Here is a 55723-nt window from a genome sequence, read left to right as displayed (position 1 = left end):
GCAGTAGCAGCGTCGGATCGCAGCACAGCGCCCGCGCGATTTCGAGAATCCGCTGCTGGCCCAACGCGAGACTGCCCGCTTCGTCGTACATGTGCTTTTCGAGCCCGACGCGGCGGATCTGGCGTGCGGCCTCGGCCAGCAACTGCGCTTCCTCATGTGCATTGAGCCGCGCGACGCTGCGCCACACGCCCGTACGGCCGCGCAGGTGTGCACCGATCGCGACGTTCTCGAGCACCGTCATCGCCGGCAACAGCTTCACGTGCTGGAACGTCCGGCCGATGCCGCGGCGGACGATCTGGCGCGATGTGAGCCCGTCGATGCGCTCGCCACGGAACGTGATCGTGCCGCCCGTCGGCTTCAGCACACCCGTCACGAGGTTGAACGTGGTCGACTTGCCGGCACCGTTCGGGCCGATCAGCCCGATGATCTGCCCCGCCTTCACGTCGAAGCTGACGTCGTTGACGGCCACGAGCCCGCCGAACTGCTTGCGCGCGTTGTCGACGACGAGCAGCGGCTCGCCGGCCGTCGGCTTCGCGCGCTGCGGCAACGGCTCAGCGTGCTCGGGCACATGCGCGCGCGGCCCGCGCGGGAACAGCCTCGCGACGAACGGCCACACGCCCTGGCGTGCGTACTGCAGCAGCAGCACCATCAGCACGCCGAACACGATGATCTCGAAGTTGCCTTCCGAGCCGAGCAGCTTCGGCAGCAGCGTCTGCAGGTAGTCCTGCAGCACGGTCAGGATCGCCGCGCCGAGCACCGCGCCCCACACGTGCGCCACGCCGCCGACCACGGCCATGAACAGGAACTCGATCCCGTGATTCAGCCCGAACGGCGTCGGGTTCACCGCGCGCTGCAGGTGTGCGTACAGGAAGCCCGATACGGCCGCGAGCACGGCCGCATAGACGAAGATCACGACGCGCATCCACGCGGTATTCACGCCCATCGCCTCGGCCATCACGCCGCCGCCGCGCAGCGCGCGGATCGCACGGCCCGGGCGGCTGTTCAGCAGGTTCTGCACCGACACGATCGCGGCCAGCACGACGGCCCAGATCAGGAAATACAGGCTGCGGCCGCTTTCGAGTTCGATACCGAACAGGTTCAGCGCCGGAATCCCGTTGATCCCGTCGTACTTGCCGAGCAGTTCGAGGTTGCCGAACAGGTAGAACAGCGCAAGGCCCCACGCGATCGTGCCGAGCGGCAGGAAGTGGCCGGACAGCCGCATCGTGACCGCGCCGAGCACGAGCGCGACGAGCGCCGTCAGCACGACGCCGACGATCAGCGCGAGCCACGGCGACACGCCGTATCGCGTCGTCAGGAACGCGGTCGCATACGCGCCGATGCCGACGAACGCGGCCTGCCCGAAGCTCGTCATCCCGCCGACGCCCGTCAGCAGCACGAGCCCGATCGCGACGATCGCGTAGAGGCCGATGTAGTTCAGCAGCGTGATCCAGTATTCAGGCACCTGCAGCGCACCAGGCAGCACCGGCAGCGCGAACAGCACCACGAGAAACACCCAGAAGGTCTTGTTGCGTACCATCGTCTTCATCGTGTCACTCCTCTTCCTCTTCCACGTGCGGCGTGGCGAAGCTCCGCCACAGCAGCACCGGAATGATCAGCGTGAACACGATCACCTCCTTGTATGCGCTCGCCCAGAACGACGAATACGATTCGAGCACGCCGACGAGCAGCGAGCCGGCGGCCGCAAGCGGATAGCTGACGAGCCCGCCGATGATCGCGCCGACGAAACCCTTCAGGCCGATCAGGAAGCCGGAGTCGTAGTAGATCGTCGTCAGCGGGCCGACGAGGATCCCGGACAGCACGCCGAGCCCTGCCGCGAACGTGAACGCGAGCCGCCCTGCCTCGGTCGTGCCGATGCCGACGAGCCGCGCGCCGAGCCGGTTCACCGACGTCGCGCGCAGCGCCTTGCCGGCGATCGTGCGGCCGAAGTACACGTAGAGCGCACCGATCAGCACGAGCGCCGTCACGACAACCAGGATGCTCTGCACCGACACGGTCATGCTGCCGATCGACAGCGACGCATCCGAGAACCCGTTGGTGCGCGAGCCTTCCGCGCCGAACATCACGAGCCCGAGGCCGACCATCGCGAAGTGGACGGCGACCGACACGATCAGCAGCAGCAGCGTCGTGCCTTCGGCGATCGGCTGGTACACGAGCCGGTAGATGAACGGCCCCATCGGTACGACGATCGCGAGCGTCAGCGCGATCTGCGCGAGCATCGGCAGCGGCTGCGCGGCAAAGCTGCGCGTAATCGCGAACACCGCGAGCGGCAGCAGGATGTAGCGGCTGCCGAGCGTCGCGAGCGTGCGGCCGAGCTGATGGCGGCGTTCGCGATGCCGGACCAGGCCGCCGACTTCGAGCAGGAAGCACGCGATGCCCATCACGAACAGCAGCCAGCAGGTGGCAGGAAATTTCTGCGCCTGCAACGCGGCAAGCGTCAGCGCACCGTAGGCGACGAATTCGCCCTGAGGAATGAAGATCACCCGCGTGACGGAAAACACCAGGACGAGCGCCAGCGATAACAATGCATAAATGGCGCCGGTCGTAATGCCGTCTTGCGCGAGGATCGCCGCAATCGAGAGATCCATACGTTTCGTGTGTCGAGAATGCTGCGGAGAAACGAAAGACGGGAACGGCCGGAGCGCATGAACAGCAAGATCGGAGCGCCACACGGCGGGCCCCGGTGGTTCCATGCGGCACGGGCGCGGCCCGTCAGGCCCGGCGCCCTGCCGACGGCGCGCACGGCGCTGTTCGCGCCGCACCCGCCGGTTTCACGTGATGCTTACTCGGCCTGCAGCTTCCACTTGCCGTCGACGATCTGCACCATCACGCGCGCACGCGTGTCGAAGCCGTTGTGATCGGTCGACGTCATGTTGATCACGCCGTGCGACACGGGCAGATCCTTCACGTTTTCGAGCGACGCGCGCAGCGCTTCGCGGAACGCTTCGGTGCCCGGCTGGCCCTTCTTCAGCGCCTCGGGAATCGCACGCTGCAGCAGCAGCCCCGCATCCCACGCATGGCCGCCGAACGTCGCCAGCGAGCCCGCGCCGTAGGCCTTCTCGTACGCGGCCTTGTAGCCGAGCGCCGGCTTCTTCACCGGATTCGAATCGGGCAGCTGGTCGGTCACGAGCACCGGGCCGGCCGGCAGGATCTCGCCTTCGCAATCCTTGCCGCATACCCGCAGGAAGTCGTTGTTTGCAACGCCGTGCGTCTGGTACACCTTGCCCTTGTAGCCGCGCTCCTTCAGCGTCTTGGCCGGCAGTGCCGCCGGCGTGCCCGAGCCGGCGATCAGCACCGCATCGGGATTCGAGCCCATCAGCTTCAGCACCTGCCCCATCACCGACGCGTCGGTACGGTTGAAGCGCTCGTTCGACACGACCTTCAGGCCGTTCTTCGCGGCCGCCGCGTTGAACGTGTTGTACCAGCTGTCGCCGTACGCATCGGCGAAGCCGATGAAGCCGACCGTCTTCACGCCGTGCTTCGCCATGTAGCCGGCGATCGCATCGGCCATCAACTGGTCGTTCTGCGGCACCTTGAACATCCATGCGCGCTTCGCATCCATCGGCGCGATGATCTGCGCGCTCGCCGCGAGCGAGATCGTCGGCGTCTTGCCCTGCGACACGGGGTCGAGCATCGCGAGCGAGTTCGGCGTGACGGACGACCCGATGATCGCGTCGACGTGATCTTCATCGATCAGCTTGCGCACGTTCTGCACCGCGCGACTCGTGTCGGATGCGTCGTCGAGCACGATGTACTGCACGCTCTTGCCCGCGATTTCCTTCGGCAGCAGTGCGATCGTGTTCTTTTCCGGAATCCCGAGCGACGCAGCCGGCCCGGTGGCCGACAGCGTCACACCGATCTTCACCTGCGCCGACGCCGTGGCCGCCGCGCACACCAGGCCCGCGGCAAGCACGGCCTCCATCCATCGATTCATCTTCATCTACGTTGTCTCCAAACGCTGCTCGAAAAAGCCACGGGTCGCTCGGGCGGCTCCCGGTCCCCAAAACAAGTTAATAATTTAACTATCTCGCCTTGCCACGCCTACGCTCGTTTTCCCGTGAAACACCGGTACCGCAATCGCGCCCCGGCGATAGCGCGCACCCACGCGCCGCAGCGCGTTCCGAAACGGTCGTTCGACCGCCACGATGCGCGGCAGCAATGTCGTCAGGATGAAGAGAACGGAGAAAGGTAGCGCTACGCGAGACGCGATCGATGCGGACGCAACGATCGCCGGAAGGTCGGGCCGAGCCTGCTTCGGCTCCGCACGCGGGCGGTGAGAGATCGGAAAAGCGGCCGCTCATGCGAATGCAAATGCGAACGACGCGTCGGATGCGAACGCAACGACCGGACAGACCACCGTGCCGGCAAATTGCATCGGAACGCGCATGCCGGTCACAGGACGGCTCGTGAAAGCCTGGGCATACCCAGGCCCCTCCGCCCCCGAACGAGCGGCGCCAGCCGCCCCTCGTACCCCGATCCTTCGTCCCGCGCTTCTCATCCAACCGTACTCCCTCTTCTGCATTGTGCTTGTAGGAGAACTGCCGACCGTTTCCCCGACCGCACGGTCGGCGAAAGCTGAGTGTAACGGACGCTTTTTGCGCACGCCAACCGGGTAAGCCCGGACGGACGGCATGCACACGGCTGCGCGCCGACTGCGATCGACTGGCAGGAAGGGACGAAATCGGGGGGACGGGATGACGCGCGAGTGACGCGAGGCAGAATACGGGCGCGCGGAACGCGGCGCCGCTCGCCTGCACCATCGATGAAAATTCGCGCACCAAATGAAAAAGCGCTGTTGGATTCCGTCCAACAGCGCTTTGGGGTCCGGGCACTTTGTGCCTCGATTGTCTCCTCGTTCTCCACCTGCAAATTCGTTTCGCGGTGCATCAGAACTGAGACGAAGATTAAATTACCTTTCACACTGCGACAACTTAGCATTTACCCCTATGGTGCATCGCCGCACGAAAATGGGGCAGCAGCCAGCCGCGCGGTGCCGGCCCGAGCCCGCTGCGACGCGCTTCCGGAGCATGCCGGATGGTGCTTCGCATCAACGCCGGGTGACGCGCGCCGCACGCATTCAGGACGCCCTGAGCGGCTTGATCCGCGCGACCATTTCGCCGACGATGCCGCGCCGGAATGCGAGCACGCACGCGATGAAGATCAGCCCCGTGACGATCGTCGCCGATTCGCCGAGCGAATGGAACCACGCGACGCCCGTCGTCGATGCGAGCCATTCGCCGATGTCGCCGAGCCGGTCCTCCAGCGCGACGATCAGCGCCGCGCCCAGCAGCGGCCCGAACAGCGTGCCCATCCCGCCGACGAGCGTCATCAGCACGACGAGGCCCGACATCGTCCAGTACGCGTCCGACAGCGTCTCGAAGCCGAGCACGAGCACCTTCAGCGAGCCGGCCAGCCCCGCGATGCCCGCCGACAGGATGAACGCGAGCAGCTTGAAGCGGTCGGTGTCGTAGCCGAGCGAGATCGCGCGCGCTTCGTTCTCCTTGATCGCGACGAGCACCTGGCCGAACGGCGAATGAACGACCCGCACGATGAACGCGCACGCGGCGACCACCACCGCCAGCACGACGTAGTACAGCGCGACGTCGTTCGACAGGTCGAGCAGCCCGAACAGGTGGCCGCGCGGCACGCCCTGCAGCCCGTCCTCGCCGTGCGTGAACGGCGCCTGCAGGTAGATGAAGTAGACCATCTGCGCGAACGCGAGCGTGATCATCGCGAAGTAGATGCCCTGCCGGCGGATCGCGAACAGCCCGACGACGAGCCCGAGCAGCGTCGCGGCAACGGTACCGACGAGCACCCCGAGCTCCGGCGTGAAGCCGAGCGTCTGCATCGAATAACCGGTCGCATAGCCGGCGGTCGCGAGAAACATCGCATGGCCGAACGACAGCAGCCCCGTATAGCCGATCAGCAGGTTGAACGCGGCCGCGAACAGCGCGAACGTGAGCACCTTCATCACGAACACCGGATACGCGCCGATGAACGGCGCGGCAAGCAGTGCGGCGAGCAGCACGCCGTAGAGCACTTTTCTCTGCATCATTTTTCCTTGCCGAAGAGGCCCGCCGGGCGGAACAGCAGCACGATCGCCATGATCACGAACACGACGGTGGCCGACGCTTCGGGGTAGAACACGCGCGTGAAGCCCTCGATCACGCCGAGCAGCAGGCCCGTGACGATCGAGCCGAGGATCGAGCCCATCCCGCCGATCACGACCACCGCGAACACGGTGATGATCATCGGCTGGCCCATCAGCGGCGACACCTGGATTACCGGCGCGGCCAGCACACCCGCGAACGCGGCGAGCGCGACGCCGAAGCCGTAGGTGAGCGTGATCATCATCGGCACGTTCACGCCGAATGCCTCGACGAGCTTCGGGTTCTCGGTGCCCGCGCGCAGGTAGGCGCCGAGGCGCGTCTTCTCGATCACGAACCACGTCGCGAGACACACCGCGAGCGACGCGACGACCACCCATGCGCGGTAGTTCGGCAGGAACATGAAACCGAGGTTGGTGGCGCCGGACAGCTGCGACGGCACGTCGTACGGCTGGCCGGACGAGCCGTAGATCGACCGGAACACGCCTTCGACGACCAGCGTGAGCCCGAACGTGAGCAGCAGCCCGTACAGGTGATCGAGCTTGTACAGCCAGCGCAGCATCGAGCGTTCGATCAGGATCCCGAACGCGCCGACCACCAGCGGCGCGATCACGAGCATCGCCCAGTACGGCAGCCCGAAGTACGACAGGCCCATCCACGCGAGCATCGCGCCCAGCATGAACAGCGCGCCGTGCGCGAAGTTGATCACGTTGAGCAGCCCGAAGATCACCGCGAGCCCGAGGCTCAGGATCGCGTAGAACGAGCCGTTGACGAGCCCGAGCAGCAACTGGCTCAGCATCGCCGGTAACGGAATGCCAAAGATTTCCATCGACTTAGCCGTCAGTATGAGTTTCGTTGCGTGCGCAACTTTCGTGGGACGCGCACGCGGGCGGCGCAGCGGGGCACATCGCTGCGGTCGCCACCGTGCGGCGCGCCTGCGCGCGCCGCTACGCCGCGCTTACTTCCAAAGCGCGCAGCGCGTTTCCTGCTTGGTCCCGAACGCCTGTTCGCCCGGAATCGTCGCGAGCACCTTGTAGTAGTCCCACGGCTCCTTCGATTCCGACGGCTTCTTCACTTCCATCAGGTACATGTCGTGGATCATGCTGCCGTCCGTACGGATGTAGCCCTTCGCGTAGAAGTCGTTGATCTTGATCTTCTTCAGCTCGGCCATCACCTTGTCGGAGTCGGTCGTACCGGCAGCCTGGACGGCCTTCAGGTAAGTCGTCACCGACGAGTAGTCGGCCGCCTGCAGGCTCGACGGCATCTTCTTCATCTTGCCGAAGTAGCGCTGCGCCCACTGGCGCGACGCGGCATCGCGGTTCCAGTACCAGCTGTCGGTCAGCACGAGGCCCTGCGTCGTCTCGAGGCCGAGGCTGTGCACGTCGTCGATGAACATCAGCAGCGCGGCGAGCTTCATCGTCTTCGTGATGCCGAACTCCTTCGCGGCCTTGATCGCGTTGATCGTGTCGCCGCCCGCGTTCGCGAGGCCGAGGATCTGCGCCTTCGACGCCTGCGCCTGCAGCAGGAACGACGAGAAATCCGACGCGGACAGCGGGTGACGCACCGTGCCGAGCACCTGGCCGCCGTTCGCCTTCACGACATCCGACGTGTTCTTCTCGAGCGCCTTGCCGAACGCGTAGTCGGCGGTCAGGAAGAACCACGACTTGCCGCCCTGCTTCACCACCGCCGAACCGGTGCCCTTCGCGAGCGCCATCGTGTCGTACGCGTAGTGGACCGTGTACGGCGTGCACTGTTCGTTCGTCAGCGTGTCGGCGCCTGCGCCGATGTTGATGTAGACCTTCTTCTTCTCGCCCGCGACCTGGTTCATCGACAGCGCGGTGGCGGAGTTCGTGCCGCCGACCAGCAGGTCGAGCCCGCCGCGGTCCATCCATTCGCGCGCCTTCGACGCGGCGATGTCGGCCTTGTTCTGGTGATCGGCATAGACGACCTCGATCGGCTTGCCGAGCACCTTGCCGCCGAAATCGGCGACCGCCATGCGGATCGCCTCGAGGCCGCCCTGCCCGTCGATATCCGCGTAAAGCCCCGACATGTCGGTGATGAAGCCGATCTTCACGGTATCCGCGGCTTGCGCGGCGCCGGCGGTGAACGCGGCGCTCGCGAGCGCGAGACAGGCGTGTGCGAGGGTCTTCATTTTCATGGACGTCTCCTGTTGTTCTGATGCGTTGTGGTTATTCGAGGCCGCCACGGCTAGCGGCAAGAGAGACGGAGCGGCGTCACACCCCGAGCAGGTCGTGCAGGGTCGGCATCTTGCTCTCCAGTTCGGCCGCCTGGAAATGTTCGACGATGCTGCCGTGCTCCATCACGTAGAACCGGTCGGCGAGCGGTGCCGCGAAGCGGAAATTCTGTTCGACCATCACGATCGTGTAGCCGCGCGCCTTCAGCGCGACGATCATCCGCGCCAGCGCCTGCACGATCACCGGCGCGAGACCTTCGGAAATCTCGTCGAGCAGCAGCAGGTTCGCGCCGGTGCGCAGGATCCGCGCGACCGCGAGCATCTGCTGCTCGCCGCCGGACAGCCGGGTGCCCTGGCTCTGCCGGCGGGACGCGAGATTCGGGAACATCGCGTAGATCTCGTCGATCGACATCGCGTGATCGCGTGGCCCGATCGGCGGCGGCAGCATCAGGTTCTCCTCGCACGACAGGCTCGAGAAGATCCCGCGCTCCTCCGGGCAGTAGCCGACACCGAAATGCGCGATGCGGTGCGTCGCGAGGCCGATCGTCTCGTTGCCCGCAACCTTGATCGACCCGCTGCGGCGGCCCGTGAGGCCCATGATCGCGCGCAGCGTCGTCGTGCGGCCCGCGCCGTTGCGGCCGAGCAGCGTGACGACCTCGCCGCGATGCACCGTCAGGTCGACGCCGTGCAATATGTGGGATTCCCCGTACCAGGCCTCCAGGCCCGTGATCTCCAGCGCGGGCGTACCGCTCTCGACGCCGCTCAATTCGCGTTCCTCCCGTTCGCTGTGCTTCATGCGTGCGCCCCCGCGAGCGCCGCGTCGGCGCTGCCCATGTAGGCCTCGATGACGAGCGGATTCTTCGACACTTCCGCATACGAGCCTTCGGCCAGCACCTCGCCGCGCTGCAGGACGGTGATCGTGTCGGAGATGCCCGCGATCACGTTCATGTTGTGCTCGACCATCAGGATCGTGCGGCCGCTCGCAACCTTCTTGATCAGCGCGGTCACGCGATCGACGTCCTCGTGGCCCATCCCTTGCGTGGGCTCGTCGAGCAGCATCAGTTCGGGCTCCATCGCGAGCGTGGTCGCGATCTCCAGCGCGCGCTTGCGGCCGTATGCCAGTTCGACGGTCGGCACCTGCGCGAAATCGGTGAGGCCGACCTGCGTGAGCAGATCCATCGCACGGTCGTCGAGCCGCTTCAGCGTGCGTTCGCTGCGCCAGAAATGGAATTCCGTGCCGAGCGCGCGCTGCAGGCCGATGCGCACGTTCTGCAGCGCGGTCAGGTGCGGAAAGACGGCCGAGATCTGGAACGAGCGGATGATGCCGCGCCGCGCAACCTGCGCGGGCCGCTCGTCGGTGATGTCGATCCCGTTGAAGACGATCTGGCCGGCCGTCGGCGTCAGGAATTTGGTGAGGAGGTTGAAGCAGGTCGTCTTGCCCGCGCCGTTCGGTCCGATCAACGCATGGATCGCACCGCGACGCACACGCAGGTTCACGCCGTTGACGGCCGTGAAACCCCTGAATTCCTTGGTCAGTCCGCGTGTTTCCAGAATCGTGTCGCCGAGAATCATGTTCCCTTCCGTACGAAGTCAGGCGAAGCACCGGGAAGATTCGCGAGAAGCGGCCGCGAAACAGGTCAGCGGGTGAGCAGGCTGCCCCGGGCGCCGTGTTACGCCTCGAGGGTGGTCTCCCGCGCCGACGCGTATGCACACTGCGCCACATTGTCTCGCCGTTGGTGCAGTGCAATCATCGGGATTTGCACTTATAGGGCTGGCCGCCATCTCGCGCGCGGGTGTGCACGGTTTTTCGCCATGTTTTTTTGACACGTGCATCATCGTCCGTTGCCTCTGCGCACGGCCCGGCAAGCGCGCAACAAAAAAGCCGTGCGGCTGCACGGCTTGCATGGATCTTGCCGGTAGCACGGGGGCGGCAACGGCAGCTTGTTTCGCATAGCGAATCAGCGGGCGTCATCATGACGGCCCGCTGTCGGGCGTGTCAGCGTTCCGTCACGCGGCCGTCGCCGCGGCCTCCGTTCGCACCGGCGTCGCTTCGCGCGCCGCGCGGCGATCGGCACGGATCATGTCGCTCGCGCGCTCGGCGATCATCAGCGTCGGCGAATTGGTATTGCCCGAGGTAATGAACGGCATCACCGACGCATCGACGATCCGCAGCCCGGCGATGCCGCGTACGCGCAGCCGGCTGTCGACCACCGCGCGTTCGTCGTCGGCTCGCCCCATCCGGCAGGTGCCGACCGGATGGAAGATCGTCGTGCCGACGGCGCCGGCCGCCTCGATCAGCTCCGCTTCGCTCCGGTACTGCACGCCCGGCAAGATTTCCTCGGGACGATAGCGTGCGAGCGCCGGCGCGGACGCGATCCGGCGCGTGAGGCGCAGCGCGTTCGCGGCGACATGGCGATCGTGGTCGGTCGACAGATAGTTCGGCGCGATCGCGGGCGCGACACCCGGATCGGCACTCGCGATATGCACGCTGCCGCGCGACGTCGGCCGCAGATGGCACACGGACGCCGTAAACGCGTTGAAGCTGTGCAGCGGCTCGCCGAAGCGTTCGAGCGACAACGGCTGCACGTGATATTCGAGATCGGGGCGCGTGAGTGCCGGATCGTCGGGATCGGATTTCGCGAACGCGCCGAGCTGCGACGGCGCCATCGACATCGGCCCGCGCTGCAGCAACGCATATTCGGCGCCGATCATCAGCTTGCCCCACCAGTGCGCGGACAGCGTGTTGAGCGTGCGCACGCCTTCGACGCGAAACGCCATCCGCAATTGCAGGTGATCCTGCAGGTTTTCGCCGACGCCCGGCAGATCCTGCACGACGTCGATGCCGAGCGCCTGCAGCCGCCGGCCATCGCCGACGCCCGACAGTTCGAGCAGCTGCGGCGAATTCACGGCGCCGGAGGTCAGCAGCACCTCCGAGCGCGCCCGTGCAACGTAATCGGTGCCGCCGCCGTGATATTCGACGCCGACCGCGCGCCGCCCGTCGAAAATCACGCGCTGCGCGTGCGCGCCGGTGATCACGGTCAGGTTCGGGCGCGCCATCGCCGGCCGCAGGAACGCCTTCGACGTATTCCAGCGCACGCCGCGTTTCTGGTTCACTTCGAAATAGCCGACCCCGGAATTGTCGCCGCGGTTGAAATCGTCGGTTGCCGGGATGCCCGTCTGCTGCGCGGCGTGCGCGAACGATTCGAGGATCTCCCAGCGCAGCCGCTGCTTCTCGACGCGCCAGTAGCCGCCCGCGCCGTGCGCGTCGCTCTCGCCCGCGTGGTGATCCTCGCTGCGCTTGAAGATCGGCAGCACGCTGTCCCACGACCAGCCGGCGTCGCCGGTTTCCTGGGCCCAGCTGTCGTAATCCTCGCGCTGGCCGCGCATGTAGATCATCCCGTTGATCGACGAGCAGCCGCCGAGCACGCGGCCGCGCGGATACGACAGCGCCCGGCCGTTGAGCGCCGCTTCGGGTTGCGTCTTGTACAGCCAGTCGGTGCGCGGGTTGCCGATGCAATACAGATAGCCGACCGGGATGTGGATCCAGTGATAGTCGTCCTTGCCGCCCGCTTCGAGCAGTAGCACGTGGATGTCGGGATCTTCGGTCAGGCGGTTCGCGAGCACGCAGCCCGCAGTGCCCGCGCCGACGATCACGTAGTCAAATTCGCCTTCTAGCGTGCGTTGAGTATTCACTGTGTGTCTCCGGTCCCGTGCTTCGCGGTCGACCGACGCTGACGCTTCCGTGCTTGCGCCGGCCCCATTCAAAGCGCTTGTTGTTCGCCACACGGCGCGATGCCGTGTGTCATTTCCAGCATAGTGCGTCGCGCCCTTCGCGCGCGGACCTTATCCGGACCGCCCCGCACGACGCGACCGGTGAAGCGTACTCCCGCCTCCGACCGCCGATCCAATGAGTTATGCTGAACTGCGTTATAAGCTGCGCTCATATCACGACGATGGATCTCACCCTGCTCCGCGCGTTCGCGACGGTCGCGCGCGAAGGCAACCTGACGCGCGCCGCCGCACAGCTGCACCTGACGCAGCCGGCCGTCAGCCTGCAGATCAAGCATCTGCAGGAAACGCTCGGCGTCACGCTGTTCACGCGCACGTCGCGCGGGCTCGCGCTCACGCGCGATGGCCAGACCCTGCTGCCGCATGCGGAACGTGCGCTCGCCGCGGCCGCCGACGTGCAGCGCGCTGCTGCTGCGCTGCGGCACGAGGTGCGCGGCCGGCTGCGGATCGGCACGATCCTCGATCCGGGCTTCCTGCGGCTCGGCGGCTTCCTGCGCGCACTCGTCGAAACCCACCCGCAGATCGAGACGGCACTGCGGCACGGGATGTCGGGTTGGGTCATCGAACAGGTGCGCACGCAGGCGCTCGACGTCGGCTACTACATCGGCCGGCCGGGCGAGGACGATCCGCTCGACGGCGCGCTGTTCCACACCGTCACGCTCACGCATTTCCAGTACCGCGTGCTCGCACCGGCCGGCTGGAAGGAGCGCGTGCAGCGCGCACACGACTGGCGCTCGCTTGCCACGCTGCCGTGGATCTGGACGCCGCCGGCGTCCGCGCACCACCGGCTGCTGTCGCGGCGCTTCGCCGACGCCGGCGCGCAGCCGCTCAAGGTTGCCGAGGTCGACCAGGAGCAGTCGATGCTCGATCTCGTCAAATCGGGCATCGGATTGACACTCGCGCGCGACTCGACCGCGCTGGCCGAGGCACACGCGCATGCGCTGACGATCGTCGAGCGCGTGACGGTGCCGACCGAGCTCACCTTCGTGACGCTCGCCGAACGGCGCGACGAACCGGCGATCGCGGCCGCGCTGCGGCTGATCGAATCCCAGTGGGCGATATGAGCGGTACTGATGAAGGTGCGCATGCCGGGCGTTGGGCGTTGGGCAGCGGGCAGCGGGCAGCGGGCAGCGGGCGTCGGGCGTCGGGCGTCGGGCATCCCGCTGCCGGGCACGACACGCGTCATCGCGCCGCACCCCGCCCCTGCCGTCACGCCACCGTCTCCGCGTTTTTGCTAGATTGTGCGTTCGCACACCGCGAGACCCCGATTGAAGGAGACCCGCATGGCCCGCAACATCGAGATCAAAGCCCGCGCCCGCGAATTCGACCAGCTGCGCGAACAGGCGGCCAGGCTCGCGACCGAAGCGCCGCTGTTCTATCGCCAGCAGGATTTCTTCTATGACGTGCCGCGCGGCCGGCTGAAGCTGCGCCGCTTCGAGGACGGCACGCCGGCCGAACTGATCTTCTACCAGCGCGACGACCGCGACGGCCCGAAGGCGTCGTACTACACGCGCAGCCCGGTGACGAACCCCGACGCGATGCACGCGCTGCTCGCCACCGCGCTGACCACGCGCGGGATCGTGACGAAGGAACGGCACGTGTACCTCGCGGGCCGCACGCGCATCCATCTCGACCGCGTCGACGGCCTCGGCGATTTCATCGAACTGGAAGTCGTGCTCGGCCCCGACGACGACGAAGCCGGCGGCGAAGCCGAAGCGCACGACGTGTTCGCGAAGCTCGGCGTGTCGCAGGACGATCTTGTCGCGGTCGCGTACGTCGACCTGCTGAACGCCGACACGCCGCACGAAACGGCCTGATCCGGCCCTGCGCCGCGGCGGCGCAACCCGCGCCGCCGTCAACCCTGCCGCTGCCCTGTCACCGCGTTATGCCGCGCCGGGCGCCAGGTGCGCGAGCGGCAGCGCGCCGTTGCGCTTGAAGGTCGTCAGCACGATGTTCGAGCGCACGCTGTCGACGCCCGGCACGCGCATCAGCTTCTTCATCACGAACTGCGACAGCGCGTTCAGGTCGGGCGCGACGATCCGCAGCAGGTAGTCCGCGTCGCCCACCACCGCATGGCATTCGAGCACTTCGGGCAGCACGTCGATCTGCTGCTGGAACTGCTCGATGATCGAATCGCCATGGTGCTTGAGCTTCAGGCTCGTGAACGCGGTGACGCCGAGCCCGAGCTTTTCGGGCCGGAGCATCACGCGGTAGCCTTCGATCACGCCGGCCGCCTCGAGCCGCTGCAGCCGTCGGCCGATCTGCGACGGCGACAGCGGCACCTCCTCGCCGAGTTGCTGATGCGTCGCACGGCCGAAGCGCTGCAGCACGTCCAGCAGCGCGAGATCGAAGTGATCGAGTTCCACCATGAGCATTCTCCGCATTGATCCTTTAATTAATGCGCGATTATCGCATCATCAAGCGAATCAACGCCAATATTGCGCCCATTCCGCGCGCAGCACGCTCTACACTTGCATGGTTCCCAACCGCCACGTGCAGAGCCAGATCATGTCCACCGTCGTCACCGCGAAACTGCAGGAGCAGTTCGATGCGGGCCTCGAAACCCGCGCCGATTTCACCATCGACCAGCCGCTCGCGCGTTACGGCCAGGTCGACCACGCGGTGTGGAAGCAGCTCTATGCACGTCAGTCGGCGCTGCTGCGCGGGCGCGCATGCGACGCGTTCGTCGCGGGGCTCGGGAAGATCGACCTGCCGGCCGATCGCGTGCCGTCGTTCGCCGACGTGAACCGCCAGTTGAAGCCGGCGACGGGCTGGGAGATCGTCGCGGTGCCGGGCCTCGTGCCCGACCGCGTATTCTTCGAGCACCTCGCGAACCGGCGCTTCCCGGTCACCTGGTGGATGCGCCGCCCCGACCAGCTCGACTACCTGCAGGAACCCGACTGCTTCCACGACCTGTTCGGCCACGTGCCGTTGCTGATCGACCCGGTATTCGCCGACTACATGCAGGCGTACGGCCGCACCGCGCTCGCGGTCGCCGACGACGAAGCGGCGCTGGCGCGCCTCGCGCGGCTCTACTGGTATACGGTGGAATTCGGGCTGATCCGCGATCCGCGCGACACGAACGGGCTGTCGATCTACGGCGCCGGGATCGTGTCGAGCAAGGGCGAAAGCCTGTACAGCCTCGAAAGCGCGGCGCCGAACCGGCTCGGCTTCGACCTCGAGCGCGTGATGCGCACGAAGTACCGAATCGACACGTTCCAGAAGACCTACTTCGTGATCGACGATTTCGCGCAACTGTTCGCGCTCGCCGACGTCGACGGCCGCGCGCTGGCCGACCGGCTGGCGGCACTGCCCGAGTTCGCGGCCGGCGCGGTGCTCGATACCGATCGCGTGCTGCATCGCGGCACCGGCGCAGGCTGGTCCGACGACGCCGACGCGTGACGCGCGAGCGCGCAAAGGCGCGCCGATGGTCGCCGGATGGCTGTCCCACAACTATGAAACAATGACCGGTGCCGGCTGCGCCGCGCGGCGCAGCCGCGCGCGGGCGCCGTTACCGAACGAGAGGTGCAAGATGATCCACAAGCTCACATCAGAAGAACGCAAGACCCGGCTCGAAGGCCTGCCGCTCTGGTCGGCCGTACCGGGCCGCGACGCGATCCAGCGCAGCCTGCGCTTCGCTGATTTCAACGAAGCGTTCGGCTTCATGACGCGCGTCGCGATCAAGGCGCAGGAAATGAACCACCATCCGGAATGGTTCAACGTGTACAACCGCGTCGACATCACGCTGTCGACCCACGATGCCGACGGCCTGACCGAACGCGACATCGAACTCGCGCTGTTCATCGACCGTGCCGGCGCGCACGCGAAACCGGCCGCCTGAAGCCTTCCTCTACCGCCGCGCGTCTTTCGATGCGCGGCGCGTCAACTTTTCATTTCGATGAACGTTTTCTAGGATGTAGTGAGCGAAAGCCTTCAGCTTTCCAAGCCATCCTTAAGGCGCACGTAAGTCTCGTATGCATTCCGTGCCTTGGGGTCCAAACCTTCCAGTTGCAGCGCGCTTTGGCGCTGTACAATCAGCAGCGCATACGGCTTGGAAAGCGCGCTGGCCTCTTCGCAGAGTTTGAGTTCGTCGCCGCTCGACGGCGAGCGGGCGCGCCAGAAATTGATCGCGGCTTCTAGGTCGTGGATCGAAATATCGGACATGATTGGATTTAATCGTTCGCTGGCCGCCATGCTTGATGTCAGGTGTTGCGGCGCCCCTGTGGAAACGGCGTCGTGCTGTCCGCGTGCCTGAACCGCCAACCCATTGTACTTGAGCGAACTTCATGCGACTCCTTCTGATCGAAGACGACCGCCCCATCGCACGCGGTATCCAGAGCAGCCTCGAGCAGGCTGGCTTCACCGTCGACATGGTGCATGACGGCATTTTTGCCGAACAGGCGCTGGCACAGAACCGCCACGAACTCGTGATCCTCGACCTCGGCCTGCCGGGCATCGACGGGATGACGCTGCTCACGCGCTTCCGCCAGACCAACCGCCACACGCCCGTCATCGTGCTGACCGCACGCGACGAGCTGAACGACCGGATCCAGGGCCTGAACTCGGGCGCCGACGACTACATGCTCAAGCCGTTCGAGCCGGCCGAGCTCGAAGCGCGCATCCGCGCGGTGATGCGCCGCAGCGGCCCGCACAGCGACATGCCGCGCCCGGAAGTGTCGCTCGGCGGCGTCCGCCTGTCGGGCGTCGACCGCCGCATCTTCAACGACGACAAGCCGCTCGAACTGTCGCCGCGTGAATTCGCGGTGCTCGAGATGCTGCTGCTGCGTCACGGCCGCGTCGTCAGCAAGGCCCAGCTGCAGGATCACCTCACGCACTTCGGCGGCGATCTCGGCGACACCGCGATCGAAGTCTACGTGCACCGGGTGCGCAAGAAACTCGAGCAGTGCCGAGTCGAAATCGTCACCGTGCGCGGCTTCGGCTACCTGCTGCAGGAAATCCGCCAGACGGCGAGCGTCTGAGCCGCGGTGCGGCGCGCCGGCCGGCCTGGGCCGCCGGCGCACCCACCCTGCCCGCATCGCCGCCCGGCGTACGACCGCGCCGCTCCCCGTGAGCGGCGCTTATCCATTTGCCCGTCGAAATGTCACCTGATCCGGCCGTGACCACCAGCCTGCGCCGCTCGCTGCTCCGGCGCCTCGCCGCCCCGCTGTCGATGCTCGCGCTGATGAGCGGTCTGATTGCCTACTGGCTCGCGTGGCAATACACGCAACACGTGATCGACCGCTCGCTCGCCGATCTCGCGACCGCCATTTCCAAACAGATCCAGATTGCCGGCCCCGACGCGCCGTTCACGGTGCCGCCGCTCGCGCAGGCGATGTTCTCCGATCCCGCCGAGGCGCTGATCTACCGGATCAGCGACGGTGAGCAAGAACTCGCCGGCGATCCGAAGCTGCCGCTGCAGGGCATCAACGTGCGCCGCATGCATCACGCGTACGTGTTCGAGGCCGAATACGACAACCGCGCGGTGCGCGTCGCGCAGGTGCGCGTCGACGATGTCGAAGGCGGCAAGCCGATGGTCGTCGAGGTTGCGCAGCCGGTGCGGCACCGCTACCGGATCGCGGCCGAATTCCTCGTGGCGATCATGATGCCGCTGCTGCTGCTGCTGCTCGCGGGCTGGGGCATCGTCTGGCGCGTGGTCAACCAGCAGCTCGGCCCGCTCACGCATCTGGCCGATTCACTGAACCGGCAGACCCACACGTCGCTGGAACCGGTCGACGAAACCGAGGTACCGCTGGAAATCCGGCCGCTGACGAGCGCGATGAACGCCCTGCTCGGCCGCCTGAAGACCGCGCTCGACGCGCAGCGCAAGTTCATTGCCGATGCCGCGCACCAGTTGCGTACGCCGCTCACGGCCGTGAAGCTGCACGCGGAGCAAGCGGCGGTTGCACGCGACCCGCACCAGACCTTCACCGCGGTGCGGGAGCTGCGCGCGGCCGCCGACCGCGCGGTACGGCTGTCGAACCAGTTACTGTCGCTCGCTCGTGCGGAACCGGGTGAACAGGCCGCGCGGTTCGTCGACGTCGATCTCGCGGCGATGGCGTTCGAGACAGGCGCCGAATGGGTGCCGCGCGCGCTCGCGTCGCACGTCGACCTCGGCTTCCAGCGTACCGACGATCCTGTTGAAGACGAGAAGCTGGTCGTGCGCGGCAACCCCGTGCTGCTGCGCGAGGTGATCGCGAACCTGCTCGACAATGCGCTGAAGTATGTGCCGCTCGCGCGGCCGGACGGTGCGCGGATCACCGTGAACGTTGCACGCGGCGCGCTCGAGGACGGCCAGCCGGCCGCCGAGATCGTCGTCGAGGACAACGGCCCCGGCGTGCCCGCCAACCAGCAGGCCGACCTGTTCAAGCGCTTCTTCCGCGGCGACGCGCAAAGCGGCAACGGCGTCGAGACGGGCGCCGGGCTCGGCCTCGCGATCGTGCACGACATCATCGCGATGCATGGCGGCACCGTGTCGTACGAGGATGCATCGGAAGGCGGCTCGCGCTTCGTGGTGAGGGTGCCGCTGACTGCGCGCCCGGAGAAGCCGGCCAGCGAAACCCCGGCCGCCGCGTCGACGCACTGAGCGATTCGCGGCCAGCGGCCGTGGCCGGGCCGGCGCGCCGGCGGGGGAAGGTGCAAAGCCCGGCTGCGCGATGCGGCAGCCGTCGGCTGAAACGGCAGCGGCAGCGCGCGATGCGCCGCCGCCTGCGTCACTTCTTGCTTTTCTTGTCCTTCGACCCGGACTCGGACTTGCCGTCCTTCTTGTCCTTCTTCTTTTTCTTCTTTCCGCTGTCGTCGGACGTCGCGAGCAGCGTGCCGCGGCACGACGACGCGCCGCAATGGCACGCATATTCGCGCTTGAGCGTCTTCGTCAGCTTCGCATCGATCACGAGGCCATAGTCGTAGAACAGCTCCTCTTCCGCCCCGATGTCGCGCAGCGCGTGGATGAACACGCGGCCTTTGACTTCCTCGGCTTCGCAGTTCGGTGCGCACGAGTGGTTGATCCAGCGCGCGCTGTTGCCGTCGATCTTGCCGTCGATCACCCCGCCCTCGTCCAGTGCGAAGTAGAACGTATGGTTCGGTTCGCTCGGGTCGTGCGGATGGCGACGCAGCGCTTCCTTCCACGAAATTCGCTCGCCCTTGTATTCCACTACGCGTTCGCCGGCCTTGATCGGCGCCACGGCGAACACGCCCTTGCCGTGTACTCCCGAGCGGCGCACCGCGATCCTGCGTGAACTCATCGAACGAATCCTTGTGAAGACGACTTGAATGGAGGCTGGCCGCGATCGCGGCCTGGTGTCGCGCAAAACGAAAACGCGGCACCGGTCGGTGCCGCGTCGGGGCATGCGGCGAATCACCCGCATCCTACACGTTCACGATTGCTTCGTTCAACATCACGCGCAATATTGCGCGCCCGGCGCTCAACGCTGGCCGAATGCGACGTCGCCGAACAACGCCTTGTGTTCGCGCGGCTGCGAGCGCCAGTATTGCGGCGGCGCCGTCACCTGCGCGCCGAGCTCGGCCGCCGCGTGCCACGGCCAGCGCGGGTCATACAGCATCGCGCGCGCCATCGCGACCAAATCGGCATCGCCGGCCTCGATGAGCCGGTTCGCGTGCGCGGGCTCGTCGATCAGTCCGACGGCGATCGTCGCCATGCCGACCGCGCGCTTCACCGCCTGCGCGAACGGCACCTGGTAGCCGGGCGACAGCGGAATCTTCTGCAGCGGCGACACGCCGCCGGACGACACGTCGATCCAGTCGCAACCGCGGCGCTTCAGTTCGTGCGCGAACGCGATCGTATCGTCGAGCTCCCAGCCGCCTTCGACCCAGTCGGTCGCGGACACGCGCACGCCGACCGGCCGGTCCTCCGGAAACGCCGCGCGCACGATCTCGAAGATCTCGAGCGGAAAACGCATCCGGTTTTCGCGCGAGCCGCCGTATTCGTCGGTGCGCTGGTTCGCGAGCGGCGACAGGAACTGGTGCAGCAGGTAGCCGTGGGCCGCATGCACCTCGATGGCATCGATGCCGAGCCGGGCGGCACGCTTCGCCGAGGCCGCGAACGCTTCGCGGATCCGGTTCAGGCCCGCGGCATCGAGTGCGAGCGGCGGTGTCTCGCCGTCCTTGTGCGGCACGGCCGACGGCCCGTGCGGCAACCAGCCGCCGTCGGCGACCGATACCAGCTGGCCGCCCTCCCACGGCACGGCGCTCGACGCCTTGCGCCCCGCATGCCCCAACTGCATCGCGATACGGATCGGCGAATGCTTGCGGATCGCGGCCAGCACGGGCTTCAGCGCGGCTTCGGTCGCGTCGTCCCAGAGGCCGAGGTCGCCATGCGTGATGCGCCCGTCGGGTTCCACGGCGGTCGCCTCGATGCAGAGCAGCCCCGCGCCCGACAGCGCGAGATGGCCGAGGTGAATCATATGCCAGTCGGTCGCTTCACCGCGTTCGGCCGAATACTGGCACATCGGGGAGATCACGATCCGGTTCGGAAGGGTCACGCCGCGCAGCGTGAATGGGGAAAACAGCGCAGTCATGGAGGCCGCTCGCCAGGAAGGGAAAGAGCGAACGAGCGTAGCACGCAGGCCGCGAGCGTGCTGACGGTGCACGCGGCAGTAAGCGGATGGTCAGGTACGGCCCGCGGCAAGTTGCCGGCGACGCGGCAAACACAGCACATACCGCGATGCGCCGGCCGGCAACGGATGCGGGCCGGGCCACACCTTCGCGGCGAACGGCGGCGCCGCTTGCGGGCTCAGAGCCCGACGCTGTCGAGCCACTCCGCGAACATGCGCCGCGCGGCCGCCTCGAGCGCGGGGCCGTGCTGCGCGGTATCGGCGCGCAACTGGCGCGCGTCGATGCCCGGCGTCGCCGCGATTTCGCCGGCGTTGGCGATCAGCCACGGTTCGAAACGGTCGGTGCGGATTTCCGGATGGCATTGCAGCGCCAGCACGTGCTGGCCCCACGCGAATGCCTGGTGGCGGCAGGCCGGTGTCGACGCGAGATGCATCGCGCCGCCCGGCAGGTCAAACGTGTCGCCGTGCCAGTGCAGCATCGACGTCGCCGCGCCATCGAGATGACGCAGCGGCGATGCGCGGCCGGCATCGGTGAGCGTCAGCGGCGCCCAGCCGAGTTCGTGCTGCGCGGCCGGATAGACGCGCGCACCGAGCGCCCGGGCGATGAACTGCGCGCCGAGGCAGATGCCGAGGATCGGCAACCCGGCGTCGATGCGCTTGCGCACGAGCGCCGCGAGCGGCGCGATCGTCGGATACTGCGCATCGTCGTACACGCTGAGCGGCCCGCCGAGCACGACGAGGAGCGACGGCTCGAGTACGTCGAGCACCTCGACCCGCGACGACCCGACGTCGACGTAGCGCACCCGCCGGCCCCGCTCGCCGAGCACCTGCTCGAAGCTCCCGAGATCCTCGAAATGCACGTGGCGGATCGCCACGACCTCAGCGTTCATCATCGGCCTCCCGGTCGATCGACGGACGTCAGCCTGCGAAAATCTTCCAGGTCTTCTTCTGCGTCGCCGCGTCGGCTTCTTCCTGCACCGAGCAGTCGAGGCGCAGATCGCTGTCCGACATCGAGATGTCGAGCGCCGCGCAGTGATGCACGGTCTTCTTCGACAGCTTGCCCGGCTGGAAGTGGGCGCACGTCACGCACATGCGCTGCGGCGGCGTCGCACCAGCCACCTGCAGTTCGCGCAGCGTCTTCAGCAGCGCGCGATACAGTGCGCCCTGCTCGTCCGCGCCGAGCTTGCCGACGGCTTTCGTCAGGAATTCAGGCCATTGCAGCGCCTTCTTCGCGGCCGTCCGGCCACGGGCCGACAGGCGCACCGCCAGTGCGCGACCGTCGTCCAGCGCACGGCGCTTCTCGACGAGACCCTTCGTCTCGAGCGTGCTGACTGCATCGCTCGTGGTCGCCGCGGTCAGCTGCGTCTCGCGCGCGATCTCGCCGAGCCGCATCGGGCCCTTGCGCTGCAGCAGCAGCACGAGAATCTCGCCCTGCGTCGGCGTGAGGCCAGCGCCTTCCGCCCAATCCCATGCCTCGCTTCGCATGGCCGTACTCAACCGCAGCAGGCTGTGGGTCACACGTCCCGAAGCCTGATTCCCGTAAACGCCTTCGCTCATAGTCTTTTCGCTTTGCCGCCGCCCGGTTTGCCGAGCAGCCGTAGTGTGGAGATCGAATGTCTATCTCAAAACAGACACGCTCTTGCGAGTGCGTCAGCACGGCCGTCGCGAGGGCACACGCGGCGGTCGCGTTTGCGGCGACCGGTAAGACACGCGTCGTTCCGGTGTCCGCAAAGCCGACATTCTAAGCGAGAGCGGAAAATCGCACAGCTAAGTTATCCCCTTCATTCTGTGGAAAATCACTGGATAACCAAAATTTTTCGTAGTGCCTGCAATGCCGAATGCCCGCGCAACGGGGCGCACGGACATTTTCCTGTTCGGATCGGCCATCGGGCCGACCACAATGATCCACCGGGTTATCCCGCGCACAGATCGTTGACTTTGCAGCGGAATATCGGGTTATCCACAGATTTTCAGGACAACCGGCAACGATTTCGGCATCAATCGGCGCCGCCCGTCGTTCAGTGAATCGCGACTCGGTCGAGCCCGTAATCTGCAAAACATTTTTTCACTCGCGCCAACGTAAGCACTGCTGGCGGACCGTCTCATTGAGCGATTTTTCCTGTTTGAAAACGGTTCTCAACCACGATGCGTCGTTCACGCGCGCCTTGGCCAGTGCGCCGATTTCGTCGAGCGCTGCGCGCGAGCCGAGCGCGGCCGCATGCGGCGCGATCCGGTCGAGCGTGTCGAGGATGTCTTCCGCGATCGTGCGGCGCTCACCCGTCTGAGGATTCACGCAGGTGCCCTCGAGCCCGAAGCGGCATGCCTCGAAACGGTTGAACGTGTAGACGAGGTAGTCGTCCTCCGACAGCTTCAGCGGCCGGTCGGTCAGCAGGTAGCGCGCAAGCGTCTGGATGTAGCAGGCGATCGCCGCCGCGCGGTCGACCGACAGCGGCGTGTCCATCACGCGCACCTCGATCGTCCCGAAGCCGGGCTTCGGGCGGATGTCCCAGTAAAAGTCCTTCATCGAGTTGACGACGCCGGTGTTCACCATCTTCGTGAAGTACTCCTCGAAGCTGTCCCAGGTCAGCACGAACGGCGCGCGGCCCGACAGCGGGAACGCGAACACCGAATTCAGGCGTGCCGACTGGAAGCCGGTGTCGACGTTCTGCACGAACGGCGACGACGCGGACAGCGCGATGAAGTGCGGAATGAAGCGCGACATCGAGTGCAGCAGGAATAGCGCGCTGTCCGGGTCCGGGCAGCCGATGTGCACGTGCTGGCCGAACACGGTGAACTGTTTGGCCAGATAACCGTACAGCTCGGAGATGTACTGGAAACGCGGCGCATCGTAGATCTGCCGGTCGCTCCATTGCTGGAACGCGTGCGTGCCGCCGCCGGCGAGCCCGACGTTGAGCTGGTCGGCCGCCTTCACGAGCACGTCGCGAATCGCATGCAGTTCGCTGACCGCCTGCTCGTGCGAATGGCAGATGCCGGTCGACAGCTCGATCATGCTTTCGGTGATTTCCGGCGTGATGTTGCCCGGAAAGGTCTCGCCCTGAATCAGGCGCATCAGGTCGGATGCCGCTTTGGTCAGGTCGTAGTTGTGCGTGTTGACGACCTGGATCTCCAGTTCGACACCGAACGTGAACGGCTCTGAATTGACGAAGGTTTCGAGTGCCATGGCAGGTTCCGGAATCAGTTGCTGTCGCTGCGTTCACCGACCGCCGACAGGCAGCGATACACGATGAACGGGCTGACGAGCTGCAGGACTACGATCGTGCACATCACGATCGCGCGCAGGTGCGGGTCGAAATTCGGATAGAGCTGGTAGGTGTCGTCGACGAGCAGGTACGACAGCGCGGACATCGGCGTGAGCGCGATGCCGAGCGCGACGCCCTGCTTCATCCCGATGCCGCTCGGCTTCGCGAACGCGACAACGCCGGCCAGCTTCGCGACGAGCCGCGTGACGATCAGCACGATCGCGAGCAGCCCGCCGAGCGCGAGATCACCCCACGTGAACGACGTGAGCGTCAGCACGAACAGGACCACCGTCAGCAGCCAGCCGGCCGTGCCGAAGTGCTCGGGCCACAGCTGCGGACGCGCTTCGAGGTTCTTCACGATGATGCCGGCCAGCAGCAGCGTGAGCAGCGTCGACAGTTTCAGCGCCTGTGCCACCGCAATCGCAAGCATCACGAGCCCGAACAGTGCGACGAACGAATGCTCGTCGCGCATCGTCGACGTCATGTGGCGGAACAGGAAATTGCACGAACGCGCAACCAGGTACGCGACGATGAACGAGCCGGCGATCAGGTAGAGCGGCTGCAGGATCGTCGCAAAAACGTTGCCGTACGCTTCCTGGTGGAGCCAGCTGGTCACGAGCTTGGTCAGCACGATCGCGTACACGCTGTTTAGCGCGGTGAGCGTGATGAGGCGCTGCGACACCTGCCCTTCCGCGCGCAATTCGGTCTTGAGCTGGATCACCATCGACGGCGACGTCGCGATCGCGATCGCCGACAGTACGAGCGCGACCATTCCCGACACGCCGAGCGCGAGCATCACGAACAGCACGAGCACGAACGTCAGCGTGGCTTCGGCAAGGCTCGACGCGATGAGCCACGGATTGCGCCGGATCCAGCGCAGGTCGAGGCGGCTGCCGAGCTCGAACAGCAGCAGGCCGAGCGCGACGTCGATCAGCAGGCGCGAGGTTTCGTCGGTGCTCGCGTCGATCACGCCGAAACCGAACGAACCGGCGATCAGACCGATCACCGCATAGCCGGTAATGCGCGGCAGGCGCCACGCGCGATAGCACAGCTCGCCGCACAGGCCGGCCGCGAACAACGCGAGCCCGGCCCAGAACACGGCATCCGGCGCAAGCGGCCAGTTGGGCAGAAATGAGAACGCCGACTTCATCGTGGTGACTTCTCCTTTGGAAGCAACCGCCAGCGACGCAGGGTCAAACGTCAGAAATGGATGCGCGCCGGCTGGGTGTCGCCCCGAATTTGATTGTTGTGGTCGACGACGGCAGGACATGGGATCCGCCTGTTCCGCCACTCGGCGGAACGTCGCACAGATTGCCGATCTGGATTGTCGGCCTGGTGTGTGAACGGACTGCGCAGTCTCGAAGATTCAGATTCGAAATCGTGCCGACCGTTCCATTGAAGCATGTCCGGCGCCTGGCCGGATGAACGCGAAGGAAACCGATTGTGCCACAGCTTTTTCGTTCCGGAACCCATTGATTCGACTCGCGGCGCTGTGCGGCACCGCAGGCCTTTGGTTTCAAAGGTTTACCTGTATATATACGTAGTAGAAGTTAACAAAGGGCGCACAGTTCTGTGGATAACTTCGGTTTACGTCGACAGATCAAGGTGTTGGAGAGCCCATAACCCGTTGCACAGGCTGTTCGTGCACAGAAGTTTGAGATGAGCAACTTTGGGGCCTTCTCACAGCTGTGCCGAGTTGCCCAGTTTACGTCCACTGTGATTACACACGAAGTGCGTGCGGATTCAGCAAGGTTATCCACAGTGTCGAGTGGATAACCTTGCGCGGAAAAGTCGGGAAACTGTGAGCGGTTCGGGCGACCGGTCAGCTGGGCTGACTGACGCGGCGCGCGCGCAATGCGCGGATCAGGAAGCGTGCGGGGTCGACGGCATCGGCGAGTTCGCGTTCGAGCGGCCACGGCTCGCCTTCGAGTTGCGATGCGATCAGTTCGGCGCCGAGTGCAGCCCATACGAGGCCGCGCGAACCGAAGCCGAATGCGCCGTAGAGTCCGGGCAGGCGCGGCAGGTCGCGCGCCTGCGCGCCGCTCAGCGCGCGTGCATGTGCGACGGCTCCCGCTTCGTCGGCGAGCGGGCCGATGAGCGGCAGACGGTCGCCGACGACCCAGCGGAACGCGACGCGGCCGCGCAGTGTGTCGGGATCCGGCAGGTCGCCAATCAGGCCCGGCAGCAGATGTCGCACGCGCTCGAGATTTTCGAGGTGGCCGGCCGCGCGCATCGCGGGATCGACGTCGTCGGGTTCGAACGTCGCGCCGATCAGCAGCGTGCCGTCGTCGAGCGGTACCGCGTAACCGTCACCGATCGCCGGGCATGGCAGCGGTGCCGTGCTGCCGGGCGGCAGCAACGTGAGCTGGCCGCGCACCGGTTGCAGCACGACATGCTGCAGCTCGGCGAGACGCGCGGCGTCGCCGGCGTTCGCGAGCACGACGACGGGCGCTTCGGCCAGCGTGCCGCCCGCATCGTCGAGTGCATGCCATGCGTCGCCCCGCCGTTCGAGTCGTGCAACGCCGGTGGAGGCGAGCAAGCGCACGCGCTCGCCGGCCGCCTCGCATTGGGCCGCGCAAAGGCCGGCTGGCCAGACGGCGCCGCCCTGCGGAAACAGCAGGCCGCCCTGCGCGACCGGCAGGTTCAGATGGGCGCGCGCGGCATCGGCGTCGAGCAGCGACACATAGTCGGACGGTGCGCCGAATGCGTCGAAAGCATCGCGCATCCGTGCGAAGTCGTCGGCCGATTCGGCGAGATGGATCATCCCGTGCGTGCTGCGCGCGAATGCATGGCCCGCGCGTTCGAGTGCGCGCCAGCGTGCGATCGCGTGCAGGAAGCCACCGCGCGTGAGCCGGCTCGCGACGTTGTCGTCGCGTGTCATCAGCGGATGGAATACGCCGGCCGGATTGCCCGACGCCTCGCTCGCGATCCGGTCGTGCCGCTCGATCAGCGTGACTTCCCAGCCGCGCGCGGCCAGGCGTTCGACGACCGCGCAGCCCGCCAGGCCCGCGCCGATCACGATCGCGCGGCGTGTCGCCACGGGCAATGCGAGCGGCGGCTCGTGCCGGCGCGCGCGCCAGCGCGGCGCATATTCGCCGACGAGCAGATCGTCGACCTCGCGATACGTGAAACCTGCTTTGCCGAGTGCGTGCTTCAACACATCGGAATTCGCATGCGTTGCAAACGTCGCGTGTTCTCCGGCCATTTTCGAGAATGCGCGGACCACGTCGGTCGATCGGTGATCCGCGTCGCTCGATGACGCGATGCCGTCGAGACAGAATGCGTCGGCGCGCGCGACGATCTTCCCCAGCATGTCGATCGCGTCGCCGAACGCGAGCGTGAGCACCACGCGCCCTTCATCGAATTCGAGCCGGTGCAGGCCCGGTACGAGGATCGGCCATGCGTCGACAAGTGCATCGACGTTCGCCGATATGGTTGTGTCCGCAACGATGTGTGAAGCTGCGCGGCGCAGGTCGTCGCGCGAGAACGGATGCGGTTCGACTGCGACAAAATGCAGCCGCTCGCAGCGTGCGGGATCGTCGCGCCACGCGGCCCAGGCCGCGAGGAAGCTGCCGCCCGCGCCAAATTCCGTCGTGACGATCGTAAACGTACGGCGGCCCTGCCAGCGCGCCGGCAGCCCGTTGCCCGTGACGAACCGGCGATGCGCAAGCGCGCCTGACGCGCCGCGATGGAGATCGCCGAACTCGGGCGACACGAGTGTGCCGTCGGCGCGAAGCGCGAGCGTGGCGGGAACAAGTCGGTCGGTCATGCGAAACAAAAATCGTGGCAGCCAAGCCTGGCAAGGGATTGCGCGGGGCCGTCCGTCCGGCCGTTGGAAAAAGCCAACGGGGCGGCGCACGGGCGGACCGCGCTGCGTATCCTGTCCGGTTGGCGCTGGTCAAAAAACGGGCAGTCGATGATTCATTCGGCGAAATACCGATGAAAATCTTTGAAACCCTTGTCGTTATTGGGTTTGCGCTGCGCTATCATAGCAACGCCGTACCGCGGGGTGGCCACCGGCAAGCCGGAGGGCGCGTCGCGCGGGCCAGGATTCGGCGCTGTGTCGTCGGAGTCTGACTCTCGACGGCACGGTTCGCGCACGTATAATCGGCGCGTTCGCGCTGTTCGTGTCAACCTAACCTGATAAAGGAACCTTAATGAACAAACAGGAACTGATCGACGCCGTCGCCGCCCAAACGGGCGCCAGCAAGGCTCAAACCGGCGAAACGCTGGACACGCTGCTCGAAGTCATCAAGAAGGCCGTGTCGAAGGGTGATGCGGTTCAGCTGATCGGCTTCGGCAGCTTCGGTTCGGGCAAGCGCGCAGCACGTACGGGCCGCAACCCGAAGACCGGCGAGACCATCAAGATCCCGGCAGCCAAGACGGTCAAGTTCACGGCTGGCAAGGCGTTCAAGGACGCCGTCAACAAGCGTTAAACCAGCGCCTGTTCCAAGAAAAACCCGCCTTTCGGCGGGTTTTTTGTTGGGCGCGCGCAGCATTTTCGCCACAGTCCGCCGCCCTCTTGCAAGATTTAACGGTTGTTTTTACAACGCGTTACGCGTGCACGATCTGAGTGTCGCCGTGATCGTCGTCGTCGTGCGAATCGACATCCCACGCCGGGAACGGATCGTCGAACGCGTGCCATCCCGCCGCGCCGAGCGCGAATTCCGCATCGGTCAGCAGGCACGCGTCGAGCTTCGCGCGCCATGCATCCGCGTCGAGCGCGATGCCGATCAGCACGAGTTCCTGCCGGCGATCGCCCACTGCGCGATCGTCGAGATCGCCGTGCCATTCGGCGCGGATTTCACCGAGCAGTTCGTCGTCATCCGGCCATTCCGCGCGATCCTGCGCAGCCCACCAGAGACCCGCCGGGCCATGCCGGCATACGCCGCCCGCCTGCGACAGCGAGGCCGCGATGTCGTTGCGCGTCGCGAGCCAGAAGAAGCCCTTGCTGCGCAGCACGCCCGGCCACTCCTGATGCAGCAGCGCCCAGAGTCGTGCCGGATGAAACGGCCGGCGCGCGCGGTAAACAAAATTGCCGATTCCGAATTCGTCGGCTTCACCGTGCACGTGCGCATGATGTTCGTCGTGGCAGTCCGGGTCGTCGCAATGCGTGTGATCGTGATCGAGCGAGGCGAGCCAGCCCGGCGCGTTCGCGGCTTCGTCGAAATCGAAGCGGCCCGTGTTCAGCACTTCGTCGAGCGGCACGTTGCCGAACGTCGACACGACCTGGTGCGCGCGCGGGTTGAGTCGCGCGAGGATGTGCTGCAGGCGTGCGAGTTCGTCGGCGCCGACGAGGTCGGCCTTGTTGATCACCAGCACGTCGCAGAATTCGATCTGCTCGATCAGCAGCTCGACGAGCGTGCGGTCGTCCTCTTCCGAAGCGGCGATGCCGCGCGTCGCGAGCGCGTCGTCCGAGCCGTAGTCGCGCAGGAAGTTGTACGCGTCGACCACGGTGACGAGCGTGTCGAGCCGCGCGATTTTCGACAGCGACGTGCCGTCGTCGTCGACGAACGTGAAGGTTTCGGCGATCGGCATCGGCTCCGCGATACCGGTCGACTCGATCATGATTGCATCGAAGCGGCCTTCGGACGCGAGCGTGCGGATCTCGACGAGCAGGTCGTCGCGCAGCGTGCAGCAGATGCAGCCGTTCGACATTTCCACGAGGCGTTCCTCGACGTGCGACAGCGCCTGTGCGTCACGCACGAGCGAGGCGTCGATGTTGACCGCCGCGAGATCGTTGACGATCACGGCGACTTTCAGGCCCGCGCGGTTCGCGAGGATATGGTTGAGCAGCGTGGTCTTGCCGGCGCCGAGGAAGCCGGACAGCACGGTGACGGGCAACGGCTGGTTCATTGCCGGATTCATAGCGATATGCACCAACGGAAAAAATTGAGAAAGCGGCCGCGGCGCCCTTCCGGGGCGCGATCGTCCCGCGGACGGGCGAAATTGCGGCGTGAGATCCGCATTGTGCATCAAACGCGCGCCGGCCGGCCGGGACGGCGTCAGGCCGCGCTCGGCCGCAGCGTCATTGCGTGGGCGGCAGCAGCTTCCATTGCGTCAGGATGCCGGCGATCTGACGTGCGTACTTGTCACGCAGTGACGGGGTTTCCGAATGATAGGCACCGACGGCCTGCCACGTGTTGCCGTAGCGGTTCATCTTCTGCTTGAGATGCCACGCGGCGATGTAGACGTTCTTGCACGGCTCCATCAGCGTGTCGCGGCCGATCCCGTAGCGCGACAGCGTCGGCAGGTGGATCGAGTTGATCTGCATCAGGCCGTAGTCGACCGAACCGTTCGTGTTCTTGTTCAGCGCGCCGGGCCGGTTGCGCGACTCCTGCCACGCGATCGCACGCAGGATCAGCGGATTGACCTGCTGATATCTGGCCGCTTCGTCGAAACAGTCCGCGCGAGCATTCGCGCTGGCGAAACTTGCGCCGGCGGAAATCAACGCGATCGAAACGAACCGTCTGTTCATGGTGCGGAATCGATAATAAATTGCGCGAAGGTCGGGAAAACCCGTGCCTGTTATTCGTGCGACGAGAAACGTGCCGCCCGTATCATACCGACAGTCCGTCAGCTTGCGACATACAGGAATACGGCAGCCCGGTTATACCGCATTTCCGTGTCGGTTCATCGTGAAACGGGGGCGATGACCGGGATGCCGAGAATAGCGCCGAATCTTACATATTGCATACGACTCGCTGGATACATGTCGTATGTGAGACAGTCCTCGGATCAATGTGATATTTCGGACATGAAAAACTGCTAATGTCGCCTCTTTAGGACTTGGATCCCAGCACTACCGCCGGAAGTGGCCTGAGCCGGCATCGACCCATTCATCCATGACAAGAAATCGCTTCGTTATGCGGCGTGTCGCCACGACCTTGATCGTCGCCGGCATCATCGTCTCGCAGGCCGCCTACGCTCAGGTCACGCTCAACTTCGTGAACGCGGATATCGACCAGGTCGCCAAGGCGATCGGCGCCGCAACCGGCAAGACCATCATCGTCGACCCCCGCGTGAAGGGGCAGCTCAACCTCGTGGCCGAACGGCCGGTGCCGGAAGACCAGGCACTGAAGACGCTGCAGTCGGCGCTGCGCATGCAGGGCTTCGCGCTCGTGCAGGATCACGGCGTGCTGAAGGTCGTGCCCGAGGCCGACGCGAAGCTGCAGGGCGTGCCGACCTACGTCGGCAATGCGCCGCAGGCGCGCGGCGACCAGGTGATTACGCAGGTGTTCGAGCTGCACAATGAATCTGCGAACAACCTGCTGCCCGTGCTGCGGCCGCTGATCTCGCCGAACAATACGGTCACTGCCTACCCGGCGAACAACACGATCGTCGTGACCGACTACGCGGACAACGTGCGGCGCATCGCGCAGATCATCGCGGGCGTCGACAGCGCCGCGGGCGCGCAGGTGCAGATCGTTCCGCTGCGCAACGCGAACGCGATCGACCTCGCCGCGCAGCTGCAGAAAATGCTCGACCCGGGCGCGATCGGCAACAGCGATGCGACGCTGAAGGTGTCGGTCACGGCCGACCCGCGGACCAACTCGCTGATGCTGCGCGCATCGAGCGCGTCGCGCCTCGCGGCCGCGAAGCGGCTCGTGCAGCAGCTCGACGCGCCGAGCGGGGTGCCCGGCAACATGCACGTCGTCGCGCTGCGCAATGCCGATGCGGTGAAGCTCGCGAAGACGCTGCGCGGAATGCTAGGCAAGGGAAGTGGCAGCGACAGCGGCTCGTCGGCGTCGTCCAACGATGCGAACAGCTTCAACCAGAACGGCGGCTCGTCGTCGAGCGGCAACTTCTCGACCGGCACGTCCGGCACCCCGCCGCTGCCGTCGGGCGGCCTCGGTGGTTCGTCGTCCTCGTCGGGGTACGGCGGTTCGTCGGGCAGCGGCGGCGGCCTCGGCAGCGGCGGCCTGCTCGGCGGCGACAAGGACAAGGGCGACGACAACCAGCCCGGCGGGATGATCCAGGCTGATGCAGCGACCAACTCGCTGATCATCACCGCGTCGGATCCGGTTTACCGGAACCTGCGCTCGGTGATCGACCAGCTTGATGCGCGGCGCGCGCAGGTCTATATCGAGGCGCTGATCGTCGAGCTGAACTCGACGTCGCAGGGCAACCTCGGCATCCAGTGGCAGGTGGCGAGCGGGCAGTTTCTCGGCGGCACGAACCTGAACCCCGGGCTGGGCCTGGGCAACAGCATCATCAACCTGACGGCTGGCGGTGTGACCAACGCCGCCGGCGGAATCACCGGGGGCGGGCTCGCCAACAATCTCGGGGCGCTGAGCCAGGGCCTCAACATCGGCTGGCTGCACAACATGTTCGGCGTGCAGGGGCTCGGTGCACTACTGCAGTATTTCGCAGGCGTGAGCGACGCGAACGTGCTGTCGACACCGAACCTGATCACGCTCGACAACGAGGAAGCGAAGATCGTCGTCGGCCAGAACGTGCCGATCGCGACCGGTTCGTACTCGAACCTGACGAGCGGCAATACGAACAATGCGTTCAATACCTACGATCGCCGCGACGTCGGCCTAACGCTGCACGTGAAGCCGCAGATTACCGAAGGCGGGATCCTCAAGCTGCAGCTCTACACCGAGGATTCGGCGGTTGTCTCGGGTACCACGAGCGCGCAGACCGGCCCGACTTTCACGAAGCGCTCGATCCAGTCGACGATTCTCGCGGACAACGGCGAGATCATCGTGCTCGGCGGCTTGATGCAGGACAACTACCAGGTGTCGAACAGCAAGGTGCCGCTGCTCGGCGACATCCCGTGGATCGGCCAGCTGTTCCGTTCCGAATCGAAGGTACGCGCAAAAACCAACCTGATGGTGTTCCTGCGCCCGGTGATCATCTCCGATCGCAGTACCGCGCAGGAAGTCACGTCGAACCGCTATGACTACATCCAGGGCGTGACGGGCGCGTACAAGTCGGACAACAACGTGATCCGCGACAAGGACGATCCGGTCGTCCCGCCGATGCCGATCGGCCCGAGCCAGGGCGGCACGGCCGCCGGCAACCTGTTCGATCTCGACAAGATGCGTCGCCAGCAGCTGCAGCGCCAGGTGGTGCCGGTTCCGGCGCAGCCGTTGCCGGAGGCAACGCCCGCGCAGCCGCAAGGCGTGCCCCTGCAGGCCGTGCCGCAACAGCCGCTGACCGCCTCGCCGGGAGCCTCGCAGTGAGCGACGTGCTCGCGTCTTCCGCCCACGACGGCGCGCCGGGCGAACGCCAGCCACCGTCGCCGCTCGCTGCGCGGCTATTGCCGTACGGCTTCGCGAAGAGCGGCCAGGTGCTGATCGCGCACCAGCTCGACGACACGCTCGAGGTGTGGATCAGCGAACGCACGAGCGATGCCGCGCTCGCGGAGATCGCGCGCAACTTCGGCTCGATCTCCGTGCATCGCGTGCCGGCCGACGAGCTCGCGCAGGCGATCAACCAGGCGTACTCGCGTCACGACGGCAGCGCGGCGCAGGTGGTCGGCGAGGTCGAAGGCGAAGTCGACCTGTCGCGGCTGATGCAGGACATCCCCGAAGTCGAGGATCTGCTCGAATCGGAAGACGATGCGCCGATCATCCGGATGATCAACGCGCTGCTCACGCAAGCGGCGCGCGAACAGGCGTCGGACATTCACATCGAACCGTTCGAGAACGCGTCGGTCGTGCGCTTTCGCGTCGACGGCACCCTGCGTGATGTCGTGCGGCCGAAGAAGGCGCTGCACGGTGCGCTGATCTCGCGGATCAAGATCATGGCGCAGCTCGACATTGCGGAGAAGCGCCTGCCGCAGGACGGCCGCATCACGCTGCGAGTCGGCGGCCGGCCGGTCGACGTGCGCGTGTCGACGCTGCCGACCGGGCACGGCGAGCGTGCGGTGCTGCGTCTGCTGGAAAAGGATGCGCAGCGGCTGAACCTCGAAGCGCTCGGGATGGGCCGCGACACGCTCGCGCAATTCGACAAGCTGATCGCACGCCCGCACGGCATCGTGCTCGTCACGGGCCCGACCGGTTCGGGCAAGACGACCACGCTGTATGCGTCGATGTCGCGGCTCGAAACCGCGACGACCAACATCATGACCGTCGAGGACCCGATCGAATACGACCTCGGCGGCATCGGCCAGACGCAGGTGAACGAGCGGATCGGGATGACCTTTGCCCGTGCGCTGCGCTCGATCCTGCGCCAGGATCCGGACGTGATCATGATCGGCGAAATCCGCGACCTCGAAACCGCGCAGATCGCGGTGCAGGCGTCGCTGACGGGCCACCTCGTGCTCGCGACGCTGCACACGAACGATGCGGCATCGGCCGTCACGCGCCTGACCGACATGGGCGTCGAGCCCTACCTGCTCGCATCGTCTTTGCTCGGCGTGCTCGCGCAGCGGCTCGTGCGGCAGCTCTGCTCCGTCTGCAAGGAAGAACGCCAGGAAGAAGGCCGCACCGTGTGGCATCCGGTCGGCTGCGACAAGTGCGGGCATTCGGGCTACGCGGGCCGGCGCGGTGTATACGAACTGCTGCTGGTCGACGAGTCGATCCGCGCACTGATCCACCGCAACGCGGCCGACGCGGAGATTCTCGCCGCCGGTCGTGCGGACGGGATGCGCACGCTGCGCGACGACGCCGAGCGCTGGCTCGCGTCCGGCGCAACGTCGCTCGAGGAAGTGTTGCGCGTGACGGGAGGCGCATAGCGCGATGCCGGCATTCCGTTTCGAAGCAATCGATTCGGCGGGACGCGCGCAGAAAGGCGTCATCGATGCCGACAGCGCGCGTGCCGCGCGCGGCCAGCTGCGTACGCAGGGCCTGACGCCGCTCGTCGTCGAGCCGGCCGCCAGCGCGACGCGCGGGGCGCGGTCGCAGCGGCTCGCGTTCGGCCGCAAGCTGTCGCAGCGCGAACAGGCGATCCTGACGCGCCAGCTTGCGAGCCTGCTGATCGCGGGGCTGCCGCTCGACGAGGCGCTCGGCGTGCTGACCGAGCAGGCCGAGCGTGACTACATCCGCGAACTGATGGCCGCGATCCGCGCCGAGGTGCTGGGCGGCCATTCGCTTGCGAATGCGCTGGGCCAGCATCCGCGCGACTTCCCGGAAATCTACCGCGCGCTCGTCGCGGCGGGCGAGCACACCGGCAAGCTCGGCATCGTGCTGTCGCGCCTGGCCGACTATATCGAGCAGAGCAACGCACTGAAGCAGAAGATCCTGCTGGCATTCACGTATCCGGGGATCGTCACGCTGATCGCATTCGGCATCGTCACGTTCCTGCTGAGTTATGTCGTGCCGCAGGTCGTCAACGTGTTCGCGAGCACGAAGCAGCAACTGCCCGTGCTGACGATCGTGATGATGGCGCTGTCGGATTTCGTGCGGCACTGGTGGTGGGCGATCCTGATCGCGGTCGCGCTCGTCGTGTGGTTCGTGAAGGCGACGCTGTCGCGCGACGGGCCACGGCTGCGCTTCGACCGCTGGGTCCTGACCGCGCCGCTCGCGGGCAAGCTCGTGCGCGGCTACAACACGGTGCGGTTCGCGAGCACGCTCGGCATCCTCACCGCGGCGGGCGTGCCGATCCTGCGCGCGTTGCAGGCGGCCGGCGAGACGCTGTCGAACCGCGCGATGCGCGCGAACATCGACGATGCGATCGTGCGCGTGCGCGAAGGCTCCGCGCTGTCGCGCGCGCTGAACAACGTGAAGACGTTTCCGCCGGTGCTCGTGCACCTGATCCGTTCCGGCGAAGCGACGGGCGACGTGACGACGATGCTGGATCGCGCGGCCGAAGGCGAAGCACGCGAGCTCGAGCGTCGCACGATGTTCCTGACGAGCCTGCTCGAGCCGCTGCTGATCCTGGCGATGGGCGGCATCGTGCTCGTGATCGTGCTGGCCGTGATGCTGCCGATCATCGAGCTGAACAACATGGTGCAGTAACGGCCTGACAGTCGGTCAGGCCGCTACCGTTCAGCGCATGTAGATCGCGGGGGACGGCGTGTTCGCCGGCAGCTGGATTTCGGCGCGGGCGCCGTTGCGGTCGACGATGATCGAGCGGGGGCGGACTTCGGCGAGCTTCGCGCCGGGCGTGACGTCCGCGCCGAGCGACACGGCGCGTGGCGGCTCGCCGCCGATGCCGACGATCGCGGCGGCACCGCGGTCGAGCGAGAGAATGCCGAACAGGTGGATGTCCTGCACGGGATTCTTGTCGAGCTGACCGCCGAAGAGCGCCGCGGCGTCCTCGGTGCGGATCGGCAGCCGCGCGGCGGCGGCGGGCAGCGGCGCTTCGCGAGCGGACAGCGTGACGACCCAGTAGGTGGCCGTCGCGCACAAACCCGCGAAGAGGGCTAGGGAAAGGATCCGGATCGAGAGCGCGTTCATGCGCGCTATTGTACGGATGTATGTGAAATTTGCGTTGGGTGAAAGCCCTCGGCAATGCGCGCCTTACAATGCGTGCTCCGCGCCCGCGGGCCCGGAAGGTTGCCGTCAGGCAATCGTCCGGTGCGCCGGGTGCGTCACTCAACCAACGACATTTTTTGGAAAGAGGTAGTCAGTCATGCAAACGTGGATCACTCGCCGCAACGCGGCCGTGCGTCGTCAGCGCGGTTTCACGCTGATCGAGATCATGGTGGTGGTCGCGATCCTCGGGATCCTGGCGGCGCTGATCGTGCCGAAGATCATGAGCCGGCCGGACGAAGCGCGCCGCATCGCCGCGAAGCAGGACATCGGCACGATCATGCAGGCGCTCAAGCTGTACCGTCTCGACAACGGCCGCTATCCGACCCAGGAGCAGGGCCTGAACGCGCTGATCCAGAAGCCGTCCAACGATCCGATCCCGAACAACTGGAAGGACGGCGGCTACCTCGAGCGCCTGCCGAACGATCCGTGGGGCAACGGGTACAAGTACCTGAACCCGGGCGTGCACGGCGAGATCGACGTGTTCAGCTACGGCGCCGACGGCAAGGAAGGCGGCGAAGGCAACGACAGCGACATCGGTTCGTGGCAGTAAGCCGCCGCTGATCGGATCGACGCCTCATTCCCGTTCTTCATGCTCGCCATTCGCACGACCTCCCGCTGCGGCCGCGATTGCCGTGTGCGTCGCGGCGCGGCTTCGTCCGTGCGGGCGAAGCACGGTGCGCGGCGTCTTCGCGCACGCGGCTTCACGCTGCTCGAGATGCTGGTCGTGCTCGTGATTGCGGGGCTGCTCGTGTCGCTCGCGTCGCTGTCGCTCACGCGCAATCCGCGCACCGACCTGCGCGAGGAAGCGCAGCGCATCGCGCTGCTGTTCGAGACCGCCGGCGACGAAGCGCAGGTGCGTGCCCGGCCGATCGCGTGGCAACCGACCGCGCACGGCTTCCGTTTCGACGTGAGCTCGCCCGACGGCTGGCGCACGCTGCGTGACGACCTGTTGCGCCCGCGAGACTGGGACGGTGGCGTCACGGGCGCCGACATCGACTATCCGGGGTCCGACACGCACGCGAGCCGCGTCATGTTCGGCACCGAGAGCATCGACACGCCGGTGCGCGTGACGCTGCATTCGGCCGCCGGCAGCGCGACGATCGTCGGCACCGGCAACGGCCGTTACGAGGTGCAATGACGATGCGTCGTCGCCTGCCCTTCCCCGTTGCTTCATCGCAGCGTCATTCCCCGAGCGGGCTTCCTTCGGGGCGCCCCGGAAGTACTTCATCCGGAGCCCGGCCTGCGGCCGGCCTCGTCGGGGCGCACGCCCCAGGTGGGCTTGCTTCGGCGCGCGGTTTCACGATGATCGAGGTGCTGGTCGCGCTCGCGATCATCGCGGTTGCGCTTGCCGCGTCGATCCGTGCGGTCGGTACGATGGCGACCAACGCCTCCGATCTTCATCGCCGGCTGCTTGCCGGCTGGAGCGCCGACAACGCGCTCGCGCAGATGCGGCTCACGCATGCGTGGCCGGAGATCGGCGAGCAGAGTTTCGACTGCTCGCAAGGCAACGTGCAGCTCGTCTGCACGCAGCGCGTGAGCACCACGCCCAACCCGGTGTTCCGGCGCGTCCGGATTTCGGTGAGCATGCCCGGGCATACCGGTGTGCTCGCGCAGATGGTGACGGTGGTCGCGAATGAAACCAGCCGTCCGCTCTGACGCGCCGATGCGACGCCCGCTCGCCCGCCCCGCCCGCGGCTTCACGCTGATCGAGCTGATGATCGCGATCGCGATCCTCGCAGTGGTCGCGATCCTCGCGTGGCGCGGGCTCGACCAGATCATGCGCGGTCGCGACAAGGTCGCGGCCGCGATGGAAGACGAGCGCGTGTTCGCGCAGATGTTCGACCAGATGCGCATCGACGCGCGGCTCGCCGCGACCGACGACGAGGCCGGCCAGCCGGCGATCGGCGTTGCCGGCAATACGCTGCAGATCGTCCGCGAACTCGAGGTGCCGGGCGTCGCGCCGCGGCTGCAGGTGGTCCGCTACCGGATCGCCGGCGGGCGCGTCGTGCGCTATGCGTCGCCACCGATCGACGACGCGAACCGGCTGCGCAGCACGCTGAAGGACAGCAGCGTCGAAGGCTGGAGCTGGGTCGCGCTGATGGGCGGCGTCGGCGCGATCGACGCGAAGCTGTACGTGCCGCGCGTGGGCTGGACCACCAACCTGCAGACGGCCGACGACGCGCTCGCGCAGAACAACGATGCGCTCAAGGTGCCGCAGATCGGCAACGCGCCGCCCACCCGTGCGGTGACAGGGCTGCAGGTCAGCATCGGTGCGACGTCGCTGCGCGTGCCGGTCACGCGCATCTTCCTCGTCGGGGAATGACGATGCGCGCGCGCCCTCACCGTTCATTGCCTGCCGCCCGTGCTGCCGGTCACGCGCGGGCGCGCGGCCGTCAGCGCGGCGCGGCGATCATCACCGCGCTGCTCGTCGTTGCGCTGTCGGCAATCCTCGTCTCGGGAATGCTGTGGCGCCAGCAGGTGCAGATCCGCCGCATCGAGAACCAGCGCGAGATCGCGCAGGCGCAGTGGGTTGCGCGCGGCGCGCTCGACTGGACGCGGATGATCCTGCGTTCCGAAGGCGATACGGCGCCCGGCATCACGTACCTCGGTGGCATCTGGGGCGTGCCGATCGCGAAAACGAAACTGTCGGATTTCCTCGGCCGAATCGGCGCGCCCAACGACACCGGCGGCGAAGACACCTATATCTCCGGCTCGATCGAGGACGCCCAGGCGAAGTTCAACCTGCGCAACCTCGTGGCGTCGCCGGCGCCCGGCGTGCTGCAGTTGAACGTCACGCAGGTCCAGGCGTTCCAGCGCCTGCTGACGACACTCGGCTACGACGGCGCGTTCGCGAAACGCATCGCGCTGCAGGTGCGCGCGGGCCTGCTGAATTCGGCGACGCGTTTCCAGATGCCGACGCTGCCGGGTGGCGGCACGGCGCCGCCAGTCACCGCGCCGGTGACGACCGATCAGCAGGGTGGCGGCGGCTTTACCGACGATCCGGGCATGACGGGCGGCGATCGCGGGCCCGCGCCGCTGATGATGACGGGTGTCGACAGCCTGCTCGACGTCGATGGCGTGACGCCCGAGATGGTCGCGCGGCTGCGCCCGTTCGTCACCGTGCTGCCGACCACGACCCCCGTGAACATGAACACCGCGCCGGCCGAGGTGATCGCGGCGCTGATGCCGGGGATGAGCGTGTCGTCCGCGCAGGCGCTCGTGTCGCGCCGCGAGACCGTGTTTTTCCGCAACACCGCCGACGTGCAGCTCGCGCTGCGCGGCGCCGGTGCGCCGCCGAACGTGACGCTCGATTCGAGCCTCGTCGACGTCAATTCGAGCTATTTCATCGTGCATGGCCGGATCCAGCACGAACGCGCGGAGGTCGATCGCACTTCGCTCGTGTATCGTGATCCGACCACGCACTCGACACGGGTCGTGCGCATCCGCGACCAGCTATAACGACGCCAATCGGGAGAGGAGCTCTTGTGAGCACGTTGATTGTTTCTTTGCCGCCGCGCGAGCCTGCCGTGCCGTTGCAGGAATGGCAGTGGCCCGAGCTGCCGTTCACGCTCGTCGACAAGGCCGGCCATGTGCAGCGCGCCGGCCGCGCCGCGCTTGCGCTGCTGCCGCGCGCGAATGCGACGGTGCTGATCGTCGCCGCGCGCGACGTGCTGCTGCTGGCCGCGGCCGTGCCGCCGCTCAAGGGTCCGAAGCTGCGTCAGGCGCTGCCCAACATCGTCGAGGATCAACTGATCCAGGATCCGCTCGGCTGTCATATCGCGCTCGATCCGGACGCGCTGCCCGACGGGCGCCGCGTGCTGGCCGTCGTCGATCGCGCGTGGTTCCGCACGATCTGCGAGGCGTTCACGGCGGCCGGCCACCGGCACCTGAGCGCGGTGCCCGCGACCCGCTGCCTGCCGGCGCCGCACGCAAGCGCCGCGCCGGCCGACAGCGAGGTCGATGCCGCCGCGGTTGCCGCGGACGCCGTCGACGCGCCGCCGGCCCGCCCGACGACGGTGGCCGCGGTGCTCGGCCTCGCGGCATCGGTCGAACCGGTGCTCGTCGAGGCCGGCGCGCTGCCGGCGGCGGCCGGTGCGCCGCGCCTCGAACTCGCGGTCGCGCGCGGTGCGCTCGGCGAAGGCTTTGCGGCACCCGCGTCGCGCGCGGCCGGCACGCTGGCTGCGCTCGCGGGCGGCGGCGACGTCGAGCTGTACGAACTCGGCGAACCGGGCGCGGAGCCGCGGCTCGCGTCGGTCGGCCGCACCGACGGCCCGCTGCTGCCGGGTGCCGTGCCGCTGTCGTTCGACGCGTTCGCGCGGCGCGCGCTGACCGAGAAGTTCGACCTGTGCCAGTTCGAATTCGAATCGCAGCCGTGGCGCTTCGACCGCGCGACGGTGAAGCGCCTGCGCGTGCCGCTCGCACTCGCCGCGGTGACGCTCGGCGTGGCGGTGATCGGGATGAACCTGCACTGGTGGAAGCTGTCGCGCGAGCGCGATGCGCTGTCGGCGCAGATCACCGAGACGCTGCTGTCCGCGTTCCCGAAGACGACGACGGTGCTCGATCCGCCCGCGCAGATGCAGCGCCAGCTCGACCAGCTGCGCCTGGCGGCCGGCGAGCTGTCGCCGAACGATTTCCTCGCGCTGTCGAGCGGGCTGTCGCGTTCGATGGGCGCGCTGCCGCTGAACGGCATCGCGTCGCTCGACTATCACGACCGGCGGCTCGACGTCGCCTTCAAGCCGGAGGTCAAGGTCGATCCCGATTTCACGCAGCGCCTCGCGCGTAACGGACTGTCCGGCGAAGTCGACAGCAACACGGGCAAATGGACGATCCGGAGCCGCTCATGAAAACGGAACAACTCAACCAGCTGAACCAGACGCTGGCCCAGTTCTGGGGCGAGCGCTCGCCACGCGAAAAAATGCTGCTCGGCTGGGGCGGCGCCGTGCTGGCGGTCGCGATCGCGTATTCGGTGCTGTGGTCGCCCGCGCAGGAAGGCCGCGCGCGGATCCAGCGCGAACTGCCGACGATGCGCCTCGAGCTTGCACAGATGACCGCGCAGGCGAACGAGGCGAAGTCGCTGACGGTCGCCGCGCAGGGCGTGGCGCCGACCGGCCTCGCACTGAAGGACGCGCTGACCGCGTCGCTGTCCGATCACGGAATGCAGGGTGCGCAGGTACAGATCGTCGGCAACGGCGTGCAGGTCCAGATGAAGAACGTGTCGTTCCCGGCGTGGACGCAGTGGCTCGACGATGCGCGCCGGCAGTTCAAGGTGCAGGTCGGCGAGGCGCATGCAACTGCGCTGAAGGACGACGGCCAGGTCGACCTGACGGCCGTGATGCAACCGTCAACGCAGAAATGACGCAGTGGATGACGCAAGTGGCGGTCGGCCGATGAGGCCGGGGATGAAGCGGCTCGCCACCGCATTGCCGTGGGTACTGGCGGGCGGACTGGCGACGGCGGTGACGCTCGTCGCGCTCGCGCCGGCCGCGTGGATCGCGCCGCAGTTCGCGCGCGCGACCGGCGGGCATGTGAATCTCGTCGATCCGGATGGATCGTTATGGCACGGTTCGGGCACGCTGATGCTCGCGCCGGGGGCCGACCAGAGCGCGGCGACGCTGCTGCCGGGCCGGGTCGAATGGACCACGGGCTTCTGGCCGCTCCTGACCGGGCGCGTGCGGATGCGCATGCGGCAGACCGAAGCGATGCCGGATGCGGTCACGCTCGATGCGACGTGGCGCGGCGCGGTGTTGTCGGCGGGCACGATGGCCGTGCCCGCGTCGCTGGTCGCGGGGCTCGGCACGCCGTTCAACACGCTCGACCTGCAAGGCGACGTGCGGCTCGGCTGGAGCGACTGGCGCCTGATCGGCAACAACGCGTTCGGCCAGCTGACGGTGACGATCGATTCGATGAGTTCGCGCGTCTCGCGCGTGAAGCCGCTCGGTTCGTACCGCGCGGTGTTGCAGGCGAAGGGGGCCGGCGCCGATCTCGACCTGTCGACCACGCAGGGCCCGCTGTTTCTCGACGGCCACGGCAACTTCGGCCCCGCCCAGGGATCGTTCCGCGGCACCGCGCATTCGGCGCCCGAGCAGCAGGCGAACCTCGCGGGGCTCCTGAACCTGCTCGGCCACCCGATCGGGAACAACGAGGTTTCGCTGATCTTCGGCGACGCGCAGCGCTGACGCGCGCGTCGCCCCGCCCTTCCTACTTCTGCGCGAGCGGTGTGGCGACCGATGGTGCGGTGGCCGCCGGCGCGGCCGCACCGGACGCCGGCACGGCTGCCGGCGCCGCCATGTCGCCGTTCTCACGCGCCATCTCCGAGACATTCCAGCCGCCGCCGAGCGCCTTCACGAGCCCGACCGACGACACCATCCGCTGCCCGGCGATCGTCGAGAGTTTCTGCTGCGCGGTGAACGCGGTGGTCTGCGCGGTCAGCACGTTCAGGTAGGCGACCGTGCCGGCCTTGTACTGGTTCGTGACGATCGCGAGCGCGTGCTCGGCGCTGTCGACGGCCTGCCGCTGCACGTCGATTTCCTGCGCGAGGATGCGCTGCGACGCGAGATTGTCCTCGACGTCCTGGAACGCGGTGAGCACCGCGAGGCGGTACGCGGCGACGTCCTGGTCGTAGGTCGCACGCGCGGCGTCGGTCTGCGCGGCGCGCAACCCTGCGTCGAACAGCGTGGCCGCGAGCTGCGGGCCGACCGTCCAGAAACGCGCCGGCAGCGTGAACAGCTGCGACCACACAGAGCTCTGGAAGCCGCCGGTGGCAGACAGCGTGAGGGTTGGGAAGAACGCGGCGATCGCGACGCCGATCTGCTCGTTTGCGGATGCCGCGCGCCGTTCGGCCGCCGCGATGTCGGGCCGGCGTTCGAGGATTGCGGACGGCACGTCGACCGGCGTGATCGGCGGCTCGGCGGCGAGGGGATTCGGCGGCAGCGAGAAGGTCGATGCCGGTTCGCCGATCAACGTCGCGATCGCATGCTCGTACTGCGCGCGTGCGACGCCATTGTCGATCGCGGACGCCTGCGCGCTCTGCAGTTGCGTCTGCGCCTGGATCACGTCCGCGCGCGCGGCGACGCCCTGCGCGTACTGGTTCTGCGTGAGCGTCAGCGACTGCTGGTACGACTTCACGGTGTCGTCGAGCAGCTTCTGCAGCGCATCGGACGTGCGCAGCTGGAAATAGGTTTGCGCGAGCAGCGCCTGCTGCGACAGCCGCGCGTTCGCGAGATCGGCCGCGGCGGCCGCTTCGCCGGCGCGCTGCGCGCTGACGGTCCGGCTCACCTTGCCCCACAGGTCGGGTTCCCACGACGCGTCGAGGCCGATGTTGTAGTTCGTGTTGATCGGGCCGCTATTGATGCCGCTGCTGGCGGCCGCCGACGACACCGCGGAGCGCGAGCGCGTGGCCGAACCCGTGAAGCCGACAGTCGGGAAATATGCGGCACGTGCCTCGGTGACGAGCGCACGTGCCTGCCGGTATGCGGCCGCCGATTGCGCGATGGTCTGGTTCGAGGCGTTGAGCTTGCCGATCAGCGCATCGAGCTGCGGATCGTTGTAGACCGTCCACCACGGGCCGCGGTCGGTGCGGTCGGCGGGTTGCGCGACCTTCCAGCCGGCCGGCGCTTCCTTGTACGCGGCGGGGATCGACGTGTCGGGCCGATGATAGTCGGGCCCGACGGCGCAGCCGGCGAGCAGCACGGCCGTCGCGACGGCGACGGCGGCGCTCAGCGGGCGAAGGGCGCGCGGGAGGGAGGCGTACGGCATGGTGATTTTCCTGTCTGGGCGCGAGGTCCGGCGAGCGGCGTCGCGCGATGCGGTCGTCGTGCCGCTGGCGGACAAATGGTAACTGACGGCGGGGAAGCTGCGCAGCCCCAAGGGTACGGTGCGCGGCGACAGGAATGTGTTACCGGCGCGAGCGGCCGGTTTACCGGCCATTACGGCTCGCTGGCGGGAAGGTGGGCGTGCGACGCCGGCCGTGCGGGGCGCGGCCGGCGCGCTTGGTCGGGACAGTCAGGAAGGCGGGGAAAGCTGGGAAAGCGCGCCGTCAGTGGCAGCGCGCGGGCAGCGGGAGCGGTTCGGCGGCGGACCGCCATGTCGACGGCTCCGTCGCGGCCGGCTGGCCCGTGCGGCGCGCACCGTCTTTCGCGTTGCGCTGCCGGCGATGATCGAACCAGGCGAGCCCGAGTGCCGCGAGCGAGCCACCGGGCACCACCAGCATCGTCACGTACAGCGCGATCTTCCAGCCGCGGTGCGGCCCGGAAAACACATGGTGAGCGGTATCGGTCAGGTTGCGGCGCAGCGCGCCGGCGGCATTTTTCAGGAACAGCATCGCGAACATCCTCGGGTGCCCGGCAGCGCGGGCGAATCGGTCAGAACATCGTCTCCGGCAGTGCAACATGCACGTCGTAACTGGTAGTCTCAAATAATATTGACTAAGCAATCAATTTTCAAGATACTGGGCGCGTTTAAATCCGAAACGCACTATTGCTGTGTGCGCAATCGCATGACCGGCGGCCTCTACGATCCCGAGAACATCGCGCTGGAAACGAGCCTCGGCTATTACCTGTCGAAGGCGAAGCAGGCGCTCGTCGAGCGGATGGACCGCGCGCTCGAGCCGCTCGACCTCACAGCACAGCAGGTCGGCGTGATCCTGCTGCTGTCGCGCGGTTATGCGCGAACGCCGTTCGAGCTGTCGCGCAAGATGTCGTACGACAGCGGGTCGATGACCCGGATGCTCGACCGGCTCGAACGCAAAGGGCTGATTGCCCGCTCGCGCAGCGAGCAGGACCGCCGGATGATCGAGCTGACGCTGACCGAGCGCGGCGCCGAAGCCGCCCGCGCGCTGCCGTCGCTGATCGCGACCGCGCTCAACGCGCAGCTCGACGGTTTCTCGGCCGACGAGCTTGCGACGCTCATCGGCCTGCTGCAGCGCTTCATCGCCAACGGGCCCGGCACGACCGGTTGCCCGAAACCCGACGACGAAGCGGACTGCTGATATGCGCGGAGGCCCCATGTCTAGGTTAAGCATTCGCTTATTTATCTGTCTGGGCAGAAGATGACAGGGCACGCGCTCCCCTTTTCCCTTTATCCATTCCACCCGGCCGGGCTGCGCTGCGGCGCACACCCGTGCGTTGTGCCGGCGCGTCTCGCGCGCCGCGTCTAGGAGATTCCGATGTCCGCCACCACGGCATCCGCCGCCTCCCCCGCCGCTCAACCCGCGCCGCTCACCGGCGGCGCACTCGCGCTGCTCACTGTCGGGCTTGCGCTCGGCACCTTCATGGAAGTGCTCGACACGTCGATCGCGAACGTCGCGGTGCCGACCATCTCGGGCAGCCTCGGCGTCGCGACGAGCGAAGGCACCTGGGTGATCTCGTCGTACTCGGTCGCGTCCGCGATCGCGGTGCCGCTCACCGGCTGGCTCGCGCGGCGGGTCGGCGAGGTGCGCCTGTTCACGCTGTCGGTGCTTGCGTTCACGGTCGCGTCGGCGCTGTGCGGCCTCGCGACCAACTTCGAGACGCTGATCGCATTCCGGCTGCTGCAGGGCCTCGTGTCGGGGCCGATGGTGCCGCTGTCGCAGACGATCCTGATGCGCAGCTACCCGCCCGCGAAGCGCGGGCTCGCGCTCGGGCTATGGGCGATGACGGTGATCGTCGCGCCCATCTTCGGCCCGCTGCTGGGCGGCTGGATCAGCGACAACTACACGTGGCCGTGGATCTTCTACATCAACCTGCCGATCGGGATATTTTCGGCAGTCTGCGCGTATTTCCTGCTGCGCGGCCGCGAAACGAAGACGTCGAAGCAGCGGATCGACGCGATCGGCCTCGCGCTGCTCGTGATCGGCGTGTCGTGCCTGCAGATGATGCTCGACCTCGGCAAGGACCGCGACTGGTTCAATTCGTCGTTCATCGTCGCGCTCGCGCTGATCGCGGTTGTGTCGCTCGCGTTCATGCTCGTGTGGGAGGCGACCGAGAAGGAGCCGGTGGTCGACCTGTCGCTCTTCAAGGACCGCAACTTCGCGCTCGGCGCGATGATCATCTCGTTCGGCTTCATGGCGTTCTTCGGCTCGGTCGTGATCTTCCCGCTGTGGCTGCAGACGGTGATGGGCTACACGGCGGGCAGGGCCGGCCTCGCGACCGCGCCGGTCGGGCTGCTCGCGCTCGTGCTGTCACCGCTGATCGGCCGCAACATGCACCGGCTCGACCTGCGGATGGTCGCGAGCTTCGCGTTCATCGTGTTCGCCGGCGTGTCGATCTGGAACTCGACGTTTACGCTCGACGTGCCGTTCAACCATGTGATCCTGCCGCGTCTCGTGCAGGGGATCGGCGTGGCGTGCTTCTTCGTGCCGATGACGACGATCACGCTGTCGAGCATCCCCGACGAGCGGCTCGCGAGCGCGTCGGGGCTGTCGAACTTCCTGCGCACGCTGTCGGGCGCGATCGGCACCGCGGCCAGCTCGACCTTCTGGGAGAACGACGCGATCTACCACCACGCGCGGCTGTCGGAATCGGTGAGCGTGTATGCGCAGAGCACGACCGACTACCAGGGCGCGTTGTCGCAGCTCGGCATCGTCGGCCAGACGGCCAACGCGCAGCTCAACCAGCTCGTCACGCAGCAGGGCTTCATGATGGCGACCAACGACTTCTTCCTGCTGTCGGCGTTCATGTTCGGCGCGCTCGCGGCGCTCGTGTGGATCACGAAGCCGAGGAAGGGGGCGGGGCCGGCGATGGGGCACTGAAATCGGCAGGACTGTGGGCTGGCACACTCGGTGGAGGGGCTGGCCTTGCTTGCTTTTCTCAATTGAACTAAGCTAACAAAATATTTGAACTTAGTTCAATTGGAGAATGCGATGCATACCTACAACATGCACGACGCAAAGACGAACCTGTCGCGTTTGATCGATGAAGCCGTTCATGCCGGCGAACCGTTCGTGATCGCGAAAGCGGGCAAGCCGCTCGTCAAGGTGGTTCCGATCGATACGCCGGATCCTGTCCGGCCGAGCCGGATCGGCTTCATGAAGGGGCAGATCCGTGTTCCGGACGATTTCGACACGATGGGGAGCGACGAAATCGGCAAGCTGTTCGAGGGTGACGCATGAAGTTGCTGCTCGACACACACCTGCTTCTTTGGGCGGCAGCCGGTGCGGCCGAGCTGCCCGCCCGCGCCAGTGCGCTCATCGAGGATCCCGCCTGCACCCCGCTTTTCAGCGTTGCGAGCCTGTGGGAGATCGTCATCAAGCGCGGACTGGATCGCGACGATTTCCAGGTGGACCCAAACGTGCTTCGCCGCAATCTCCTCGATGTCGGCTATGTGGAATTGCCGATCACGAGCGCGCACGCACTTGCGGTCGAACAACTGCCGTCGATCCATCGCGATCCGTTTGACCGTCTCCTGGTCGCGCAGGCGATCTCGGAAGGCATTACGCTGCTCACGCACGACCATACCGTCGCCCGCTATCCGGGGCCGATCAAGCACGTCTGATTGCACCGGGCATCGCCCAGGCGTCACTCCCTCGCCCGCAACCCGCCGAACGCCAGGTCGTCGCCGGGCGCGATCGGCAGCGTCGCCCGCGCGACGTCGAGCCACGCGCGCGCCGCATGCGACAGATACCCCTTCTTCAGCCAGCCGAGCGCGATCGCCCACGTGATTTCCGGCTCGACGATCGGCCGGCACGTGAACTGGCCCGCGTCGAGCCGCCGGCAATACGGCTCCGGCAGCAGCGCGATGCCGACCCCCGCATGTACGAGCGCGGCCATGAAATCCCAGTGGCCGCTGCGGCTCACGATCGACGGCGTGAAGCCGACCTGCCGGCACGCGTCCAGCACCGCGTCGTGTAGCGCGAGGCTTTCCGCGTAGAACACGAACGACTCGCGCGCGAGATCCGCGAGCGGCACGGCCGCGTGATCCTCCCAGCGCGACTCGCGCGGCGCGACGAGCCACAACGGCGCGCGCACCATCGGTAGCCGCTCGAAGGTGCCGGGATCGACCGGCTCCAGCAGCCCGCCGAGTTCCAGCTCACCCGAGGTCAGCGCGGCCTCGATCATCCGTGCGCCCTGCTCGAACAGCTTCAGCTCGATGTTCGGGTAGCGCTGCTTGTACGCGGCGATGATCGGCGTGAACAGCGAGCCGCCGAGCGGCGGGATGCCGATCGTCAGCTCGCCGCGCCCGAGCGTGCCGAGATCGTTCAGCTCCGACTGCAGCTGCGCCTGCGCGGCGAGCACGTCCTGGCCGCGCTGAAACACGATCCGCCCCGCGTCGGTCAGCACCATCTGCCGGCCGTCGCGCAGCAGCAGCGGCGAACCGATCTCGTCCTCGAGCGCCTTCACCATCTTGCTGATGGTCGGCTGGGTCACGAACAGCTTGTCGGCGGCCGCCGTGAAGCTCTGCTGGCGAACCACCTCGACGAAGTACCGCAACGCGCGCAATTCCATCGATGACTCCCCAAGTTGGTGCAGCAATCAAAATGAATTCCGAATTGGAATGACAAGGATAGAGACAAGTCATTTTATTTATGGTTAGGGGAAACCCTATACTCACACCATCGACGCAATATCCGTATGGAGCCCGCCATGACCAAGCCGACCGCCGCACTCGCCGACCGCCCCGCCGCTTCGGGCAGCCTCGCGCACACGGGCCGGATCGTGCTGCAGGCCGCCGCGCTCGGCGTGCTGTGGATGGCCGTTGACTGGGTCGTGCGCAAGGTCGGGCTGCCGATTCCGTCCGGCGTGATCGGCCTCGCGGTACTCCTCGTGCTGTTGTTCTCCGGCCGTGTCGCGCCCGCGTGGGTGAAGGACGGCGCGAACTGGCTGCTGTCCGACATGCTGCTGTTCTTCGTACCGGCCGCCGTCGCGGCCGTGCAGTACGGCGGGCTGTTCCGCGAGGACGGCTGGCGCATCGCGCTGGTGATGCTCGCCGGCACCGCGTTCGTGATGGTCGCGGTGGCCGTCGCGGTCGACCTCGCCGCGAAGCTCGAGCGCCGGCTCGCCGCGCAGCGCGTGTTCGCCGAACGCCGCCGCGCGCGCCTCGCCACCGTGTCCGCCCACTGAGCCGGAGCCTGCGATGTTTCCGTTGCTGTCGAGCCTGTCCGCCGACCAGGTGAATACCGCGATCTCCGTCGGCTGCTTCGTGCTGACGGTCGCGCTGTATTTCGCGTCGAAGCGGCTCTACGCGTACAAGAAGACGCTGCTGTTCTCGCCGCTCGTGTTCGTGCCGGGCGTACTGGTGCTGCTCGTGCTGCTGACCGGCACCCCGTATTCGGTCTACTTCCGCGACACGCGCTGGCTGATGTGGCTGCTCGGCCCGGCGACGATCGCGTTCGCGGTGCCGATTTACGACTATCGCGACCTGATCCGCCGCCACTGGCTGTCGCTGTCGGTCGGCGTCGCGGTCGGGATCGGCGCGGGCGTGTGCGGCTCGCTGCTGCTCGCGAAGCTGCTGCACCTGTCTCCCGAGCTCCAGCGCTCGCTGATGACGCGCTCGGTATCGACCCCGTTCGCGCTCGCCGTATCCGACAAGATCCATGCGCCGAAGGACCTCACCGCGCTCTTCGTGATCGCGACCGGCATCTGCGGGATGCTGCTCGGCGAGATCGTGCTCGCGCTGGTGCCGATGCGCACGCGGCTCGCGCGCGGCGCGCTGTTCGGCGCGGCCGCCCACGGCGTGGGCACCGCGAAGGCGCGCGAGATCGGCAGCGAGGAAGGCGTCGTGTCGAGCCTCACGATGATGATCGCGGGCGTTGCGATGGTGCTGATCGCGCCGCTGCTGTCGTTGTTGCCGATCTGACGATGTTCGGGCGGGCGCCACGGCCCGCCCTCCCCACCGCGCCTCGCCTTTCCCGCCTGACGGAGCGCCGGCTTGCCGCCCCCGCCCCGGCCCCGGTTGCTTTCCCCCGCCGTTCCTACCCTGCATCGAGCCGACGCCCGGCCGACAATCGGCTGAGATAGCCGCAAATCCCCCCTCTTTTCCGCCCATCGGGCCCGGCCCGGATGCCGAACAATGCATGCTACGAGACATCACGCACGCATTCACATGGCCACGACCGCAAACCCGACCGCCGACAAGCCGGCTTCGTCCGGCAAGTTCAAGCGCATCGCACTCATCGCCGTCATCGCGCTGGGTGCGGCCGCCGCCGCCGCCGGCGGCATGTACGTGTTCCTGAGCAAGGAAGGCGTCGGCCATGCGAGCGCGCCCGCCGAGCCGGCGCCGCTCGCCGCGCCGGTGTTCTTCCCGCTCGACCCGCTGACCGTGAACCTGCAGTCCGACGACGGCGCGCAGCACTACCTGCGCGTCGGCCTGTCGCTGAAGCTCACCGACGCGAAGGCGCAGGAGCAACTGACCGCGCGGATGCCGGAGATCCGCAGCCGGATCCTGCTCGCGCTGTCGAACAAGCATCCCGAGGATCTCGCGACGCCGGACGGCAAACGTTCGCTCGCGAAGGAACTGCGGGAGCTGATCGAGCAGCCGACGCAGCCGGGCAACCAGCGCGCGAAGGTCGACGACGTGTTGTTCACCGAGTTCGTCGTCCAGTAACGCGGCCGCGAAAGGAGCGCGTATGGGCCACCAGGAGTTCATGTCCCAGGAGGAGGTCGATGCCCTCCTCAAGGGCGTCACCGGCGAAACCGATGCAGTCGACGAGCAGCGCGACACATCGGGCGTCCGTCCCTACAACATCGCGACGCAGGAGCGGATCGTCCGCGGCCGGATGCCCGGCCTCGAGATCATCAACGACCGCTTTGCGCGCCTCTTGCGGATCGGCATCTTCAACTTCATGCGGCGCACGGCGGAAATCTCCGTCAGCCAGGTGAAGGTGCAGAAGTACAGCGAGTTCACCCGCAACCTGCCGATCCCGACGAACCTGAACCTGGTGCACGTGAAGCCGCTGCGCGGCACGTCGCTGTTCGTGTTCGACCCGAACCTCGTGTTCTTCGTCGTCGACAACCTGTTCGGCGGCGACGGGCGCTTTCACACGCGCGTCGAGGGCCGCGACTTCACGGCCACCGAGCAGCGGATCATCGGCAAGCTGCTGAACCTCGTGTTCGAGCACTACACGACCGCCTGGAAGAGCGTGCGGCCGCTGCAGTTCGAATTCGTGCGCTCGGAGATGCACACGCAGTTCGCGAACGTCGCGACGCCGAACGAGATCGTCATCGTCACGCAGTTCTCGATCGAGTTCGGGCCGACGGGCGGCACGCTGCACATCTGCATGCCGTATTCGATGGTCGAGCCGATCCGCGACGTGCTCGCGTCGCCGATCCAGGGCGAGGCGCTCGAAGTCGACCGCCGCTGGGTGCGCGTGCTGTCGCAGCAGGTGCAGGCCGCCGAGGTCGAGCTGACCGCGAATCTCGCCGAGATCTCGTCGAACTTCGAGAAGATCCTGAACCTGCGCGCGGGCGACGTGCTGCCGCTGGAGATTGACGACACGATCACCGCGAAGGTCGACGGCGTGCCGGTGATGGAATGCGGCTACGGAATTTTCAATGGTCAATATGCGTTGCGCGTGCAGAAGATGATCAGCGCGGGCGATTCGATGAAGGAAGGTGGATATGAGTGAGCTGAACCAGACGCCCGAGGACGACGCACAAGCGATGGCCGACGCGGCCCTCGCGGCATCGGCTGCCGCCGCGCAGGCGGCACCGGCCGCGGCGGAAGAAGATCCGGGCATGGACGACTGGGCGGCCGCGCTCGCCGAGCAGAACGAGCAGCCGGTGCAGCCGGGCGCGACGGGCGCCGGCGTGTTCCAGCCGCTGTCGAAGGCCGCGGCGAGCTCGACGCACAACGACATCGAGATGATTCTCGACATCCCGGTCAAGATGACCGTGGAACTCGGCCGCACGAAGATCGCGATCCGCAACCTGCTGCAGCTCGCGCAGGGTTCGGTGGTCGAGCTGGACGGCATGGCCGGCGAGCCGATGGACGTGCTCGTGAACGGCTGCCTGATCGCGCAGGGCGAGGTCGTGGTCGTCAACGACAAGTTCGGCATCCGCCTGACCGACATCATCACACCGGCCGAACGCATCCGGAAGCTGAATCGATGAGTTTCGCGACGCCCGGCCGCCGTGCGATCGCGGCGGCGCTTGCCGTCGCCGCGTCGCTCGCGTGCGCGCCGGCCTTCGCCGCCGACATGAACGCGGTGAACAACGCCGGGGCGATCGCGTCGAGCGTGACGGTCGGCTCGGCCGCGCCGTCGCTCGGCATCGGCGCGGTGCTGCAGACACTCGTCGGGCTCGCGGTCGTGATCGGTCTCGTGTTCGCGTGCGCGTGGCTCGCGCGCCGCTTCGGCTTCCAGCACGTGCGCCGCGGCGGCCCGCTGACGGTCGTGTCGAGCGTCGCGGTCGGCGCCAAGGAAAGCGCGACGATCGTCGAGATCGGCGACACCTGGCTCGTGCTCGGCGTCGCGCCGGGCAACGTGCGATTGCTGCATACGCTGCCGGCCGGTTCGGCAGCGGCTACCGCGACGACAGCCTCGGCCGGTGCACCCGCCGGCGCCGCGCCCTCCGAAGGCGGCCTGCCCGGCACGTTCGGCTCGCGGTTTCGCGACGCGCTCGCGGGCGAAGCCGCGAAGCGCCTCGGTCGCGGCAAGGACCGCTGACATGGCGCCGCGCCCTCTTTCCGACCCCGCATTCCGATGAAACACGCATTCCTGCATCGCGCGGCGCGCTTCGCGCCCGTGCTGATCCTCTGCCTCGCCCCCGCGCTCGCGTGCGCGCAGGCGAACGGCCTGCCCGCGTTCAACGCGAGCCCGGGCCCGCACGGCGGCACCACCTATTCGCTGAGCGTGCAGACGATGCTGCTGCTCACGATGCTGTCGTTCCTGCCGGCGATGATGCTGATGATGACGAGCTTCACGCGCATCATCATCGTGCTGTCGCTGCTGCGCCAGGCGCTCGGCACCTCGACGACGCCGCCGAACCAGGTGCTCGTCGGCCTCGCGATGTTCCTCACCTTCTTCGTGATGTCGCCGGTGCTCGACCGGGCCTACAACGACGGCTACAAGCCGTTCTCCGACGGCACGATGCCGATGGAGCAGGCCGTGCAGCGCGGCATCGCGCCGTTCAAGACCTTCATGCTGAAGCAGACCCGCGAAACCGATCTCGCGCTGTTCGCGAAGATCTCGAAGGCCGCGCCGATGCAGGGCCCCGAGGACGTGCCGCTGTCGCTGCTGGTGCCTGCGTTCGTCACGAGCGAGCTGAAGACCGGCTTCCAGATCGGCTTCACGGTCTTCATCCCGTTCCTGATCATCGACATGGTCGTCGCGAGCGTGCTGATGTCGATGGGGATGATGATGGTGTCGCCGTCCACCGTGTCGCTGCCGTTCAAGCTGATGCTGTTCGTGCTGGTCGACGGCTGGCAGCTGCTGATCGGCTCGCTCGCGCAGAGCTTCACGTAAGCCGCGGAGGACAACGCACGATGACGCCCGAACAGGTGATGACCCTCGCGCACCAGGCCATGATGGTCGGCCTGCTGCTGTCGGCCCCGCTGCTGCTGGTCGCGCTCGTGGTCGGCCTCGTCGTGAGCCTGTTCCAGGCCGCGACGCAGATCAACGAGGCGACGCTGTCGTTCATCCCGAAGCTGCTCGCGGTCGCCGCGACGCTCGTGATCGCCGGCCCGTGGATGATGACGACGATGCTCGACTACCTGCGGCAGACGCTGCTGCACGTCGCGACGCTCGGCGTCGGCTGAACCGCGCGCACGCGCACGATCCGGCCGCGATGTTCTCGGTTACCTACGCGCAGCTCAACGGCTGGCTCACGGCGTTCCTGTGGCCGTTCGTGCGGATGCTCGCGCTCGTCGCGACCGCGCCCGTCGTGGGTCACGCGTCGGTGCCCATGCGCGTGAAGATCGGCCTCGCCGCGTTCATGGCGCTGGTCGTCGCGCCGACGCTCGGCGCGATGCCGGACGTCACCATGTTCTCCGCGCAGGGCATCTGGATCCTCGTCACGCAGTTCCTGATCGGCGTCGCGATGGGCTTCACGATGCAGATCGTGTTCGCGGCCGTCGAGGCGGCCGGCGACTTCATCGGGCTGTCGATGGGGCTCGGCTTCGCCACCTTCTTCGATCCGCACACGAGCGGTGCGACGCCCGTGATGGGCCGCTTCCTGAACGCGGTCGCGATGCTCGCGTTCCTCGCGATGGACGGCCACCTGCAGGTGTTCGCCGCGCTCGCTGCATCGTTCCAGTCGCTGCCGGTGTCGGCCGACCTGCTGCACGCGCCCGGCTGGCGTACGCTCGCCGCATTCGGCGCGACGGTGTTCGAGATGGGGCTGCTGCTCGCGCTGCCGGTGGTCGCGGCGCTGCTGATCGCGAACCTCGCGCTCGGCATCCTGAACCGCGCGGCACCGCAGATCGGCGTGTTCCAGGTCGGCTTTCCCGTCACGATGCTCGTCGGGCTGTTGCTCGTGCAACTGATGATCCCGAACCTCGTGCCGTTCGTGTCGCACCTGTTCGACATGGGGGTCGATGCGATGGGGCGGGTGTTGATCGGCTGGCGGTGAGCGCATCCCGCCCCCTTTGCCCGTCCGTTCCGCCCCCCGTTGCTGGAAAACCCCTAAAGGAATCGCCCGCCCGCGAAAGGTAGCGGAAGGTTTCGCCTCCCTATACTCGTCGTGACGATGCAGCAAGCATCGCGCCAGACGAATACAACGAACGGAGACGACCCGATGCGACCCATCCTGCGCACCCTCGCCGTGGCAGCCAGCCTGAGCTGCGCGCTCGCCGCTCACCCCGCGTTCGCCGACGACGGCGGCAAGATCACGATCATGGTCGGCGGGATCGCGAAGCTGATCTACCTGCCCGCGCGGCTCACGCAGGAACTCGGTTACTTCAAGGCCGAAGGGCTCGACGTCGAGTTGCTGTCGCAGCCGGCCGGCGTCGACGCGGAGAACGAGCTGCTCGCGGGCGCCGTGCAGGGCGTCGTCGGCTTCTACGACCACACGATCGACCTGCAGAGCAAGGGCAAGGACGTGAAGGCGATCGCCGTGTTCGGCCAGGTGCCGGGCGAAGTCGAGATGGTGTCGACCAAGGCCGCGCCGACCTTCAAGTCGATGGCCGACGCGAAGGGCAAGACGCTCGGCGTGACGGGCCTCGGTTCGTCCACCAGCTTCCTCACGCAATACCTCGCGCTGGCGCACGGCGTGCCGTCGACGCAGTACACGATGCTGCCGGTCGGCGCCGACGCGAGCTTCATCGCCGCGATCAAGCAGGGCCGCATCGATGCCGGGATGACGACCGAGCCGACGGTCTCCGCGCTCGAGAAGATGGGCGACGCGAAGGTGCTGGTCGACATGCGCACCGTCGACGGCACGCGCGCGGCGCTCGGCGGCACCTACCCGGCCGCGAGCCTGTACGTGCAGTCGGCCTGGGCCGATTCGCA

General features: G+C 67.0%; 56 protein-coding genes (2 of these 56 only partly in view). 32 read left to right on the top strand and 24 right to left on the bottom strand.

Features of this window, described 5'->3' with window-relative positions:
• The 9 genes from ACPTTF_RS00475 to ACPTTF_RS00435 all read right to left on the bottom strand — a co-directional run.
• Positions 1–1546, bottom strand: the 5' portion of a protein-coding gene (locus ACPTTF_RS00475; protein ID WP_423369975.1) for an ABC transporter permease subunit. The gene continues 239 nt to the left of window position 1, outside the view; the window shows 1546 of its 1785 coding nt (coding positions 1–1546); the start codon lies at positions 1544–1546; its stop codon lies beyond the left edge, outside the window.
• 4 nt (positions 1547–1550) lie between these two features.
• A complete protein-coding gene (locus tag ACPTTF_RS00470; RefSeq protein ID WP_423369974.1) occupies positions 1551–2606 on the bottom strand; it encodes a branched-chain amino acid ABC transporter permease in 1056 nt (351 codons plus the stop codon).
• A gap of 194 nt (positions 2607–2800) precedes the next feature.
• Positions 2801–3958: an ABC transporter substrate-binding protein gene (locus ACPTTF_RS00465; RefSeq protein ID WP_423369973.1), complete on the bottom strand. Its 1158-nt coding sequence runs from the start codon at positions 3956–3958 to the stop codon at positions 2801–2803.
• A 1137-nt stretch (positions 3959–5095) separates the two neighbouring features.
• Positions 5096–6070 (bottom strand): branched-chain amino acid ABC transporter permease, encoded by a 975-nt coding sequence (locus ACPTTF_RS00460; RefSeq protein WP_039351467.1) that lies wholly within the window; start codon positions 6068–6070, stop codon positions 5096–5098.
• A complete protein-coding gene (locus ACPTTF_RS00455; protein WP_011350508.1) occupies positions 6070–6954 on the bottom strand; it encodes a branched-chain amino acid ABC transporter permease in 885 nt (294 codons plus the stop codon). The genes ACPTTF_RS00460 and ACPTTF_RS00455 overlap by 1 nt, the downstream gene beginning before the upstream one ends.
• 129 nt (positions 6955–7083) lie before the next feature.
• Positions 7084–8283: an ABC transporter substrate-binding protein gene (locus ACPTTF_RS00450; RefSeq protein ID WP_166963917.1), complete on the bottom strand. Its 1200-nt coding sequence runs from the start codon at positions 8281–8283 to the stop codon at positions 7084–7086.
• A gap of 76 nt (positions 8284–8359) precedes the next feature.
• Complete coding sequence (locus ACPTTF_RS00445; RefSeq protein ID WP_166963919.1) at positions 8360–9115, bottom strand: ABC transporter ATP-binding protein; 756 nt, start codon at positions 9113–9115, stop codon at positions 8360–8362.
• Positions 9112–9891, bottom strand: a complete 780-nt coding sequence (locus tag ACPTTF_RS00440; RefSeq protein ID WP_021160426.1) for an ABC transporter ATP-binding protein — start codon at positions 9889–9891, stop codon at positions 9112–9114. The genes ACPTTF_RS00445 and ACPTTF_RS00440 overlap by 4 nt, the downstream gene beginning before the upstream one ends.
• Positions 9892–10326: 435 nt before the next feature.
• On the bottom strand, positions 10327–12012 hold the full coding sequence (locus ACPTTF_RS00435; RefSeq protein WP_423369972.1) for a GMC family oxidoreductase: 1686 nt from the start codon (positions 12010–12012) through the stop codon (positions 10327–10329).
• A gap of 260 nt (positions 12013–12272) precedes the next feature.
• On the opposite strand from ACPTTF_RS00435, the gene ACPTTF_RS00430 reads away from it, so the two are divergent.
• Positions 12273–13172, top strand: coding sequence for a LysR family transcriptional regulator (locus ACPTTF_RS00430; protein WP_166963924.1), 900 nt, complete (start codon positions 12273–12275; stop codon positions 13170–13172).
• A gap of 219 nt (positions 13173–13391) precedes the next feature.
• On the top strand, positions 13392–13925 hold the full coding sequence (locus tag ACPTTF_RS00425; RefSeq protein ID WP_423369971.1) for a class IV adenylate cyclase: 534 nt from the start codon (positions 13392–13394) through the stop codon (positions 13923–13925).
• 66 nt (positions 13926–13991) lie between these two features.
• On the opposite strand, the gene ACPTTF_RS00420 is transcribed toward ACPTTF_RS00425, so the two are convergent.
• Complete coding sequence (locus tag ACPTTF_RS00420; protein WP_060310246.1) at positions 13992–14477, bottom strand: Lrp/AsnC family transcriptional regulator; 486 nt, start codon at positions 14475–14477, stop codon at positions 13992–13994.
• A gap of 139 nt (positions 14478–14616) precedes the next feature.
• Here ACPTTF_RS00420 and phhA point away from each other — a divergent pair, with 139 nt between their 5' ends.
• Complete coding sequence (phhA, locus tag ACPTTF_RS00415) at positions 14617–15510, top strand: phenylalanine 4-monooxygenase (RefSeq protein WP_423369970.1); 894 nt, start codon at positions 14617–14619, stop codon at positions 15508–15510.
• Between the two features lie 61 nt (positions 15511–15571).
• Positions 15572–15949 (top strand): 4a-hydroxytetrahydrobiopterin dehydratase, encoded by a 378-nt coding sequence (locus ACPTTF_RS00410; protein ID WP_279573960.1) that lies wholly within the window; start codon positions 15572–15574, stop codon positions 15947–15949.
• A 92-nt stretch (positions 15950–16041) separates the two neighbouring features.
• On the opposite strand, the gene ACPTTF_RS00405 is transcribed toward ACPTTF_RS00410, so the two are convergent.
• Positions 16042–16272, bottom strand: coding sequence for a DUF3717 domain-containing protein (locus ACPTTF_RS00405; RefSeq protein ID WP_166964047.1), 231 nt, complete (start codon positions 16270–16272; stop codon positions 16042–16044).
• Between the two features lie 122 nt (positions 16273–16394).
• On the opposite strand from ACPTTF_RS00405, the gene ACPTTF_RS00400 reads away from it, so the two are divergent.
• Both ACPTTF_RS00400 and ACPTTF_RS00395 read left to right on the top strand, forming a co-directional pair.
• Positions 16395–17087 (top strand): response regulator, encoded by a 693-nt coding sequence (locus ACPTTF_RS00400; protein ID WP_006401494.1) that lies wholly within the window; start codon positions 16395–16397, stop codon positions 17085–17087.
• Positions 17088–17206: 119 nt separating this feature from the next.
• Positions 17207–18691, top strand: a complete 1485-nt coding sequence (locus ACPTTF_RS00395; RefSeq protein WP_423369969.1) for a sensor histidine kinase — start codon at positions 17207–17209, stop codon at positions 18689–18691.
• A gap of 127 nt (positions 18692–18818) precedes the next feature.
• On the opposite strand, the gene ACPTTF_RS00390 is transcribed toward ACPTTF_RS00395, so the two are convergent.
• The 7 genes from ACPTTF_RS00390 to mnmC form a co-directional block, all read right to left on the bottom strand.
• Positions 18819–19349 carry an SET domain-containing protein gene (locus ACPTTF_RS00390; protein WP_423369968.1) on the bottom strand — a complete coding sequence of 177 codons (531 nt, stop codon included), beginning with the start codon at positions 19347–19349 and terminating at the stop codon, positions 18819–18821.
• 180 nt (positions 19350–19529) lie between these two features.
• The gene (locus tag ACPTTF_RS00385) at positions 19530–20642 is read right to left on the bottom strand and encodes an NADH:flavin oxidoreductase/NADH oxidase (RefSeq protein ID WP_423369967.1); all 1113 of its coding nucleotides are present in this window, start codon (positions 20640–20642) and stop codon (positions 19530–19532) included.
• A 215-nt stretch (positions 20643–20857) separates the two neighbouring features.
• A complete protein-coding gene (locus tag ACPTTF_RS00380) occupies positions 20858–21568 on the bottom strand; it encodes a glutamine amidotransferase (protein ID WP_166963938.1) in 711 nt (236 codons plus the stop codon).
• A gap of 28 nt (positions 21569–21596) precedes the next feature.
• A complete protein-coding gene (locus ACPTTF_RS00375) occupies positions 21597–22235 on the bottom strand; it encodes a MarR family winged helix-turn-helix transcriptional regulator (RefSeq protein ID WP_069746359.1) in 639 nt (212 codons plus the stop codon).
• Between the two features lie 508 nt (positions 22236–22743).
• Positions 22744–23859, bottom strand: coding sequence for a YbdK family carboxylate-amine ligase (locus ACPTTF_RS00370; protein WP_166963940.1), 1116 nt, complete (start codon positions 23857–23859; stop codon positions 22744–22746).
• A gap of 14 nt (positions 23860–23873) precedes the next feature.
• Positions 23874–25088 (bottom strand): cation:proton antiporter, encoded by a 1215-nt coding sequence (locus tag ACPTTF_RS00365; protein WP_166963941.1) that lies wholly within the window; start codon positions 25086–25088, stop codon positions 23874–23876.
• Between the two features lie 672 nt (positions 25089–25760).
• Entirely contained in the window at positions 25761–27707 is a 1947-nt protein-coding gene (gene mnmC, locus ACPTTF_RS00360) for a bifunctional tRNA (5-methylaminomethyl-2-thiouridine)(34)-methyltransferase MnmD/FAD-dependent 5-carboxymethylaminomethyl-2-thiouridine(34) oxidoreductase MnmC (protein WP_423369966.1), read from the bottom strand.
• A gap of 388 nt (positions 27708–28095) precedes the next feature.
• Here mnmC and ACPTTF_RS00355 point away from each other — a divergent pair, with 388 nt between their 5' ends.
• Positions 28096–28374, top strand: a complete 279-nt coding sequence (locus ACPTTF_RS00355) for an HU family DNA-binding protein (RefSeq protein ID WP_006401505.1) — start codon at positions 28096–28098, stop codon at positions 28372–28374.
• Positions 28375–28492: 118 nt separating this feature from the next.
• Here the strand turns inward: ACPTTF_RS00355 and ACPTTF_RS00350 are convergent, their stop codons facing one another.
• Entirely contained in the window at positions 28493–29806 is a 1314-nt protein-coding gene (locus ACPTTF_RS00350; RefSeq protein ID WP_423369965.1) for a GTP-binding protein, read from the bottom strand.
• A gap of 160 nt (positions 29807–29966) precedes the next feature.
• Complete coding sequence (locus tag ACPTTF_RS00345; RefSeq protein WP_423369964.1) at positions 29967–30416, bottom strand: lytic transglycosylase domain-containing protein; 450 nt, start codon at positions 30414–30416, stop codon at positions 29967–29969.
• Between the two features lie 367 nt (positions 30417–30783).
• Here ACPTTF_RS00345 and gspD point away from each other — a divergent pair, with 367 nt between their 5' ends.
• The 3 genes from gspD to gspF are packed head-to-tail and all read left to right on the top strand — an operon-like array spanning position 30784 to position 35847.
• A complete protein-coding gene (gene gspD, locus ACPTTF_RS00340; RefSeq protein ID WP_423369963.1) occupies positions 30784–33129 on the top strand; it encodes a type II secretion system secretin GspD in 2346 nt (781 codons plus the stop codon).
• The gene (gene gspE / locus ACPTTF_RS00335; protein ID WP_423369962.1) at positions 33126–34625 is read left to right on the top strand and encodes a type II secretion system ATPase GspE; all 1500 of its coding nucleotides are present in this window, start codon (positions 33126–33128) and stop codon (positions 34623–34625) included. Before gspD ends, gspE begins: the two co-directional genes overlap by 4 nt.
• A 4-nt stretch (positions 34626–34629) precedes the next feature.
• Positions 34630–35847 (top strand): type II secretion system inner membrane protein GspF, encoded by a 1218-nt coding sequence (gene gspF, locus ACPTTF_RS00330; RefSeq protein ID WP_166963953.1) that lies wholly within the window; start codon positions 34630–34632, stop codon positions 35845–35847.
• Positions 35848–35877: 30 nt separating this feature from the next.
• On the opposite strand, the gene ACPTTF_RS00325 is transcribed toward gspF, so the two are convergent.
• Positions 35878–36288, bottom strand: a complete 411-nt coding sequence (locus ACPTTF_RS00325) for a general secretion pathway protein GspC (RefSeq protein WP_048247967.1) — start codon at positions 36286–36288, stop codon at positions 35878–35880.
• 175 nt (positions 36289–36463) lie between these two features.
• On the opposite strand from ACPTTF_RS00325, the gene gspG reads away from it, so the two are divergent.
• The 8 genes from gspG to ACPTTF_RS00285 are packed head-to-tail and all read left to right on the top strand — an operon-like array spanning position 36464 to position 42542.
• On the top strand, positions 36464–36916 hold the full coding sequence (gene gspG / locus ACPTTF_RS00320) for a type II secretion system major pseudopilin GspG (protein WP_423369961.1): 453 nt from the start codon (positions 36464–36466) through the stop codon (positions 36914–36916).
• 39 nt (positions 36917–36955) lie between these two features.
• Complete coding sequence (locus tag ACPTTF_RS00315) at positions 36956–37504, top strand: GspH/FimT family pseudopilin (RefSeq protein WP_423369960.1); 549 nt, start codon at positions 36956–36958, stop codon at positions 37502–37504.
• 2 nt (positions 37505–37506) lie between these two features.
• The gene (gspI, locus tag ACPTTF_RS00310) at positions 37507–38022 is read left to right on the top strand and encodes a type II secretion system minor pseudopilin GspI (protein WP_423371831.1); all 516 of its coding nucleotides are present in this window, start codon (positions 37507–37509) and stop codon (positions 38020–38022) included.
• Between the two features lie 7 nt (positions 38023–38029).
• Complete coding sequence (locus ACPTTF_RS00305) at positions 38030–38689, top strand: PulJ/GspJ family protein (RefSeq protein WP_407062446.1); 660 nt, start codon at positions 38030–38032, stop codon at positions 38687–38689.
• 2 nt (positions 38690–38691) lie between these two features.
• Positions 38692–39825 carry a type II secretion system minor pseudopilin GspK gene (gene gspK, locus ACPTTF_RS00300; protein ID WP_423369959.1) on the top strand — a complete coding sequence of 378 codons (1134 nt, stop codon included), beginning with the start codon at positions 38692–38694 and terminating at the stop codon, positions 39823–39825.
• Between the two features lie 26 nt (positions 39826–39851).
• Entirely contained in the window at positions 39852–41210 is a 1359-nt protein-coding gene (gene gspL / locus ACPTTF_RS00295; protein WP_423369958.1) for a type II secretion system protein GspL, read from the top strand.
• Entirely contained in the window at positions 41207–41722 is a 516-nt protein-coding gene (gene gspM, locus ACPTTF_RS00290) for a type II secretion system protein GspM (RefSeq protein WP_423369957.1), read from the top strand. Before gspL ends, gspM begins: the two co-directional genes overlap by 4 nt.
• Before the next feature lie 31 nt (positions 41723–41753).
• Positions 41754–42542, top strand: a complete 789-nt coding sequence (locus ACPTTF_RS00285) for a type II secretion system protein N (RefSeq protein ID WP_423369956.1) — start codon at positions 41754–41756, stop codon at positions 42540–42542.
• Positions 42543–42564: 22 nt separating this feature from the next.
• On the opposite strand, the gene ACPTTF_RS00280 is transcribed toward ACPTTF_RS00285, so the two are convergent.
• Complete coding sequence (locus ACPTTF_RS00280; protein ID WP_423369955.1) at positions 42565–44121, bottom strand: efflux transporter outer membrane subunit; 1557 nt, start codon at positions 44119–44121, stop codon at positions 42565–42567.
• A gap of 280 nt (positions 44122–44401) precedes the next feature.
• Complete coding sequence (locus tag ACPTTF_RS00275) at positions 44402–44686, bottom strand: multidrug ABC transporter ATPase (protein ID WP_166963973.1); 285 nt, start codon at positions 44684–44686, stop codon at positions 44402–44404.
• Between the two features lie 174 nt (positions 44687–44860).
• Between ACPTTF_RS00275 and ACPTTF_RS00270 the strand changes: the two genes are divergently transcribed.
• From ACPTTF_RS00270 to ACPTTF_RS00255, 4 genes are all read left to right on the top strand, one after another.
• Positions 44861–45352 (top strand): MarR family winged helix-turn-helix transcriptional regulator, encoded by a 492-nt coding sequence (locus tag ACPTTF_RS00270; RefSeq protein WP_166963974.1) that lies wholly within the window; start codon positions 44861–44863, stop codon positions 45350–45352.
• 177 nt (positions 45353–45529) lie between these two features.
• Positions 45530–47092: a DHA2 family efflux MFS transporter permease subunit gene (locus ACPTTF_RS00265; protein ID WP_423369954.1), complete on the top strand. Its 1563-nt coding sequence runs from the start codon at positions 45530–45532 to the stop codon at positions 47090–47092.
• A gap of 111 nt (positions 47093–47203) precedes the next feature.
• The gene (locus ACPTTF_RS00260; RefSeq protein ID WP_027788747.1) at positions 47204–47452 is read left to right on the top strand and encodes a type II toxin-antitoxin system Phd/YefM family antitoxin; all 249 of its coding nucleotides are present in this window, start codon (positions 47204–47206) and stop codon (positions 47450–47452) included.
• Positions 47449–47835, top strand: coding sequence for a type II toxin-antitoxin system VapC family toxin (locus tag ACPTTF_RS00255; protein ID WP_122944031.1), 387 nt, complete (start codon positions 47449–47451; stop codon positions 47833–47835). The genes ACPTTF_RS00260 and ACPTTF_RS00255 overlap by 4 nt, the downstream gene beginning before the upstream one ends.
• Positions 47836–47858: 23 nt before the next feature.
• Here the strand turns inward: ACPTTF_RS00255 and ACPTTF_RS00250 are convergent, their stop codons facing one another.
• A complete protein-coding gene (locus ACPTTF_RS00250) occupies positions 47859–48785 on the bottom strand; it encodes a LysR family transcriptional regulator (RefSeq protein ID WP_166963978.1) in 927 nt (308 codons plus the stop codon).
• A 138-nt stretch (positions 48786–48923) separates the two neighbouring features.
• Between ACPTTF_RS00250 and ACPTTF_RS00245 the strand changes: the two genes are divergently transcribed.
• From ACPTTF_RS00245 to ACPTTF_RS00200, 10 genes are all read left to right on the top strand, one after another.
• The gene (locus ACPTTF_RS00245; protein WP_166963980.1) at positions 48924–49400 is read left to right on the top strand and encodes a CidA/LrgA family protein; all 477 of its coding nucleotides are present in this window, start codon (positions 48924–48926) and stop codon (positions 49398–49400) included.
• Positions 49401–49413: 13 nt separating this feature from the next.
• Complete coding sequence (locus ACPTTF_RS00240; protein ID WP_166963981.1) at positions 49414–50136, top strand: LrgB family protein; 723 nt, start codon at positions 49414–49416, stop codon at positions 50134–50136.
• A 246-nt stretch (positions 50137–50382) separates the two neighbouring features.
• Positions 50383–50883 (top strand): flagellar basal body-associated protein FliL, encoded by a 501-nt coding sequence (gene fliL, locus ACPTTF_RS00235; protein ID WP_208102196.1) that lies wholly within the window; start codon positions 50383–50385, stop codon positions 50881–50883.
• A gap of 22 nt (positions 50884–50905) precedes the next feature.
• The gene (fliM, locus tag ACPTTF_RS00230) at positions 50906–51904 is read left to right on the top strand and encodes a flagellar motor switch protein FliM (RefSeq protein WP_166963984.1); all 999 of its coding nucleotides are present in this window, start codon (positions 50906–50908) and stop codon (positions 51902–51904) included.
• Positions 51897–52388: a flagellar motor switch protein FliN gene (gene fliN / locus ACPTTF_RS00225; protein ID WP_166963986.1), complete on the top strand. Its 492-nt coding sequence runs from the start codon at positions 51897–51899 to the stop codon at positions 52386–52388. Before fliM ends, fliN begins: the two co-directional genes overlap by 8 nt.
• Positions 52385–52942: a flagellar biosynthetic protein FliO gene (fliO, locus tag ACPTTF_RS00220; RefSeq protein ID WP_166963987.1), complete on the top strand. Its 558-nt coding sequence runs from the start codon at positions 52385–52387 to the stop codon at positions 52940–52942. Before fliN ends, fliO begins: the two co-directional genes overlap by 4 nt.
• A 36-nt stretch (positions 52943–52978) precedes the next feature.
• The gene (gene fliP, locus ACPTTF_RS00215) at positions 52979–53740 is read left to right on the top strand and encodes a flagellar type III secretion system pore protein FliP (protein WP_166963989.1); all 762 of its coding nucleotides are present in this window, start codon (positions 52979–52981) and stop codon (positions 53738–53740) included.
• A gap of 20 nt (positions 53741–53760) precedes the next feature.
• Complete coding sequence (fliQ, locus tag ACPTTF_RS00210) at positions 53761–54033, top strand: flagellar biosynthesis protein FliQ (RefSeq protein ID WP_166963991.1); 273 nt, start codon at positions 53761–53763, stop codon at positions 54031–54033.
• Between the two features lie 29 nt (positions 54034–54062).
• Positions 54063–54845 carry a flagellar biosynthetic protein FliR gene (gene fliR / locus ACPTTF_RS00205; RefSeq protein ID WP_166963992.1) on the top strand — a complete coding sequence of 261 codons (783 nt, stop codon included), beginning with the start codon at positions 54063–54065 and terminating at the stop codon, positions 54843–54845.
• A 165-nt stretch (positions 54846–55010) separates the two neighbouring features.
• On the top strand, positions 55011–55723 hold the 5' portion of the coding sequence (locus ACPTTF_RS00200) for an ABC transporter substrate-binding protein (RefSeq protein ID WP_166963994.1). Its footprint extends 292 nt past the window's final position; the window shows 713 of its 1005 coding nt (coding positions 1–713); the start codon lies at positions 55011–55013; the stop codon falls past the right edge of the window.

The organism is Burkholderia crassaminum (assembly GCF_964265005.1).
Taxonomy (GTDB): Bacteria; Pseudomonadota; Gammaproteobacteria; order Burkholderiales; family Burkholderiaceae; genus Burkholderia.
Note: the sequence above shows the minus strand (reverse complement) of the source record. Positions and strands in the feature narration are given on the sequence as shown.

Bases quoted from the DNA above. Each gene is read 5' to 3' on its own strand.
- ACPTTF_RS00410 (WP_279573960.1), top strand. From the start codon at position 15,572: ATGACCGGTGCCGGCTGCGCCGCGCGGCGCAGCCGCGCGCGGGCGCCG.
- fliO (WP_166963987.1), top strand. From the start codon at position 52,385: ATGAGTTTCGCGACGCCCGGCCGCCGTGCGATCGCGGCGGCGCTTGCC.
- fliL (WP_208102196.1), top strand. From the start codon at position 50,383: ATGGCCACGACCGCAAACCCGACCGCCGACAAGCCGGCTTCGTCCGGC.
- mnmC (WP_423369966.1), bottom strand. From the start codon at position 27,707: ATGACCGACCGACTTGTTCCCGCCACGCTCGCGCTTCGCGCCGACGGC.
- ACPTTF_RS00280 (WP_423369955.1), bottom strand. From the start codon at position 44,121: ATGCCGTACGCCTCCCTCCCGCGCGCCCTTCGCCCGCTGAGCGCCGCC.
- ACPTTF_RS00265 (WP_423369954.1), top strand. From the start codon at position 45,530: ATGTCCGCCACCACGGCATCCGCCGCCTCCCCCGCCGCTCAACCCGCG.
- fliM (WP_166963984.1), top strand. From the start codon at position 50,906: ATGGGCCACCAGGAGTTCATGTCCCAGGAGGAGGTCGATGCCCTCCTC.
- ACPTTF_RS00270 (WP_166963974.1), top strand. From the start codon at position 44,861: ATGACCGGCGGCCTCTACGATCCCGAGAACATCGCGCTGGAAACGAGC.
- ACPTTF_RS00370 (WP_166963940.1), bottom strand. From the start codon at position 23,859: ATGGCACTCGAAACCTTCGTCAATTCAGAGCCGTTCACGTTCGGTGTC.
- ACPTTF_RS00240 (WP_166963981.1), top strand. From the start codon at position 49,414: ATGTTTCCGTTGCTGTCGAGCCTGTCCGCCGACCAGGTGAATACCGCG.
- ACPTTF_RS00375 (WP_069746359.1), bottom strand. From the start codon at position 22,235: ATGAGCGAAGGCGTTTACGGGAATCAGGCTTCGGGACGTGTGACCCAC.
- ACPTTF_RS00305 (WP_407062446.1), top strand. From the start codon at position 38,030: ATGCGACGCCCGCTCGCCCGCCCCGCCCGCGGCTTCACGCTGATCGAG.
- ACPTTF_RS00355 (WP_006401505.1), top strand. From the start codon at position 28,096: ATGAACAAACAGGAACTGATCGACGCCGTCGCCGCCCAAACGGGCGCC.
- ACPTTF_RS00245 (WP_166963980.1), top strand. From the start codon at position 48,924: ATGACCAAGCCGACCGCCGCACTCGCCGACCGCCCCGCCGCTTCGGGC.
- gspM (WP_423369957.1), top strand. From the start codon at position 41,207: ATGAAAACGGAACAACTCAACCAGCTGAACCAGACGCTGGCCCAGTTC.
- gspG (WP_423369961.1), top strand. From the start codon at position 36,464: ATGCAAACGTGGATCACTCGCCGCAACGCGGCCGTGCGTCGTCAGCGC.
- ACPTTF_RS00425 (WP_423369971.1), top strand. From the start codon at position 13,392: ATGGCCCGCAACATCGAGATCAAAGCCCGCGCCCGCGAATTCGACCAG.
- ACPTTF_RS00450 (WP_166963917.1), bottom strand. From the start codon at position 8,283: ATGAAAATGAAGACCCTCGCACACGCCTGTCTCGCGCTCGCGAGCGCC.
- ACPTTF_RS00420 (WP_060310246.1), bottom strand. From the start codon at position 14,477: ATGGTGGAACTCGATCACTTCGATCTCGCGCTGCTGGACGTGCTGCAG.
- ACPTTF_RS00405 (WP_166964047.1), bottom strand. From the start codon at position 16,272: ATGTCCGATATTTCGATCCACGACCTAGAAGCCGCGATCAATTTCTGG.
- fliR (WP_166963992.1), top strand. From the start codon at position 54,063: ATGTTCTCGGTTACCTACGCGCAGCTCAACGGCTGGCTCACGGCGTTC.
- ACPTTF_RS00460 (WP_039351467.1), bottom strand. From the start codon at position 6,070: ATGCAGAGAAAAGTGCTCTACGGCGTGCTGCTCGCCGCACTGCTTGCC.
- gspF (WP_166963953.1), top strand. From the start codon at position 34,630: ATGCCGGCATTCCGTTTCGAAGCAATCGATTCGGCGGGACGCGCGCAG.
- ACPTTF_RS00365 (WP_166963941.1), bottom strand. From the start codon at position 25,088: ATGAAGTCGGCGTTCTCATTTCTGCCCAACTGGCCGCTTGCGCCGGAT.
- gspI (WP_423371831.1), top strand. From the start codon at position 37,507: ATGCGTCGTCGCCTGCCCTTCCCCGTTGCTTCATCGCAGCGTCATTCC.
- ACPTTF_RS00255 (WP_122944031.1), top strand. From the start codon at position 47,449: ATGAAGTTGCTGCTCGACACACACCTGCTTCTTTGGGCGGCAGCCGGT.
- ACPTTF_RS00260 (WP_027788747.1), top strand. From the start codon at position 47,204: ATGCATACCTACAACATGCACGACGCAAAGACGAACCTGTCGCGTTTG.
- fliP (WP_166963989.1), top strand. From the start codon at position 52,979: ATGAAACACGCATTCCTGCATCGCGCGGCGCGCTTCGCGCCCGTGCTG.
- ACPTTF_RS00390 (WP_423369968.1), bottom strand. From the start codon at position 19,349: ATGAGTTCACGCAGGATCGCGGTGCGCCGCTCGGGAGTACACGGCAAG.
- ACPTTF_RS00285 (WP_423369956.1), top strand. From the start codon at position 41,754: ATGAGGCCGGGGATGAAGCGGCTCGCCACCGCATTGCCGTGGGTACTG.
- ACPTTF_RS00350 (WP_423369965.1), bottom strand. From the start codon at position 29,806: ATGAATCCGGCAATGAACCAGCCGTTGCCCGTCACCGTGCTGTCCGGC.
- ACPTTF_RS00385 (WP_423369967.1), bottom strand. From the start codon at position 20,642: ATGACTGCGCTGTTTTCCCCATTCACGCTGCGCGGCGTGACCCTTCCG.
- ACPTTF_RS00445 (WP_166963919.1), bottom strand. From the start codon at position 9,115: ATGAAGCACAGCGAACGGGAGGAACGCGAATTGAGCGGCGTCGAGAGC.
- phhA (WP_423369970.1), top strand. From the start codon at position 14,617: ATGTCCACCGTCGTCACCGCGAAACTGCAGGAGCAGTTCGATGCGGGC.
- ACPTTF_RS00440 (WP_021160426.1), bottom strand. From the start codon at position 9,891: ATGATTCTCGGCGACACGATTCTGGAAACACGCGGACTGACCAAGGAA.
- ACPTTF_RS00400 (WP_006401494.1), top strand. From the start codon at position 16,395: ATGCGACTCCTTCTGATCGAAGACGACCGCCCCATCGCACGCGGTATC.
- ACPTTF_RS00455 (WP_011350508.1), bottom strand. From the start codon at position 6,954: ATGGAAATCTTTGGCATTCCGTTACCGGCGATGCTGAGCCAGTTGCTG.
- fliN (WP_166963986.1), top strand. From the start codon at position 51,897: ATGAGTGAGCTGAACCAGACGCCCGAGGACGACGCACAAGCGATGGCC.
- ACPTTF_RS00395 (WP_423369969.1), top strand. From the start codon at position 17,207: ATGTCACCTGATCCGGCCGTGACCACCAGCCTGCGCCGCTCGCTGCTC.
- gspD (WP_423369963.1), top strand. From the start codon at position 30,784: ATGACAAGAAATCGCTTCGTTATGCGGCGTGTCGCCACGACCTTGATC.
- ACPTTF_RS00275 (WP_166963973.1), bottom strand. From the start codon at position 44,686: ATGCTGTTCCTGAAAAATGCCGCCGGCGCGCTGCGCCGCAACCTGACC.
- ACPTTF_RS00250 (WP_166963978.1), bottom strand. From the start codon at position 48,785: ATGGAATTGCGCGCGTTGCGGTACTTCGTCGAGGTGGTTCGCCAGCAG.
- ACPTTF_RS00315 (WP_423369960.1), top strand. From the start codon at position 36,956: ATGCTCGCCATTCGCACGACCTCCCGCTGCGGCCGCGATTGCCGTGTG.
- ACPTTF_RS00345 (WP_423369964.1), bottom strand. From the start codon at position 30,416: ATGAACAGACGGTTCGTTTCGATCGCGTTGATTTCCGCCGGCGCAAGT.
- ACPTTF_RS00470 (WP_423369974.1), bottom strand. From the start codon at position 2,606: ATGGATCTCTCGATTGCGGCGATCCTCGCGCAAGACGGCATTACGACC.
- ACPTTF_RS00465 (WP_423369973.1), bottom strand. From the start codon at position 3,958: ATGAAGATGAATCGATGGATGGAGGCCGTGCTTGCCGCGGGCCTGGTG.
- ACPTTF_RS00325 (WP_048247967.1), bottom strand. From the start codon at position 36,288: ATGAACGCGCTCTCGATCCGGATCCTTTCCCTAGCCCTCTTCGCGGGT.
- ACPTTF_RS00380 (WP_166963938.1), bottom strand. From the start codon at position 21,568: ATGAACGCTGAGGTCGTGGCGATCCGCCACGTGCATTTCGAGGATCTC.
- ACPTTF_RS00430 (WP_166963924.1), top strand. From the start codon at position 12,273: ATGGATCTCACCCTGCTCCGCGCGTTCGCGACGGTCGCGCGCGAAGGC.
- gspK (WP_423369959.1), top strand. From the start codon at position 38,692: ATGCGCGCGCGCCCTCACCGTTCATTGCCTGCCGCCCGTGCTGCCGGT.
- fliQ (WP_166963991.1), top strand. From the start codon at position 53,761: ATGACGCCCGAACAGGTGATGACCCTCGCGCACCAGGCCATGATGGTC.